Here is a 57,671-nt window from a genome sequence, read left to right on the forward strand (position 1 = left end):
CCACCTTATGGCGGGGGTGGGGAAAGAAAATAAGAACAAGGGGAAAATCCAAACGAAAAGAGTGGGCCCCACAGGAGGAACTTTTGGGGGCCGACCCCACTGCTGTCGTTGCGGAGGCCTGCCTCGGCCCCCCGACCGCCGGTTATCCGATATTCGCGGACAAATCCGGAATCATCCGATGTACTTCGGCTTCCCAGTACGTCCAGGCGTGGATACCCGCCTGCGGGAACGAGTACGTGACATTGTTCGCACCCAGCGACATCATCCGCAGCTGGAACGATCGGGTGTTGGCGAGCGCCAGCGCCTCCAGCGCCATTCCGTTCACGGTATTGCCGTTGAATCCGTCGGCCGGCGCGGGCAACCCGCTACCAGCGGATATCCATAGGCGGGTGTTGTGGTCGCGCAGTAGCGGCGCGAAAACGAACGGATCCATCCGCAGCCACTGCGGACCCCACGGTGGCGCCATTGAGTCGACGTTGTACCCACCGGCATCGATCATGGCCAGCCGGATGGCCTCACGCATACCCGGCGCGGAGATGTTCAGGTAGCCGGAGTAGGAGCCGGCGAAACTGAACTGGTCCGGGTGATAGGCGGCCAGAGTCAAGGCGCCGCTGCCGCCCATCGACAATCCGAATACGCCGTTGCGGTACGGGTTGAACCCGAGACGGTCGCGCAATGCCCAGCGCAAATGCTGGTTTATGAACGTTTCCCAGGCGTAGCGATAGCTTTTGCCCGGCCCTTCGGATGCCACGTTGAGTGCGCCGGATCCCGAGGACGAGCCGGTCGGCGGCGCCCCGAAGAACGAACTCGGCGCATTCCAGTCGGCGTAGAAGCTGGACATACCGCCGATCGGCATGACGACGTTGATATTCCAGTCGGTGAGCGCGTCGGCGACATTGGTATCGAACTCCCAGCCGCTGTGCGTCTCGGGGGCGCGCATACCGTCCAGGGCGTAGACGACGCGGTTGGTGTTGCCGTCCTTGGCCCGGAAGATCCGTGACCTGATCGGGCCCATCTCGGGGGAATCGACCACGAAATCGAATCCCCGGGGATTGGGTGCCGCCTCGACCCGGGCGCCCGAATCGGACAACGACACCGCGAGCGGGGCGAGCAGTGCCACGGTGATACCCAGCGCCCAACGACCGATCCACCGCCGGGATCGGACCGATCTGAGCCTTCGCGCACTTCGCATTCGACTAGACCTTTCGCCTGGACAGCCGGACAGCAAACCACGAGCTACGTTACCGGCCCCATATGGATACGTAGACCACGGCACCCGCTGGATACGGACGCCGTTACCTGGATACATGTCCCTGGTGTATCAATCGACCAGGTGCGTGTTCATGGTGCCAGATCCTGGCACAGGTCACGTGCATAAGTGTGGCGCGGCTGCGATTTCGTTGCCGCACAGCCCAGTGGGCGGGTGCGGCAACGCTTCCGCAAAACAGACCGTCCGGTCCGCCGAGATCAGCCGATATTCGCCGACAGGTCCGGGATCATCCGGTACACCTCGTCGGTCCAGTACCGCCAGTTGTGCACACCGACGGCCGGGAAGTCGTAGGTCACGTTCTGGGCCCCCAGCGACATCATGCGGGCCTGGAACGCCCTCGTGTTGACCAACGCCAGCGCCTCCAGGCCCATGGCGTTCACGGTGTGCATATCCAGCCCGTCCGCAGCCGCGGGCAGCCCGCTACCGGCCGAAATCCAGAGCCGGGTGTTGTTGGCGCGCAGCATCGGCGCGAAGACGAACGGGTCCATCCGCAGCCACTGCGGGCTCCACGGTGGCGCCATTGCGTCGATATTGAACCCGCCGGCGTCCAGCATGGCCACCCGCAGAGCCTCGCGCATACCGGGGGCGGAGACGTTCAGATAGCCCGAATAGGAGGCCGCGTACCGGAACTGGTCCGGATGGTATGCCGCGAGGGCGAGTGCCGCACTACCACCCATGGACAGCCCGAAGACGCCGTTTCCGTTCGGGTTGAAGCCGAGCCGGTCGCGCAGCGCCCAGCGCAGGTCGCGGGTCAGGAAGGTTTCCCATTTGTAGGTGTTCGACCGGCCCAGCCCGGCCGCCGAACCCGAGGCCAGCCCCGAACCCGAATCCGCCGCCGACCCGCTGGCGTCACCGGCGCTACCGGAACTGCCGAGGCCGAAGAAATTGCTCGGCGCGTTCCAATCCGCGTAGAAGCTGGAGCGGCCGCCGACCGGCATGACGACGTTGATATTCCATTTGGTGAGCTCACGGGCGACATCGGTATCGATTTCCCAGCCGCTGAGATCGTCGCGGGCGCGCATCCCGTCCAGCGCGTAGACCACCCGGCCGGTGTTCCCGTCCGCGGCGCGGAAGATACGCGATTTGATCGGCCCCATCTCCGGGGATTCGACCCAGAAATCGAACCCGAAAGCGGGATCGAAACGCGCCGACGCCGGAGCGTCCGGACCCGCGACCGACATCCCCACCGGCAGCAGTACCGCCAAAGAGAGCAGTGCCGCTCGTTTCAGCCGGTTGCCCAGCCGCCGCCCTGGGTGGCCGGTCCGTTGGCCGTGGCCGATAACGCCTCGCATTACTCCCACCCTCCGTCGTGCGACCCATCGATCGCGTGGTCCGACGCCGGTTCCCGGCTGCGTGCGTACCGGGAACGGACGCCAGCACAATAGCGTGACACGCCGACAGCCGCCCGCCGGGAACCCACGCCGATCCGGCGGTGCCGAAAAGCTATCGGCGAACGGGCAGCTCAGCGTACCGGCGGAACCGGATCGACCAGGCCACAGCGTTGAATCTCATACTCCGGGACGCGGTCGATGCGGTAGGACGCGAAATCGAAGGCGTGCAACAGATTGTGCTTGAAGCGTTCGAAGGTCAACGGGCCCTTGTAGGACAGCATCAATGCGTGGGTCTGCGGGCAGGACATGGCGACGTGGGCCTGTTCCACCCAGTCCTCGTCCATGTACCAGGGCAGCCACGGTTTGCGGTCCACCATGCCGGTTTCCACGATCACCCAGTCCGGGTAGAGGCTCTTGTCGTGACCGATACGGCCGTCCTCGAGTCGTTCGGTATGCGCGGCCAGCGGGAAGGCCAGACCCATCGGATCGATGACCCGCACGTCCAGCGGGACGTTCATGCTGGTCATACCGAGATTGAGGAAGTAGACCGTATGTCCCGCACCGCCCGGCGGAATCGGGACCGGCGGCGGCGCCACGTACCAGAACATGAACGACGGCGAATTCAGCAGCAGGCCACCGTCGGGCGTGTTCTCGATGGCCTCCACCATGGGCCGCATCCGCGCGTAGTCGAGGTAGTCCTCGGCGCGGATCGGGTGGTCGTGACCGGTATTGAGGACGTAGTAGATACGTTCGTCGACGATACCGGAGTCATCGATCTTGGTTCCGGTTTGGATCGCGGTGGTCCCCGAGGCCATCAGCGCCCAGACCACGGTCCCCGCCAGCGCGACCACCAGCAGGCCGAAGGCCGGGGCGTCCCGGCGCGTCAACGCCCGGACCCCGCCCTCGGGCAGCCGCAGCGGCAGCACCGCGACCGGTAGCAGGAACAGGAACAGCTGCGGCAGCAGCATCCGGCCGTGCATGAAATCGCCGCCGACCCGCAGCGCGTAGACGGTGAGGATCACCGCGGCGCCCAGCACCAGCGTGACCACCGCGGCCGGGGTCCGCAGCCGTTCGCGCAGCCGCCGGATCCGCCCGGGTTTCTCCGCCGCCGGATCTTGTTCTGCGGCGGGGTCCACCACGACCGGTTCGGCGCGATACGCCCGCGCCGCCACCAGGCCCGCGATCAGCAGAATCGCCAGCGGCACATAGAGGTAGTACGGGCCGGCGAGATCCCAGAGGTAGGTGAGACCCTGTCCCCATTTGGCTCCGCCCGCATCCTTGGCGACCGCGGTGTTCGGGTACGGCAGCCCGTAGTAACCCATCCGCCAGACCTGGTAGCACAGCGGTACCGCGCCGGCCACGGCGACGATCAGCCCGCGCAGCAGCCACGGCCGCAACCGGGAGGCCGGCATCGGGGCGAAGAAGATCAACAGCAGGGCCAGCCCGCCGACCACCGCCATCTCCGGGCGGATCAACGGGGCCAGGCCCGCGAGAAATGCCAGTCCCAGCAGCCCGGGAACGCCGGGGCGTTCCGCTTTGCTCCAGCGGATCAGCAGCAGCCAAAGCAGCGCGATCCAGCAGATGACCAGGCAGTTCTCCAGGCCGGAGGTCACATAGTCGCGGGCCGGGGGTACGGCGATATAGGCCAGCGCACCGGCCGGCAGCAGTAGCGTCGACGAGGCCGGACCCCACAGCTTGCCCGTGCCCAGCATCGCTAACGCCAGCGCCAGCAGCGAAAGCGTCAGCGCGACACCCAGGACGACGTATTCGAGCCGGGCCTGGGTCACCCAGCTGAAGAACCACACGATGTAGGTCCATGCCGTACTGGTATTGGTCTCCACCCGCTCGCCCGGGTTGAATACCGGGCCGTTACCGGCCAGCAGATTGCGCACCGTACGCAGGACGATGAGACCGTCGTCGGCGATCCAGCGCCGCTGCCAGCCGCCGAAAGCGAGCAGGGCGACGGTCGCCACGATCCCACCCGCGAACACCGCGCGCGGTATCCAGGTGGGACGCGCCGACGAGCGGGGCTGCTCGGTGGCAGCCCGCTCGCCGGTCTTTTCTTTTTCGGCTACCGCAATCTCGTCAGAAGAGATAGACAGCGACACCTACCGCTCCGATCCAGGCAATGGCGAGCAACTGCAGGACGCGGTCCCCGAAGGCGATCTCTTCCGGCTCCCCGGCTTCACCACCGTCGACATCCACGGCGTAACGCAGAATCGCGATGGTGAACGGGATCATCGAGAGAGCAAACCACTCCGTATCTTTGGCCGCACCCTGTTCGAAAGCCCACAGTCCGTAGAAGACCACGACCGCCGTGGCGGCCAGGCTCCAGGTGAATCGTAGGTAGGTCGGGGTGTAGTACTCCAGGGATTTGCGAATCTTGGCCCCGGTCGAAAGCGCCAGCTGCAGCTCGGCGTACCGCTTACCGGCCGCCATGAACAGCGACCCGAAGGCCATGATCAGCAGGAACCACTGCGACAGCGGGATTCCGGCGGCCACACCGCCGGCCACCGCGCGCAGCAGGAATCCCGAGGACACGATGCAGATATCCAGAACGGCCTGATGCTTGAGACCGAAGCAGTAGGCCAGCTGGACACCGACGTACACGCCGATGGCGACGGCGAGCTGCCAGTTCGCCACGAAGGAGAGCCCGATCGAACCGATCAGCAGCACCGCCGACAGCGCGAAGGCCAGGTTCACCGGAACCACACCGGCCGCGATCGGGCGGAACCGCTTGGTGGGATGCGCCCGATCGGCCTCGACGTCCATCGCGTCGTTGACCAGATAGATACCCGAGGCCGCCATACAGAAGACCACGAACGCGATCGCGACGCTGCCGAGCACATCCAGATCGGTGACCGACCCGGCGGCCATCGGTGCCGCCAGCACCAGGACGTTCTTCACCCACTGGCGCGGGCGTGCGGCCTTGATCAGGCCACCGACCAAGGTCTTGGGTGGTCCCTTGACCTCGGCCTCGGCCAGATCGACGCCGGTGGGCTCTTCACTCATATCAGGCAGTGCCTTTTCGTCTCGGGCCTTTTCGTCTTGTACGGTCACTGTCGAGTCTCTTTTCGGCGGCGAGCAGGACGGCGGCGGACGCGGCGCCGAGCGCGGAACCGGCGATCACATCGGAGGGGTAATGCACCCCGAGAACGACCCTGGACAGCAACATCGGCGGTACGAGCACCGCTGGCAAGGGTAGCCCGGTCAATTTTCCGAGCAGCACCGCCGCCGCCGTTGTCGAGGTCGCGTGCGAGGACGGGAAGCTCAGTTTGCTCGGCGTACCGACGTTGACCTGCACCGACGGCGCGTGCGGTCGCGGGCGGCGCACTATGCGCTTGATCACGATGGACGCCGCGTGTGCACCGACGGCGCCGACGGCCACCCCGGCCCACTGCCGCCGGCGGGGTTTGTCGGCGAGCGCACCGGCCGCGGCGATCGCGACCCAGCCGAGCGCATGCTCGCCGAAATGCGACATACCGCGCGCCGCCGAGATCACCGGCGGGGTCGCGATGGCGCCCTGCACCGCCTCGATGATCTTCACCTCGGGCGGGGCCTGGCCGGCGGCCGAATCCTGCAGGCTCGGGTTCATCGCATTCACCGCTGGGTCTCCGTACTACCGTCGATGCCGAAAACCTTCTCCCACGCGGCGGTACCGGTGAGTTCCGCATGCGCGGCACGATAGCGCTGCCGCATCTCCGGCATCCGGTCGGCGAGTTCCTTACGCAACCGCAGCGCTTCGCGCAGCAGCCCGTAGGCCTGCCGCGGATCTCGTTTCCGGTACACCACGCCGCGTCCGTCAGCAGTGGTGACGGTGACTCCGTCGACCTGGGAGAGCAGGAACCAGCGCGCGTCCAGGGTCGGCACATTGAGCTGCGGGCGCTCATGATGCTCCGGATGCGCCGGCCGCAGGTTGTTCAGCACGCCTTTGCCGAGCCGCACGATCTTGGCGATCGGGTTGGCCGGTTCGGCCACCGCGCCGACGCCGATACCGCTGGCCAGCGGCAGTTCGGTCGAGGACGGCAGGGTTACCGCGTCCGGATACTGTTTGCGCAGTTCGTGTACCGCGCCCAGCGCGCTGGGCAGCAGTTCGAAAAGACGCTGGGGGCCGGCCAGGAAATCGCGGATGGCCAGATTCTGCACCGCGACCGTCGAATATTCCAGGCACAGCAGGTGTTTGACGGTCGCCTTGACGGTGTGCGCGATCATCGCGCGCCCGCTACCCGGCTGGTACAGCGAGGCCACCACCAGGCGGTTGCGCAGATGGAAATACGCCTGCCAGTCGATGGCGTCGTCTTTATCGCTCCACGCCATATGCCAGACCGCGGCACCCGGCAGGGTGACCGTCGGATAACCGGCTTCACGGGCCCGCAATCCGTATTCGACGTCGTCCCATTTCAGGAACAACGGCAGCGGCTGCCCGAGTTGTTCGGCCACCTGCCGCGGAATGACGCAGGTCCACCAGCCGTTGAAATCGCCGTCGATACGCCGGTGCAGCAGTTTCGAATTGTCCCGGTCACGCAGCGGGTACTTCGCGAAATCGTGGTCGTATTCGACATTCGGCGCCGCCGACCACATGAAGATATTGCGGTCGACCACCTCGCCCATCACATGCAGGTGCGAACGTTCCTGCAGGTTGAGCATCTGACCGCCCACCAGCACCGGAGATTCGGCGAAACGGGCGAATGCCAGGGAGCGCAGTATCGAATCGGGTTCGATCTCGATATCGTCGTCCATGTAGACGATGTATTCGGCACTGGTCGATTTCAGCGCCTCGTACATCACCCGGCTGTATCCACCGGACCCGCCGAGATTCGGCTGATCGTGAATGGCGAGCCGGTCACCGAGTACGGCGGCGGCCTCGTCGAAACCGGGTTCGTCGACGACCTTGCGGGTGCCTTGATCGGGAATGATCACCGCGTCGATCTGCGCCAGCACCAGCGGGTCGGCACCGAGCGCGGCCAGCGTTTTCACCGCATCGGTGGGACGGTTGAAGGTCGGCATACCGACCGCGATCCGGCCCTCGCCGGGGGCTTCGATCGGCGCGTACCAGCCGCCGGATACCAGCGTCACCGCGGTATCGGTCGTGATATCGAACCAGAGCCAGCCGCCGTCCTCGAACGGCCCGAAATCGGTCTCCAGTTCGAGCGTGACGGTTTCGGCGCCGGGCGCCACCGCGAACTCCTGGCCCTGTACGTGGATACGCGAGCCGTCGGCCTTGGACCGGTACATATCGACCCGGCCGTGCCCGGCCAGCTCCAGCCGCAGCACCACCGAATCGAGGATGCTCCAGCGCCGCCAGTAACTGGCCGGCAGCGCGTTGAAATACGTGCAGAACGACACCTCGGACTCCGCGCCCACCGAGAGCGAGGTCCGGGTGCCGGCGTGTGCGCGCCGGGCGTTGGTCGCCGACTCTTCCAGGTAGAGGGTGCGCACATCCAGCGGCTCACCCGGGCGGGGCAGGATCACTCGCTGCAGGAGTGACTTCGCACGGGTGGTGGACGCGCTGTGCGTCAGTGATGCGGAGGTCATACGTCGTTGTTCTCCTCGGCCAGCGGTGCACCCGATTCCAGATGCGGCCGCAGCACATTGTCGAACATGTTCAGTGCGCTCGCGATGGCCATATGCATATCCAGGTACTGGTAGGTACCGAGGCGGCCGCCGAACAGAACCCGCGCCGAAGCGGTCTCCTGCTTGGCCAGCGCGCGATACGCGGTCAGTTTGGCTCGGTCTTCAGGGGTGTTGATCGGATAGTACGGTTCGTCGCCGGTCTTGGCGAAACGCGAGTACTCGCGCATGATGACCGTTTTGTCCGTGGGGTAGTCCCGCTCCGGATGGAAATGCCGGGGCTCGATGATGCGGGTGTAGGGCGGGTCGGCGTCGTTGTAGTTCATCACCGATGTGCCCTGGTAGTCACCGGTCGGCAGGACCTCGGTCTCGAAGTCGATCGTGCGCCAGCCCAGCTCGCCCTCGGCGTAGTCGAAGTAGCGGTCCAGCGGGCCGGTGTAGATGACCGGGGCGTCCGGGTTCTGCGCACGCAACTCGTCGCGCACGTCGAACCAATCGGTGTCCACCCGGACCTCGATCAGTTCACTGGCCGCCATGTTCTCCAGCCACTTCGTGTAGCCCTCCTTGGGCAGGCCCTCGTAGGTGTCGTTGAAGTAGCGGTTGTCGAATGTGTAGCGGACCGGCAGCCGGGTGATATTGCCGGCCGGCAGCTCCTTGGGGTCGGTCTGCCACTGTTTGGCGGTGTAATCGCGGACGAAAGCCTCGTAGAGCGGGCGGCCGATCAGCGAGATGGCCTTTTCCTCGAGGTTCTGCGCGTCGGCGGTCTCGATCTCGGCGGACTGCTCGGAGATCAGCGCACGGGCCTCCTCCGGAGTGAAATACCGGCCGAAGAACTGCGAGACCAGCCCCAGCCCCATCGGGAACTGATAGGCCTGGCCCTTGTGCAGGGCGAAAACACGATGCTGATAACCGGTGAACTCGGTGAACTGCGTGACATAGTCCCAGACCCGCTTGTTCGAGGTGTGGAACAGATGTGCACCATATTTGTGGATTTCGATCCCGGTTTCCGGTTCGGGCTCCGAATAGGCGTTACCGCCGATATGCGGACGGCGGTCCAGCACGAGGACTCTCTTGCCGAGTAAATTCGCGCTGCGCTCGGCGACGGTCAGCCCGAAGAAACCGGAGCCGACGACGATCAGGTCGAACTGTGCGTTGTTATCTGAGTTACCCGGAGACGATGCGGCGGTCACGGGAGCCCAGCGTATCGGAAGCATTTCCCGGCGCCAGTCGGGATCAGCGGGTGGATGGTAACGCCAGGTGAGACGGGTTCCGGACAGATAGAGCCTGAATCGTGACAATGCCTACCCCGCGGTCGTGGACGGCCGGATCAAGTGGATCGTGGACGCCTACCCGGGATCGGTACGGGACGTATCGGTGAGCTCGACCGGCCTGGCACCATGGTCGAGCAGCTCGATACCGATGCCCGCCGGGGTGACGAGCACCGGTATCGGGGTGATTCGTGGATCGTCAGTAACCGTACGGAGCGGGTCCGTAGCCGCCCGCCATGGCGGGCATGGCAGGCATCCGGGCGGCGTCGATCCACCGCTTGGTGGAGCCCACAGCGGCGAAGATCAGCGTGAGGATAGCGAAGATGGACCCGCCCAGAACGGTCGTTTGACTGTTGGGCATGCCGAACGTGAGGACAAGAGTCATCGCGATGCAACCCACGCAGCCGATGATGACCATAACCCGACCGGAGCTCTTGCGACGAAGCAAGAGAATGCCACCTATCAACAGCATGAGAGCCAGCAATACATAGACGACACCGAACACAAGGCTGACGCCTTCGAAGTCGATATCGATGTCCGTCCCACTGCTACTGCTACTGCTACTGCTACTGGAGCTGCTCCCGCGACGACGCGCGCCTGTCGCCAGCACCGCTCCGTTTGTCAGGGAGCTCTCAGAAGTGGCGGCGGACAGCACGAACATGCCAATACCCGTGAGTGTGCAGGAAATCGCACCCAGCAGCGCGAGGATACCGGCGGTGATACCGGTTCCCCCACCCGGCGGGGGCTGCGGGTGCCCGTACGGGTTGGGTGCGGCCGCGTAGACCGGTGCCGGGTAGGCCGGGGGCGGGTAACCGGGACCTGGCGCCGGGTAACCCGGTTGATGCGGCGGCTGACCATACGGATAACTCATGGGACCTCCCCCTGATAAAGGTTTTCGGGAACTCTACCGCGCCGCAATCGAGTTCGCCGACGTCTCGTCCCACTCATTGTGAAACGCGGGTGTCCGCACTTTTTTTCGTGTGCGGACACCCGCGCCGGCCCGTTTCCTATTCGAGATAGGTGTCCGCGTAGTACTTCATCGCGTCGCGAACCAGCTCTACCGTGCCCTTTCCGTGCCGGTCGTAGTGGACCCCGAAACGTTCGTCGGCGACATACATTTCACCGAGCCCGGCGAATTCCTTCGCGCTCGGCCGCCGGCCCTGCCAGCCCACCGACACCCATTCGTAGTGGCGCCGGGTAATCGCCTGGACCTCGGCACTGTCCGGCGCCAGCCCGGCCTGCCACGCCCGGCCGTATTCCGCGGCGATATCGAGCTGATCCTGCTGGAACTGCTGTTTCTGTGCCGCGGTGAGCGCATTCCACCACCGGTCGCCGCGCTCGTAGGTCTCGGCGCCCCAGCGCTCGGTGACCTCGTCCTTGTATTGCGTGTGGTCGAATTCTTCGAAAACTTCTGCCGCCACGAGTCGTTCACCTCTTTCCAATTTGCCCAACGTGGTGTGTACCGACTCGATCCGGCGGCGGATCCGGTCCTGTTCGCCCTGTAACAGGTCCAATTGCGCGCGCAGGGCGGTGGCGGCGTCCTTTTCCCCGGCCAGGATCTCCCCGATCACGGGCAGACCCACACCGAGTTCGCGCAGCAGCAGGATCCGCTGCAGCCGCACCAGGGAACGCTCGTCGTAATAGCGGTATCCGTTGGCGCCGATCCGGCTGGGCGGCAGCAGTCCTACCTGCCCGTAATGGCGCAGCGTGCGACTGGTGGTGCCGGCAGCCCTGGCCAGCTCCTGGATGGACCATTCGCCGGTGCCCGAACCCGCGCCCACGACCCTTCACCTCTTCCGTATCGCGTCGGTTCCTCCAGCGTGCAAGTTGACGCAGCGTAAAGGTCAAGCGGTCGCGGGGCGGCGTTCACGCGCCGTCGAACAGGTCTGTCGACTCCATGTCCGTGGGAATTTTCTGGGCACCCGGTACGGCGGCCGGGCGGTCGCCTTGCAGCGCGCCGGACGGGGTTTCCGGTGCCTCCACGGCGCCGGCGCGACCCGCCGGTACTCGCCCCGGAGCGGTACCGGGGTCGCTTCCGGCGTCTCCCGAACTTCCCGATTCGGTGGTCCCGGGGTCGGTCGTTCCGGGAGCGCTGGTGCCAGGTTCGGTTGCTTCCGAATCAGCGCTGCCCACCGCGGGCTCCTCCAGGTTCGGCACCATCTGCATCAGCGTGGTGAAGTCGACAACCTGCGCACCGAGGGTCGGTGTGTAGACGATGACGCCGTTCTCGAACAATCGGTAGCTACCGGCGTCGTCGGGAAGCTGCATTTCGGGGGTGACGGGCAGGCCGACCACACTGCGCACACCGCCCATTTCCGCGTAGGCGGTATCGATCGGCGAGGGCGTTTCGCCCGGTTTCACGCCGGGTAGTGCCGGATTCGTCCCGTCCGGTGACATCGGCAGGCTGCCCTCGGGAGTACGCGGCACCGGCGCGCCCGCGTTCGGGGCGGTCTTGTCGCCCTCCGGCGACACCGGCGGTACGGAGTCGCCGGGCATCCCGGGAGTGGATCCGTCGGGCCGCGCGGCCTGGATCTCCGGGTCGCCCGGCGCGGCCGGCATGGGACCGGCTACGGCGAGTTCCGCGGGTGTCGGGCCCACCTCGAAAGTCTGGATATCGGCGGGTTGCCCGCCGTCGGGGGCGGCGGAGTACTCCGACCGCAGAATCCGCCCGTCACGCAGCAGCACCCGGCCCGCGGTGGCTTCCACCGCGGCGGTGGTGCGCGGATCCTCCTGGGCCGTGCCGCTGTAGACCTGGCAGTCGGTGGTGTCGCAGGTCTGCGCGTACGGCCAGCGGGTCTCGGCGAGGGCGTAGGAGCGCGCCGCGATGGCCTGGGCTTCGAGCGCCACGGGGTCCCAGCCGGCAGGCATCTCCGCGGGGATCACGCCGCGTAAATAGTCCTGGACGTCCACCCGGTTGACGGTGCGGGGGTCGCCGTTTTCGGTGGCCACGCCCACGGAGCCACGGTAGGCGCCGCCCCCGCACAGGGTGAGGTGCTCGTTCGCCGGGCGGTTGGGGTTCGGGTCGACTGGATAGACCCAGGGGTCGCCGACGGAGGTCTCCCAGAGCACGCCGCCCTCGCATCCATCGGTGACGACGACATGCGCGCCGCCGTCCGGCAGGGGTATCAGGCGGGCGGCCTGGCCCGGCTCGAGCACCCGGCCCGCCACCCGGGCGCCCGCATCCGAGAAAACGACCGGTTCGGCGCCGTCGTAGCCCTGCAACCGGACCGATACCGAAGCCGGGCCGACAGTGCCGATCTCGGCCCCGGGGTAGTAGTGCCCGAGGATCTGCTCGACACTCTGGCCGCTGCGCGCGTTTTGCAGGGCGCCGTGCTGACTGAGCCCCCTGCCGTGCCCGGGACCGGCCTCGGCAATCATCCGGTATACCTCACCGGCGGAGGGCGCCAATAGCGAGCCGCCGATCAGCAGAGCCGTGGCGCCGCAGGCGAACATCGGCCCGGGCCTGATCCTTCGTCCCCGCATCGACCGGGGTAATCGGCGCACTACCAGCGGATTACCAAGGCGCAGCGGACCTTTCGAGCGAGTTATGCTGTTTCGGTATGGCATACGAGCACTCCCATCGATTCGCCCGGACGTTTGCCTCGACACGACGTCGGCATGTCGTTTCGACCGGCCACGCTCCGGGAGCTACATTCGAGCGACCAGGTAAGCCTCAACCTCAGGTTTAGATTTGTGACGAATGTGGCTAGTGTGGTCCGTGAGACTCGAGTACGCAAGCATGACTTGCTCACCGATCACCGGTTGCAACCCTGATTGGAGATGCTCGTGCCCTACCGCAAACCGAAGCGTTCCTACGTCCTGCCGGTTGTCGCGCTGATTGCGGTAGCGGGGCCGCTCCTGGTTCCCACGGTTATCAGCCCACACAAATCGGCCGACCAGGTGGAACTCACCGCCGTACCGCCCCTGCTCACCGAGCAGGCGTTGAGCAACGCCACCGATATCGTCCTGCCGCTGGCCGAACTGACCGGCCTCGAACTCCCCGACCTTCGATTATCCGATTTGCAGGCACTCGATCTGCCCGGACTCGCCCCGGCCGATTCCCCACCGCCTTCGACATCCGGCCGACAGGTCCCCGGATTCGTCACCGGAGCCCCCGGCGGCGGCACCCCCTCCGCCGACACGCCCGCACTCACCCCCGGCGTCATCCCCCCTGAATTCATGGACGCCGTCGGCGCCCAGGTCAAGGAACTGACCCGGGAAGAGCCGTTCAGCATGGTTGCGCTGACCGCGCCGGACCTGGCCAACACCACCGTCATGGTCCGCGCCAAACAGCCCGACGGCGCATGGGGCCAGTGGTACGAGGCCAGCCCGATCGACGGCGCCGACGGCGTGGCCGACGGCGCGCCCGCAGGCACCGACCCGATCTACGTCGGGAACACCACAGCGGTACAGGTTCTGGTCACCCGGACACCGGAGCAGGCCCCGGGCGGACCGCTGACCCCCACCCCGGCCGCGGCCGGCGAACAAGAGCCGCCCCCCGATCTCACCGCCGTCCTGATCGATCCCGGTCGCGGCGCCGTCGACGACAATCTGCAGGACATCGCCGCCGCCCTGCCCGGCGGCGGACCACGAGTGATCACCCGTAATCAATGGGGCGCAGACGAATCCATCCGCTGCCAGGAACCCACCTACGACGACGGCCTCGGCGGTATCACCGTGCACCACACCGCCGGTCGCAACGATTACAGCAAGGCCGAATCGGCCGGAATCGTGCGCGCCATCTACGCCTACCATTCGCAGACCCTCGGCTGGTGCGATATCGGCTACAACGCCCTGGTCGACAAGTACGGGCAGATCTTCGAAGGCACCTACGGCGGTCTGAACGAGCCGGTACAGGGCGCGCACGCGGGCGGTTTCAACGAGAACACCTCCGGAGTCGCGATCATGGGCGACTACCAGACCGAACAGCCCACCGACGCCTCGATCGAAGCCATCGGCAAATTCATCGGCTGGCGCGCGAAGATCGCCGGACTCGACCCGAAGGGTCAGACCACCATGTACTCGGAGGGCACCGAGTTCACCCCGTACGCCCGCGGTGAAGAGGTGAAACTGCCGGTTGTGTTCGCGCACCGCGACGTCGGCAACACCAGCTGCCCGGGCGATGCCGCATACGCGCAGATGGACCGCATCCGCACGATCGCCGCCGGTGAAGCCGGCGGAACACAATCACAGACGCAGACACCACGCAGCCAGGCCTCCCGCTCCGACCTGGCCGCCCTCGCCGACCTCACCGCGAAGCTGCTGACCATGGTCAACGACAACCTGATCGCCAAATACTGGGCCTCCAAGGGCGGCCCCGAGGGCCCGCTCGGCCAGGCGGCCTCCGAACCGCTGCCCGCCGCCCAGGGCCAGCAGTACGCGAAATTCGTGAACGGTTACGTCTACACCACCCCCGACGGGCAGGCCCACGAGGTGGTCGGCAAGATCCTCGACCGCTTCCTGGAACTCGGCGCCGACGCCGGCGCCCTCGGCCTGCCGTTGACCAGCCCGTACCCGGTACCCGAGGGTTTGCGCGCCGACTTCCAGAACGGTTCGCTGATCCTGAACCAGGCGACCGATGTGGTCAGCACGCTCTGGAAGACCTACAACGAACTCAACCAGCAGCAGGTCCAGGGTGCGCCGGGTCAACCACCGCACCCGCAGGCCGCTCCGCTCCCGGCGCCGGGTCTGCCGCAGGGAGTCACACCGACACCGGCACCCGCCCTCGCCGCCCCGCCGCCCGTACACGACCAGGTACCGGGCGCCCCCGCACCTGCCTTGGCCGCACCGGCGCCGCAACCGCAAGCGCCCGCCCAGGTTCCGCCCCAAGCGCAGGTTCCGGCCCGCACCCAAGTTCCGGCCCAGGCCCAAGTTCCGGCTCCGGCTCCGGCTCCGGCTCCGGCTCCGGCTCCGGGAGACAGTTCCACACCGAGCACTCCCATCGCGCCCCCGGCCGGTGCAGCGATCCACGAAACACCCCCGGCACAACCGGCACCCGCGGCATCGCCCGAACCTGCCTCCGGCACCCCGGAGCAGCAACCACAACCACCTACACCGCTACCGGCCCCGGCCGGGCAGGAGGGACCTCCGCCGGCCTCGGCAACCACCGGCGAACCGACGGCCCCGCCGGCCCCGGCCGCCTGAATCGAGTCCGGAAAACCGCGCCGACCGTGTACAACGGTCGGCGCGGTTCTGTGTCCGGCCGGTGCTCATCAACATCGGGGCCGGCGCTCCCCAGTTCCAGGCTGCCGGCGCTTCGCGGCACACGGATCGGATACCCCGTTGTGGCACCGCGCCCGGTCCGACGAGCTCCAGGACTCAGTGCCGCGAAAAACGTGCGCACCCGAAGCAGAGATGACAACGCCTCTATTCCCGTCGTATCCGCCCGGCGCCGGTCCGAGAACGCCCCGATCGCAGGCCGGAACCTGTGGCGGCGGACAAGGTTGCGACGCCCTAGCAGGTCGTCTGTGTATTCCGTCGGGCGGCGGGCAGGTGTTGCACAGCTTCGGCGGGGCGAACGGTCACGGACCGTCATGGTGGTGCGCCGCCGCGCAGATCCACCGACATCACCGGTAGGTAGCCGACTTCGCCCACGAACGCGCCGTGGGCCACGGTGTATGCCGCAACGCCCTCGGCGAAGTCGGCTGAGGCCGTTGCCCGCATCGGTGTCGCCGGATGGCATCGCCCCGGGACGTTTACCCACGGGCAGTACGGTGACACTCGCGTTCGGTGTCAGCCGCGCGAATCGTCCCCCGGCCACCAGCGTTCCAGCACCCGCGCGACCCCGTCTTCGGAGTTCGTCCCGGTCACCTCGTCCGCGGCCGCGATGGCCTCCGGGTGCGCATGCCCCATCGCCACCCCCAGCCCGGCCATCCGCAGCATCGGCACATCGTTGGGCATATCGCCGAACGCGACCATATCGGCCGGGTCGATGCCGAGCCGCTCGCCGATGATGCGCAACCCGTGCGCTTTGGTGACGCCGGGCGCGGAGATCTCGACCAGCCCGTGGTCGGTCGAATAGGTGATATCCGCCCGGTCACCGATATGCCCGGCCAGCGTCGCCGCCATATCGCCGCTACTGGTCCCCGGCAGCCGGATCAGCATTTTTATCGCCGGGGAGGCGATGACCTCATCGCGCGCCACGGCCGTATCGTCCGGGTTCAACCAGGCGTGCACATACTCCGGCGAGCTCACGAACTGCGGCGTCGCCGCGTCGTGTGCGCTGGCTCCCACCCGTTCGGCCGCCAGACCACATCCGGGCAGCACCTTCTCCGCGAGATCGGCGAGCCAGGCCAGCGTCGGCACATCGAGGACGGTGGTGCTCAGCACCCGGTCGGTTTCGGGGTCGTACAGCACCGCCCCGTTACCGCATACGCACAGCGGCGCGAACCCCAGCCCCGCGACCACCGGCGCAATCCACCGCGGCGGCCGCCCCGTCGCCAGCACGAACTGCACACCGTCGGCCACCAGCGCCCCCACGACATCCCGGGTCCGCGCGGTGACCCGCTCATACGGGTCGATCAGAGTGCCGTCCACGTCGGAGGCCACAAGCTTGGGTTTGGGCATTTGCGATGCGGTCACCCAGTCCATTCTGCTGTGTCCCCGGTACGTCGGGCCCCCGCGGGCACCGCAGTGTCCCGCGCAGACAACCCACGACCCGCCAGGCCCCTCCACGCAGGCCGTGGCGCTTCGCCCGTGCCAGGTGCCGTGGCACTCCGCGACCAGGCCGGGAAGCGGGGCGAACACGCAGCGAGCCATCCGGCGCGCAGGTCGCGGAAACGCTCCCTATGATCAGGGACCACACCTGATATCGAGGGGAATGATGGCCGGCTTTCTGTTGCGACGCGCACTCAACTACGTCGTGCTGTTGCTGCTGGCCTCCTTCTTGACTTTCACTGTCGCCTCGCTGACCTTCAATCCGCTGGAAAGCCTCGAACAACGGAATCCGCGGCCACCGCAATCGGTGATCGACGCCAAGGCCGAAGAGCTGCATCTGAACGATCCCGTCCCGCAGCGCTATCTGATCTGGGTCTCCGGTGCGGTCCGCGGTGATTTCGGGACCACACTCGCCGGCCAGCCGGTGAGCGAGGAATTGCCCCGGCGGGTAGCGGTGAGCCTGCGGCTGCTGATACTCGGTTCGGTGGTCGGCACGGTGCTGGGTGTGCTCATCGGCGCGGCCGGCGCAATCAGGCAGTACAAGTTCAGCGATTACTTCACCACTGTGGTCTCGTTGCTGATCCTGTCGACCCCGGTGTTCTTGCTCGCGACCCTGTTGAAATACGGAGCGCTGGAAATCAACTCGATGGCCGGTCAGCAGGTACTGCTCTATACCGGCGAAACCTCGGCCGGTCATATCGAAGGGTTCGGCGCTCAACTGGTCGACCGGCTGCAGCATCTCGTATTGCCGACCCTGGCGATCGCACTCGGTGGTATGGCCGGATACAGCCGCTACCAGCGCAATGCCATGCTCGATGTCCTACAGAGCGATTTCATCCGCACCGCCCGCGCCAAGGGACTGACCCGGACCCGCGCACTGTACAAACACGGTTTGCGCACGGCATTGATCCCTATGGCGACCCTGTTCGCCTACAGTCTGGGCGGATTGATCACCGGCGCAACCTTCACCGAGAAGATTTTCGGCTGGCACGGTGTCGGCGAATGGCTGGTCGATTCGATCAACGCGCAGGACGTGTACGTGGTCGTGACGGTAACCGCATTCGCCGGGCTGGTGGTGCTGGTATCGGGTCTGCTCTCCGACATCGTGTACGCGATCCTCGACCCCCGGGTGCGTGTGGCATGAGGGCGCCGGCCCCGCGGCACGGGCACACGATGAGCATCGAAGTAGGTGGCCCGCCGCGTACCGGGCGCTCGGATCCCGATACGGGGGCGCAATGACCGAAGCCGAGATCATCGTCCAGGGCGCACCGGAGGTCGCTGCCTCGGGCCGGCGCAAGCTGGTCTGGAAACGGTTCCTACGCAACCGGCCCGCAGTGACCGGAGCGGCAGTGTTGCTCCTACTGGTCCTGGCCGCTTTCGCACTGCCGCCGTTTCTGCCCTACGACTATCAGGATCTGGATTACACGGCTCTGCTGCAACCACCGAGCCCGCAACATCCGTTCGGCACTACCCAGATCGGTCAGGACGTCCTCGCGCAAACCCTGCGCGGCCTACAGAAATCCTTGATCATCGGCTTCTGTGTGGCGATCATCTCGACGACCATCGCCGCCCTGGTAGGTGCCTTCGCCGGACTGCTCGGCGGCTGGACCGACCGGTTCCTCATGTGGATCGTCGACCTGCTGCTGGTGGTCCCGAGTTTCATCATCATCGCGCTGTTCGCACCGCGTACCAAGGGCAGCGGCTCGATTCTGCTGCTGATCATCCTGCTCGCTGTGTTCGGCTGGATGATCAGCGCGCGGATCGTGCGGGGACTCACGCTCAGCTTGCGGGACCGCGAATTCGTGCGCGCGGCCCGGTATATGGGCGCACCGACCCGGACGGTGATTCTCACCCATATCGTCCCGAACATCGCCTCGATCCTGATCATCGATACCACGCTGACCGTCGGCGCCTCGATCATGGCCGAAACCGGACTGAGCTTCCTCGGATTCGGCGTGCAGCCGCCGGACGTCTCACTCGGGTCGCTGATCGCCGCAGGCACAGACACTGCACTTACATACCCGTGGCTGTTCATGTTCTCCGGTGGCCTGTTGATCGTTACCGTGCTGTGCGCGAACCTGGTCGGCGACGGACTACGTGATGCGTTCGATCCGGGAGCGAAACGCGCGCGTTCGCGTACCTCACGGAAAGCCCGCAAGGCCGAGCGTGCCGGGCAGGCAGGAACCACTCGGACCGCCGGATCGGCCGGGAGCGAGCGGCGATGAGCGGAGAGAAGACCATGGCGCAGTCGGCCGCGGATACCCCCGGAGCCGCCGCAACCGAGAACACTCCCCTTCTCGAGGTCGCGGACCTGCGAGTCTCTTTTCCGAGCGAAGAGGGCCGCATCGAGGCAGTCCGCGGGGTGGACTACACCGTCTCCGACGGCGAAGTATTGGCAATCGTCGGCGAATCCGGCTCCGGTAAATCGGTATCCTCGATGGCGGTCATGGGACTGCTGCCCGAGCAGGCGCGGGTCACCGGGTCGATCCGGTTACGTGGCCGCGAACTTCTCGGACTCGACGACCGGCAACTGTCCCGGTTGCGCGGCAGCTCCGTGAGCATGGTGTTCCAGGACCCGCTCTCGGCCCTGACTCCGGTGTATCGGGTCGGCGAGCAGATCGCCGAAGCCCTCCTCGCCCACGGCGATATGAGCAAAGCCGCCGCCGCGAAACGCGCGGTCGAACTGCTCGACCTGGTGGGCATCGCCGATCCCGAACTACGCGCCAAAGCATTTCCGCACGAATTCTCCGGCGGTATGCGACAACGGGTGGTGATCGCCATGGCGATCGCCAACGATCCGTCGCTGATCATCTGTGACGAGCCGACCACGGCACTGGATGTGACCGTACAGAAGCAGATCCTGAACCTACTGCGTAAGGCGCGCGATATCACCGGCGCGGGCGTCATCATGATCACCCACGACATGGGTATCGCCGCGACCCTCGCCGATCGGGTCGCGGTGATGTATGCGGGCCGAATCGTGGAAACCGCGACAACCGCGGAACTGTTCGCTGCCCCCCGAATGCCGTACACGGTCGGTCTGCTCGGATCCATACCCCGGATGGATGGGCCGGCTCGGACCCCGCTGATTCCGATCGTCGGCGCCCCGCCGGCCATGCACGATCTTCCGCCGGGATGCTCGTTCGCCCCGCGCTGCCCGGTCGCAGTCGCGCTGTGCCGCGACGGCGAACCTCCACTGGCCGAGACCACGAGCGGGCACCGCGCCGCCTGCTTCCGCACGGGCGAAGTGGGCAGCGCGGAATTGTTCGACGCCTATCGCCAGGAAATCGGCGAACCGGCGGCCGATTCCGCGTCCGAGCCCGAATCCGACGTGGTACTCCGGGTCTCGGACCTGGTGAAGACGTATCCGATCACTTCAGGTGTGGTGTTCCGGCGACGCAAAGGCGAGATGCGCGCGGTCGACGGCATCAGCTTCGAAGTCCGCGCCGGCCGGACGCTGGCCTTGGTGGGTGAGTCCGGTTCCGGTAAATCCACCACGCTAGAACAGATCCTGGATCTCGCCCGGCCGCAATCGGGCCGGATCGAAATCCTCGGGCACGAAACCGGTGAACTGAGCAAGACACAGAAACGCGAACTTCGCCGCCGGATGCAGATCGTCTTCCAGGATCCGACCGCCTCCCTGGACCCACGCCTGCCGGTATTCGACGCCATCGCCGAACCTCTGAAGATCGATCGGCGCCCGAAGGCCGAGATCGCGCGTCGAGTACCGGAATTGCTCGCACAGGTCGGTTTACGACCCGAACACTCCGACCGGTACCCGGGAGATTTCTCCGGCGGTCAGAAACAACGCATCAGCATCGCCCGCGCACTCGCCCTGGATCCGGAACTGCTGGTGCTGGACGAACCGGTTTCATCACTCGACGTATCCATCCAAGCCGGCGTCCTGAACCTACTGCGTGATCTGCAGATCCAGCGCGGCCTGTCCTACCTGTTCGTCTCGCACGACCTTTCGGTGGTTCGCAATCTCGCGCACTATATCGCCGTCATGTACCAGGGCAAGATCGTCGAATATGGCCCGGCCGAGCAGATCTTCGAGGAGCCTCGGCACACATATACGAGGTCGCTGATCGAGGCGATACCGGTACCGGTCGTCGACCGTGGCAGGGGCTCGGGTGCGAACCCCACCAGCAGGAAGGAAATCTCATGAAGATGCGATCCGTCGGTATCCGCCTGGCGGTGCCGATCACCGCGATCGGCTTACTGCTGAGCGGCTGCAGCGCGAACAGTACCGAGGGCGGTGATGTGACGATCACCGGCACCAATCAGATCAATCCGCACGACCCGAGCGAGCTACGCGACGGCGGGAACCTGCGGCTGACGATCTCGTCGCTTCCGCAAACCTTCAATCCGCTGCATGTCGACTCGGACCTGGATGCTTCCGATGTCGTCTCTTGGACGCTGCCGAGCCCGTTCCGGTCGGACGCCAAGGGCGAACTGTCGGTCGACACCGATTACTTCACCAGCGTCGAACTGACGAAGACCGACCCGCAGGTGGTCACCTACACGATCAATCCGAAGGCGGTCTGGTCCGACGGAACTCCTATCACCTGGGAAGATCTTGCCTCGCAAGCGCACGCGCAGAGCGGGAAGGACCCGAACTTTCTGGTCGCAGCCACCTCCGGCTTCGATCGAGTGGAAAAAGTGGAACGCGGTGTCGACGACCGGCAGGCCGTGGTCACCTTCGACAAGCACTACGCCGAATGGCAGGGCCTGTTCGGCCTACTGCTTCCGAAAGCCGTTACCGCGACCCCGCAGGCATTCGACGATTTCTACCGCAGCGGTATGCCGATCAGCGCGGGCCCGTTCATGATCACCAATATCGACCGCGCCCAGAACCGGATCACCCTCGGCCGTAATCCGAAGTGGTGGGGCGACACGCCCAAGCTCGACACCGTCACATTCAGTGCCCTGGACATCCCGGCGCGGATCGCCGCGATCCAGAACAACGAACTCGACTCCTCGGATATCTCCGGGATCGCCGAAGTGACCACCGCCAAGAACACGCCGGGCGTTCAAGTTCTGCGGACCCCTCTGCCGCGTTGGTCGCACTTCACGTTCAACGGTGCGCCCGGGTCCATTCTCGAGGACCCCGCGCTGCGGCGCGCGATCGCGAAGGGTATCGACCGCCAGGCCATCGCGTCCGCGACTCAACTCGGTGTCGTATCCGACCCGAAACCGCTGAACAACCACGTCTACATGCAGGGGCAGAAGGGCTACCAGGACAACGCCGGCGTCGTCGCGTACAACCCTGAGCAGGCCGCCCGTGAACTCGACGAACTCGGCTGGAAGCTCAACGGCGACGTCCGAATGAAGGACGGCCGCCCCCTGGTGATACGTGATGTCATGTACCAGCAGGATCTGTGGGTCCAGACCGCCAAGATCGCACAGCAGAATCTCGCCGCCATCGGGGTGAAGCTGGAAATCGAGACGTATCCCGGGCAAGGACTGTTCACCGACATCATCGACCCGGGCAACTTCGATATCGCCCAGTTCAGCTGGCAGGGTAGTGTGCTCCCGCTCAGTAGCCTGCCGCAGATCTACGCATACAACCCCGAAATGCCTCTCTCGAACAAGGGCAAGATCGGCTCACCGGAACTCAATGCGTTGATCGAAAGAACGATCTCCGAGCTGGATCCGAACAAGGCGATCGAACTCGCCAACGAGGCCGACCGGATGATCTTCGAGGAAGTCCATTCCCTGCCGATCACCCAGTCGCCCGGAACCGTCGCCCAGCGCAACGAGGTCGCCAACTGGGGTGCGTTCGGTCTCGCCTCCCCCGACTACACCACAGTCGGCTTCCTGAAGTGAATCGTGGATGGGGCCACCCACTGGCCTATCCGCTGTGCGTAACGATCGGCGCCCTCGCGGTACTCACCGCGTGGGCGCCGTTCGCCGATCCGGACCAGCTCAGCGCGTTGGCGGTGGTGGCGATCGGGATCGTGGGGTACAGCGGATACCGGATCGCCGTCGCGTCGGGAGTTTTCCGGCACGGCAGCAGCGGCAGCGGAACAGTCACCGTGCGGCGGGTCCGGCAGGAGCATCAGCTGCTCAGCCGGTCCTGGCTGGAACTGCGCGAGGGTGACCGCATCCGCTGGCTACCGGTGTATTTCGCCCCCGAACTGATCTCCTTCACCGGCGGCACGGCTTTGCTGGGCGAGCGCCGGATAGTGGTACTGCGGAAGACGAATACCGACCTGGATACCGGTTCCGCGAGTGTATTCCGCACTTTTCCGTCGGGGCGCGCACGTGACCACGAGCCCCCTGGCCGCCTCATCGACAATCCCACGCGGACCGACCCGGAGGCTTCCGACCGCGCGCGGACAGCCACGAAAGTCACCCGGCGTCTGTTGCTGGACGCCCAGTCCGCGGTGGCGGCGCCGTTCGCGGGGCTGCTCTGGGTCTACGTCGTGGGCGGCGGTATCCCCGCGTTCGCCGGCGCATGCTGCGTGACCGCGGCGGCCGCCATCTGGCTCGCCGCGATCCGCGGATCGGACCCGAGCTGATCTGAGGTCATCTCGGGACGCGGAGGGTCCGCCGAGCTATGCGTGTTCCTCGGCGGCGATCCGCTCTCGTCGACTCGAAGTCATTCTTCGCAGGTCTGCTCAGTGCGGGATGGAGTCGATGATCCCGCGCGCACCCTGCCGCAGCAGGTCCGATCCCACGAAGAAGCCCAACGCCTGCGGGTCCTCCGGGACACCCCAGTGCTGCGAGTCCAGCCACTGGGTTCCCTCGAGGTTGAACACCTTGCCGTGCAACGAGAGCCGGCCGGCGGGTTCGATCACGCAGACTCCGGCGATCGGCGAATTGCAGTGGCCCTGCAGGGCGTGCAGCATCGCGCGTTCGGCGTCGACGACGCGGCGGGTTTCGGCGTGGTCGAGCCGGCCCGCGAGTTCGCGGACTTCGTCGTCGTCGGCGCGGCAGGCCAGGGTGAGGACACCGGCGCCGATCGGGGGGCACATGATTTCCAGCGGCAGGATCTCGGTGATCCGATCCTCCTGGCCGATCCGGTACATCCCGGCGACCGCGGCGATCAGCACATCGCAGTACCCGTCCGCGAGCCGCATGAGCCGGGAGTTCATATTCCCGCGCAGCGGTTTCATCTCCAGATGCGGATAGTGCAACCGCAGTTGCGCGGCCCGGCGCACCGAACTGGTGCCGACGACGGTTCCCGGAGGTTGTTCCGACAGCGGCCGGCCGTCCTTGGTGATGATCGCGTCACGCACATCGTCGCGTTTCGGGAATCCGGCGAACGCGATACCTTCTGGAATCGGGATATCACCCGGAATATCCTTCAAGCAGTGCACGGCCAGATCGGCCTCGTCGTGCAGCAGGGCATCGTCGATTTCCTTGACGAAAGCCCCCTTGCCACCGAGTGCTGCCAGATCACCCATCCAGCGGTCACCGGCGGCGGTCACCTTCACCAGTTCGGTTTCCGCACCGAACTCGGATAAACCGGCCGCCACCTGCTCGGCTTGGGCAACTGCCATAGGACTGGCCCGGGTCGCGACCCGGATAATGCGCGAGGCCATGGCGTGACTCTACCGCCGCCCGAAACCGCGGCAACCGGCCGTCCCCGCGGGGACCGGGGACAGACCTATCCCGCTATCGCCCCGCTCGGTATCGAGGTCAGGACGCGGACGGATACCGACCGGTCGCGACATCCGAGGTGAATGCATCCCAGGTTTCGGGACCGAAGACCAGCGCCGGGCCCGTGGGATCCTTGGAATCACGGACTCCCACCGCGCCGCCGGCCAAGAATGCGGCCTCGACACATGCCTTGTCGGCACCGCTGTACGTGCTTTTGAACCACTTCACGCCGGCTAGATGATCGATCACGTCCCGTACTCCTTCGCAACCCGCCGCAACAGTGCCCGACTACGCTCGTCATCGAGCGTTTTCCGCCGAAGCCTCTGATACGCCCGAGCATAACGTTCCACCGTCGCGGGCTTTTCCAAATAGAGGTCCCCGGTGTAGCTCTCGACATAGACAACCGTCGGCTCCGGGGGCTGTCGCCGAGCGAGTCGGCGCGGTTCCAAAATCACGAACGGTCCCATCGCGACCCCGGTCGGACAACCGGCGGAGAAGGGAAGGACGCGGACCGTCACATTCGGTCGTGTCCCGAGATCCGCGAGATGGCGCAACTGACCTGCCATAACGCGGCAACCACCGACGAGGACCCGGAGCGCCGATTCCCGGACGATGATGTCGATCCGGACAGGCGCATGGTTTCGGGTTATCCGAGCCTGTCTGCCCATCCTCAGCTTGACCCGCCGCTCATGCTCCGTGACCGCTTCATCGGGGAAGGCGGCCCGGATCAGCGCATTCGCGTATGCGGGAGTCTGCACAATCCCCGGTACCAGCTCGGGCTCATACCAGGTCAGTGCCTGCGCTGAGGACTCCAGATCCACGAATACGTCGAAATGCTCGGGAATGAGGTCCCCGTACTCATGCCACCAACTTTTGCCCGCTGCTTGACGAGCGAGTCCTTTCAGCACCTCGGTGAACTCTTCGCTGAATTCGTAGATCCGGCACAACGCCTCCAGGTCCATCATCCGGATACGTTCGGTCGCACCGACCTCCAACCGCTGGACCGTACTGATACTCCACTGCATCAACGCACCGACCTCGGCCAGCGTCAGCCCTACCGCTTCCCGCCCGTTGCGCAGGTGTTTACCAAGCTGCCGCCGAGGAAGAGTCGATCGATCACACTCGGTCATACGGATAGCTCCGTTCCAAGGGGACCAGGTGTTCTCAGCACTGAGACGCTCCACCGTCCAGAATGAGAATCGCCCTGGCGATTCGGATGATTTGACGATCGAGCCTGGTCCAGCACCATTTCCAATGCTGTTCTAGGCGTGCGCCCGGCAGGGAGAAGCCGACCCGAAACCCCTATGCTTCCCCGCCCCGGCACCCCTTGCTCTCCGCCAGGACCGGGCGTATCGAACAATACTCCCAATCCGAGTGAAAAGTGTTGCGATACAGCATTTTACGTCTTAAGCACACGGGCAGCTGCGCGCCGCTCGGGTCCCGTCCGACAACTGGGACCGGTGTGTCGTCGAGACAGGCAGAGCGCGCGAGCACCGACCCCCTCAGCTCGAGCAACTGATATGAGATCGGCCCGGGTAGCGCCCCAGAGACATCCACCCACACGGTCGGCGAAGCGGGTACACTTGAATCAAATTCTCATTCTGATTCAAGGAGGTGGGAGCAATGCCCGACGCCGTCGGAGAGCGCATCCAGCGAGTGCTGAAGGCAGTCGATATGACTCAGCGCGCCTTGGCGACGAACACCGGGATCTCCCAGCCGACTCTTTCCCGGATAGTCAGCGGCGAGCGCAGGGCGAAGACCCCGGAGCTGGCCGCGATCGCCGCCGCGACCGGAGTGACGGTTGCCGAGCTCATCGGCAGCCCTCAGATCACCGACAAGGTGCAGTTCGCGGCCCGCGCCAGCAACGGGGCCGCGATGGATGCGATGTACCAGCAGTTGCTGCGTTTCATGATTCTCGACGAGTACCTCGCCGACCACGGCATCGACGTATGAGCACCCACGCCGACAGTCTCGGCCGGGAAAAGGCCAACGAATTCCGGAACGAACACGGTCTCGGGCGTCAGCCCCTCGGAGATCTGATCACGATGATCGAGCAGACCGTCGGCGCCGACGTTGCTGTCGTCGACGCTCCGGCAGATGAGCACGGAATGATAATGCGCCATCGCGAACGCGGCACGGTGTTCATTGCCGTTGCCCGCACCGAGCGCCCGATGCGGCAACGCAGCACCCTCGCCCATGAGCTCGGACACGTCCTGTTCGGCGACTGGGAGGTGGACCGCGGGGCACCCGCGAACTCGTGGATCGAAACGCGGGCCAACTCTTTCGCCCGCCACCTACTCCTCCCCTTGGACGGTGTACTCGAAACCGCGGAGACAGCTCATACTCGCGATCAAGAAGCCGTGCTGTCGCGCATCGTCCAACGCTTTCTGGTCTCCCCTGCGATCGCCGCGATTGCGCTCGAACAAGTCCGCTTCATATCGAACGACACCAAGACCGCGTTCATGAGCCTGGCGACGCCGAAGCTGGCCGCCCGGTATGGCTGGTCCGACCAATACCACCTCCTGCAGGAGGAATCGCGACGCTCGCGTGCACCGCAGCACCTGCTCGCCCGAGCCGTGACCGGATACATCGAGAACCTCGTGACTTCCCGACAACTCGCCGCACTCCGTGGGTCGCCGGCCGAGGAACTCGAACAGGAGTACCGGGAAGCCGGAATCGTTCCGAAGGAGATCAAACCCTCGTGGGGATCCCCCGCCGACCTGCCGCATGTCGAAATAGACCTCGCCGAGCTCGACGCCGAACTGCCGGCAGGTGAGGAGTGAACACCAGGCCGATTATCGATGCCGGCCCAGCACTCAATTTCATCGCAGCCCATCAGGAGAACATCCTGCTGAAAACGCTGGGGCCGCTAAGTACTCCCCAGACGGTGGCGGACGAAGTTCTCCGCCTGTCTCGCACCGATCCTCTGTTCCAAGGAGTTGAACTCCGCTGGAAGACGCTGACGCGGAAATATATCGAGGTTCTGGCCGACGAGGGCGACGAGCTCGACTCCCTCTGTGCGCGGATAACACGGCAACCGCTCAATCAGCGAAGACAAACGGGAAAAGACCTCGGAGAATTGATGGTCCTCCTGCACGCGGTCGCCGCGGCGGAACGCGGCGCCGACATCATCGTGCTCATCGACGATGGTCAGGGCGCACGGCTGGCCGAGATCGAGGTACAGCGGTTGAACCGCATGCGCCGAAACAATCCGAAGCTGGGCTCGGTCACGCTGATCAACACGGTGACCGTACTCGAGAGCAAAGCCGGTACCGACCTCATACCCACCAAAGCCGATATGCGCCAGGTATACGCGAAGATCAGCCGCTACGACGACGGACTTCCGAACGACATTTCACGCACAGGTCTTCTGCACCCGTCGATTTGGTGCTGACGAGCTGGCATCGATTCGAATACCACGAGCAGGCTCAAACGGCGGTCTCGCCGCGCTAGCCGGCCGGTTCGGTCAGTTTGCGGGAGCGGAGTTCGTGGCCCTTCGAGGTTTTGCAGCGGCCCGATTCCAAATCCCACTGCCAGCCGTGCAGGTTGCAGGTGAGGGTATTTCCGTCCACCACACCGAATTTCGACAGGTCCGCTTTGAGGTGGGGGCAGCGGCGCTGGATTTCCCAGCCGGCCACCTCGACCGAGGCGGAATCGTCGTGGGCTTCGGAGAACCAGCCGTCGGCGTAGGCGATGCGTTCGTCGGTGAGGCATTTGAAGAACGTGTACAGGTACTCGTTGTAGCCGCCGATACGCCAGGCCTGGAAGCGGGTGGACAGGAAAATCGTGTTCACCCAGTCCGGTTCCTGATCGCGCAGGACGGTACGGACGAGTTCGGGGGCGATCCGGAAGCCGTAGCGGTATTTGCCCTCTCCCTCGCGGGGGGCGCGGACCTGGCGGGCCGGGAAGTCGAGGACCACGGTTTCGTCGCCGAGCACCAGGCCGACCGGGTAGCCGATACCGTCGCAGATCAGATCGCTCTGCCGCATGATCGGCTCGAACAGGTCGCGCAGGGGTTCGAGGAGCGGTTCGCCTTCGGCTGCGGCCCAGGTCTTCTTCTCCGCCACCAGGACCGGTGCGAGCCGTTGCGCCATCTTCTCGATGTAGGCGGCTTTATCGTTCCAGATGGTGTCGGGATCGTAGGGGTGGTTCAGTTCGAGTTCGGCGCCGTGCACGTCGACGGTCGAACCGGGCACCATCAGCAGCCCACGGTCGTGGCCGTGTTCGCGCATCTGATCGAGGAAGACCATCTGGTCGGGGAAGATATTTCCCTCGTCGCCGCGATCGTCGTTGAGATAGCGCAGTTCGTCGTCCAGGAAAACCGGCGGCCCGGCCGACGGAACAACCCAGGTGGCGCCGACCTGCTCGATATAGCTGCGGGCCCGGTCCATTCCGCGCTGCCGCTTCTGCTTACCGAAATTCGATTTCGTGCGGGCCGGGATGTCGTACACCATCGGATACCAGATGGCACCGGAGTACTGCAGCAGGTGAATATCGATCGTGCCGAAGGCGTCGTGCAGCACGTCCATATCGACCGGCCGCGCGTCGTTCATATTGAAACAGGTGGTTTCCCGGTCGGAGACGATGAGCCCGGAATCACCGATCGGGCCGTCCGCGGGAGCGCGCAGCGCGACGATCATGATGTCGAGTTCGGCGGTGGGGTCGCCACCGCCGGCGCCCATGGCTCCGGTCACCGTGTGCTTGACCGAATCCTCGGTTTCGAAGAATTTGTGGAACCCGAGTTTCTCCAGCTCACGCCGCAGGTCCGGGACCGGGTAGTCGGGCAGCAGGACGGTGGCGTCCTTGTTGACGTACTCCAGCAGGTGCGCGGCGTCGAAATGGTCGCGGTGCAAATGGGAAACGTAGAGGAAATCGCAGTTCCCGAGTTCCTCCCAATCGAGCTGGGTGTTGTCCGGGAACGGGAACCAGGAACCGAAGTACGCGGGGTTCACCCAGGGATCGCATAGGATCGTCCCGGCCGCGGTCCGGATATGGAATCCCGCATGTCCGACGCTGGTGATCTGCACGTGCTCGCTCCTCTTGACCGATTGCAGGCTTCCAGGGTAGTGGCTCAGGACGAGATTTCCCCGATGCAGTAGCCGTTGTCACCATCGGCGAGGACAAATGTCCGATTCTGCGTGACTCCCGAGGCATTTGTCACCGGGGCTGTCACCGACATATATCCCGGGGTCAGCTGCTGGGAACTGATCTGCTGATCGGTGAAACCGGTGGTTCCGGTGAGCATGCCGGGGTTGTTCGCCAGCGGCGCGGGCACCGGCGCGCCGGTGGCCCGGGGATCCCAGGTGGCCGGATTCGCCGCGCAGACCAACGGATATTCGGCTTCCTGATCGTCGGGATGCAACGGCTGACCGACGAGCCGGGCCAGGTAGCGGCGCACGGTGTGGCGGGCGTCGGCGGCGTCGTGCGCCGGTTCCACGCCGGCGGGGAACACGCGGCCGCAGGCATATCCGGACGCCACCCGATCCCGCTCGGCCGTGACGCTCGTCACTCCGTCTGTCCAGGTGAGGGTTCCGTCGGTCGCCGTACCCGGCTGGGCCAGCGCACTGAGCACGGCGTCGGGGTCGGCGTACATGGTCTGCGTGGTGAGGGGCGGGATGGTCCAGCAGGTCTCTTGGAGGGTCGTGAGATCACCGGCACGCAGGTCGACGGCGAAACGTTGCAGTGCGGGAGCAGCCTCCGGAACCCCGGGCACCTCGCCGACCACCGGTGCGTCCGCGGGGACCGGCGGCAGTGTGGGCGAAGGCGCCACGGCGGTGGCGGTAGCCGTCGGCGCGGCGCTGGTGTCGGTATCGGCCGACTCGGTGGCCGGATCGTCGACCGGAATACCGGAGACCGAATCACATCCGGTGGCCAGCAGCAGACCGGCCGCGGCCAGCCCGATCACCGCCGACCGGCCCCGGCGGCGGCGCGGTGCGGCACCGGCGCCGAGATCGTCTGCACGGCGCGGTGCGGTTGCGCGGCCGGGTCGGCGCGACGGTACGGGGCGGACGCGTTCCACTTCGACGATCACCTTTCCTGCGGTACATACCGGTTCGAACAGGGCCCGCCGGGCGTGCTTTCGCGGGCCGGGCGGTGCCGGTCATCATGGCAGCGACTACGCTAGCGGACTTGTGGATCCCGTCTACCGGACTGTCATCGGGCTGGCCCGGACCGTCTTCTTCCTCGAGGGCCTGAAATTCACCGTCACCGGCGACGAGAACCTTCCCGCCACCGGCGGTGCGGTGCTCGCGGTCAATCACACCGGGTACATGGATTTCACCTACGCGGGCCTGCCGGTGCGTACCCCCAAGCGCTATATCCGGTTCATGGCCAAACACGAGGTCTTCGAGAACAAGATCTCCGGCCCGATCATGCGGGCCCTCAAACATATTCCGGTCGACCGTACGGCCGGCGCCGACTCGTACCAGGCCGCCGTGAACTATCTGCGCCGCGGTGAACTCGTCGGCGTGTACCCCGAGGCCACGATCAGCCGCAGCTTCGAGATCAAACAGCTGAAATCGGGTGCGGCCCGGATGGCCCTCGAAGCCGATGTGCCGATCATCCCGATCGTCATCTGGGGTGCGCAGCGCGTCTGGACCAAGGGGTATCCGAAACGGCTCGGCCGCACCAACACCCCGATCTCCATCGCCGTCGGGGAACCGATCCGGCCCTATGAGCCCGCGGCCGAACTCACTGCCGAACTGCGTTCCACGATGCAGCGACTGCTGCACGGGTTACAGGAGAACTACCACCACGAACCCGGCGCGTATTGGGTTCCCGCGCGACTCGGCGGCAGTGCCCCTACCCTGGAAGAAGCCGACGCGATGGACGCCGCCGAGGCCGCGCAGCGAGCCGCCCACAAACGCGGCGGCGACGGCGCGGCGGACGCGTAGCCACTGCGAGGCAATACCGGAAGCGGGTATATCCGCAGGTAGTGAGCAGGAGTCGCGATGGCGCGGGAGCCGGTTTTCGATATTCTCGCCGGGCTGGTGCATACGGTGTGCTTCGCCCAGGGCCTGCGGGTGGATATCCGCGGCCAGGAACATATCCCACGCGCCGGTGGTGCGGTACTCGCGGTGAACCACACTTCCTACCTGGATTTCATGCAGGTCGGGGTGGTGGGGCGCCGGTCGGGTCGCAATGTGCGGTACATGATGAAAGCCGAACTCGAGCACGGCATCGTCGGTTTCCTGATGAAGCACTGCAAGGCGATCGGTGTGGACCGCACGGCGGGCGCGGAATCGTTCGGGCGAGCGGTCGAGGCACTGCGTAACGGGGAATTGGTCGTCGTCTATCCAGAAGCGACGATCAGCCGCAGTTTCGAACTGAAGGAATTCAAATCGGGTGCGGCCCGGATGGCCCTGGAATCCGGTGCGCCGATCATTCCGCTGGTCATCTGGGGTGCGCAACGAATCTGGACCAAGGGATTTCCCCGCCGGCTCGGCCGTCACAATTTCCCGATCAATATCCGGATCGGCGAACCGCTGGAAGCCACGGGTTCGGCCGACGAGGTAATCACCGCGCTGCGCACCCGGATGAGCGATCTGCTGACCGCCGCGCAGGACGGCTACCCGATGCCCGCCGGTGAGCCCTGGGTACCGGCCCGATCGGGTGGGGGCGCCCCGACACTCGAACAGGCCGCGGTACTGGAGGCCGAGGAGTACGCCCGCCGGCATACCCCACGCCCCTAGCCCGCAGGCCGCGCGACGAGCTCGGAGAGGCCGCTCGGATGCCTTCCGGTGGCGCACGGAGGGCTCGGTCTCCTGCCGTGGTTCGCGCGCCCGTGCCGGCCCCAGCCGGGCGGGGCAGGCTCCGGCTTGTGGGCTCGGCGGGACCCACTACAGCAACCCCCGACCGAATGAACCTCGACTCGGCGTTCCGGCAGCTCGGCAACGGTCGGCGTTCGCTGCGATCCGGTGGATGAGCTGTCCACACTCGTCCACAGCGATCTCTGTGCCGGCGGGCGTCGGCGGGTCCGCCGCTTCCTGGCCTCCGCTGCGCTTATCGCCCTGACCGGGGCGGTCCGCCGGGTGGCTGGATGCGGTGGATACGGAACGCGCCTCGGCCGACTTCGCGTCCGGCCGGACCCGTGGTTCCGACGACCGGCCGCATCCTCAACCACCGGCGTTCGCGTCCCACCGCAGGTGTCCCCATTCGTCCACAACTGCCGATGCCGTTCACCTCACCTGTTGACAAAATACCCTAGGGGGGTACCGTAACGAGCAAAGGCGGCGCGGACCGCCTGGAAAACTGTTGGATGGAGCATCGGATGACTACGTCGACCAAGTTCGCCGGCTTCGCGCTCGGACTTGTCGCGCTGTTCGGAGTCGCCCTGGGGGCCGGAACCCTCGTGGGGTCACCCGACAGCGAGCCGGAGACCCACGACACCGCGGCACCGGACCCCGGCACACCCGCCGGCCCCGGTGGCCTGACCGACAATGCCGGCGGATACACGCTGGTGGCCTTGGACCCGATCACCGAATCCCGGCGCGACGCCACGCTGCGCTTCCGGATCGAGGACAGTACGGGCCGGCCGGTGCTGCGGTACACGACCGAGCACGAGAAAGACCTGCACCTGATCCTGGTACGCCGCGATATGACCGGGTATCAGCACCTGCACCCCACCCTCGGCGCGGACGGCACCTGGAGCGCACCGGTGAACCTCGGCCGCGCCGGCGACTACCGGGTCTTCGCGGATTTCGTCACCGCAGCAGGGCAGCCGTTCACGCTCGGGACCGACCTGCGGGTCGCGGGCCGGTACGCGCCCCAGGCATTGCCCGCCCCTGCCACCACCGCGACCACCGGCGACTACACGGTAGAGCTGAACGGAACCCTGGCGGCGGGACAGTCCACCGACCTCACCCTCACGGTCTCCCGTGACGGGCAACCGGTCACCGATCTGCAGCCCTACCTGGGGGCGTACGGTCATCTCGTGGCCCTGCGCGCCGCCGACCTCGGCTATCTCCACGTCCACCCGGCCGGTCATCCCGGCGACGGAACCACCCCGGCCGGTCCGGGCGTGCGTTTCGCGGTAACGGCGCCCGGCGCCGGGGACTACCGGCTGTTCTTCGAGTTCCGGCATGCGGGAACCGTGCACCGGGCCGAGCTGACCGTTCCGGTCGAACCCGGTACGAGCGCCCCGCAACCGGCACCCGAACCCACCGAACCCGGCCACGGCCACTGATCCGGCCACACGGAGCGAGCGAAATCATGACCACACAGACACCCCGTGAGACGTCCACCGCCCAACCCTCGACCGAACAGGTCGAACTGGTGATCGGCGGGATGACCTGCGCCTCCTGCGCCAACCGTATCGAGAAGAAACTCAACCGGCTCGACGGTGTGACCGCGACGGTCAACTACGCGACCGAGAAGGCCCGCGTCCACTTTCCGGAAAACCTCACCCCCGACGACCTGGTCGCCGTGGTCGAACAGACCGGATACACAGCCGCGCTTCCGCAGCCGCCCGCCGAGGAGGAGGCCACCACCGAACCGGCCGACCCCACCGATTCCCTGCGCACCAGGTTGCTGATCTCCCTGGTGCTCACGGTTCCGGTGATCGCCATGGCGATGATCCCGGCATTGCAGTTCACCAACTGGCAATGGCTGTCGCTCACGTTGGCGGCACCGGTCGTCGTCTGGGGCGCACTGCCGTTCCACCGGGCGGCGTTGACGAATCTGCGGCATGCCACCGCGACCATGGACACCCTGGTCTCGCTGGGCACCCTGGCCGCGTTCGGCTGGTCGCTGTACGCGCTGTTCTGGGGCACCGCCGGCACCCCCGGCATGACACACCCGTTCGAATTCACGATCGCGCGGATGGACGGTACCGGCAGCATCTACTTGGAGGCCGCCGCCGGTGTCACCACCTTCATCCTGGCCGGAAGGTACTTCGAGGCCAAGTCCAAGCGCCGCGCGGGAGCCGCGCTGCGGGCCCTGCTGGAGCTCGGCGCCAAAGAGGTATCGGTGCTGCGCCCCGCGGGAGCGGACGCGTGGACCGAAGAGCGGATACCGGTGGAACAGCTCGCCGCCGACGACCGTTTCGTGGTCCGGCCGGGTGAGAAGATCGCCACCGACGGCGTGATCGTGGACGGTTCGTCCGCGGTGGATGTTTCCATGCTGACCGGGGAATCCGTGCCGGTGGAAGTCGGTCCGCAGGATTCGGTCGCCGGTGCGACCGTGAACGTGGGCGGTCGCATCACCGTGCAGGCCACCCGCGTCGGATCCGATACCCAGCTCGCGCAGATGGCCCGGATGGTCGAAGACGCGCAATCCGGAAAGGCGCAGGCCCAGCGGCTGGCCGACCGGATCTCCGGGGTTTTCGTCCCGATCGTGATCGCGCTCGCCGTGGCCACCCTCGGCTTCTGGCTCGGCACCGGCGGTTCGGTCGCGGCGGCCTTCACAGCGGCGGTCGCGGTGCTGATCATCGCCTGCCCGTGCGCGCTGGGTCTGGCGACCCCGACCGCGCTCATGGTCGGCACCGGTCGCGGTGCGCAGCTGGGCATCCTGATCAAGGGCCCCGAGGTGCTGGAGAACACCCGCCGAGTGGATACCGTGGTCCTCGACAAGACCGGCACCGTAACCACCGGCAAGATGGCGCTGCTCGATGTGGTCGCCGCGGCCGGCGAGGACACCGACGAGGTGCTGCGGCTGGCGGGTTCACTGGAGGACTCGTCCGAACACCCCATCGCCAAGGCCATCGCGGACGGCGCCCGCCAGCGGGTCGGCGCACTGCTGCCGGTCGAAGGTTTCCACAACAACGCCGGGCTCGGCGTGGAAGGTGTGGTCGACGGCCACGCGGTGATCGTGGGCCGCATCGGGCTGCTCACCGATTACGCCCTCACGCTGGACGACGACCTGCGCGACGCCATGCGCTCGGCCGAAGCCGAGGGCCGGACGGCGGTGGCCATCGGCTGGGACGGTAAGGCCCGCGGCGTGCTCGTGGTCGCCGATACCGTGAAACCGACCTCCGCCGAGGCGGTTTCCCGGCTACGGGCGCTCGGCCTCACCCCGATCATGCTCACCGGCGACAACACCACCGCGGCCAAGGCCATCGCCCGGCAGGTCGGCATCGACGAGGTAATCGCCGAGGTGCTGCCGCAGGACAAGGTCGCGGTGATCGAACGGCTGCAGGGCGAAGGCCGCACCGTCGCTATGGTCGGCGACGGCGTGAACGACGCCGCCGCCCTGGCCCGCGCCGACCTCGGCCTGGCCATCGGCACCGGTACCGATATCGCCATCGAAGCCGCCGATCTCACCCTGGTCCGGGGCGACCTCACCGCCGCCCCCGACGCCATCCGGCTGGCCCGGCGCACCCTCGGCACCATCAAGGGCAACCTGTTCTGGGCCTTCGGCTACAACGTGGCAATGATCCCGCTGGCCATGGCGGGCCTGCTCAACCCGATGCTGGCGGGCGCCGCGATGGCGTTCTCCTCGGTGTTCGTGGTGAGCAACAGCCTGCGCCTGCGCAGGTTCCGGCCGACCCACTAACCGATATCAAGGGCCGGGGCACCTTTGCAGGCGCCCCGGCCCTTTTGGCTCGACATGGTCTACGCACCGAGAAGTGCGGGCACCGCCTCGATGCCGTCGGGCCGCCGAACGTCTGAGCGCCCTCAGCGCTTCGAAGAGCACGCCGAGACTATTCCCGGTTGCCGTTCCTGCTGCCGGACCGATCGCGAGTCTGTGCCGAATGCGCGGTCGCGGGAGGTTCGGAACGCCCCGTCTGCAAGGTCGCGACGACCACCGCGGCGAGGGTGAGTCCGCAGCCGGCCAACTTCGCCGGCGACAGCGGGGCGCCCGCGGGCAGGAGCCAGTCGAGCAGCACCGAGGTCGTGAGCTGGCCGGCCACGGTGCTGAGACCCATCAGCAGCACCCCGACCCAGCGCACGACCAGCACCCCGGCCGCAATGAACAGCACCCCGATCGCTCCGCCCAGGTACAGCCAGGGATCCCGGGGGAACTCGGCGGGAGGTCCGACCCGGGCCAGTACCAGCGATTCGATGACAAGAAGACCCAGCAGGCCGATACCGAAGTTGATCACGGTGGCGGCGAACGGGCTGCCGGACGTACCGACCCGCCCGTTCCACGCCTGCTGCCACGCCAGCCCGATCCCCGCCAGCACCGGGAGGACAAGCAGCACCGGCCCGGCAGTATCACCGAGCCACGATGCCGTCGTCGCCGCACCGGATTCCGACCCGCCGGACGCGGCCAGCAGCACCGCACCCACCGCCAGGACCGCCCCGCCGAGCCGAGCCGCGGTCACCGGGGTACGGCCCTGCGGCCCGATCCCCAGCCGGTCCACGACCAGACTGCTCACCAACTGCCCGGATACCGCGCCCACCGTGAACGCGGTGACACCGACGGCGGCCACGGCCAACGATTGACTCGCCACGAACAACGCCCCGCACAGCCCCCCGAGCAACTGCCAGTACCTCAACTCCCCCGCCGCCAGCGCCGCCCGCACCCCGCGCAGACCCGCCCGCAGTCGAGCACTCAGTGCCACGGCGATCAGCAGGAGCACGAACCCACTCCCGAAACTCACCACTGCCGCCGCGACACCGTCTTCCAGCCGCGCACCGAGTTCCCCGTTGATCCGCCCCTGCACAGCGACCCCGGCCCCGATCAGCAATCCCAGCCCGAGGCCCCACCGCCGCAACACCATGATCGGAACCCTACCGACGCAGCTCCTGCGCCTCGAACATCGACGGAGGACCGCATATGCTCGGCCGCGTGGGCGGAGTCCTTGCTCACCGTGAGTGAGTGCGGGATGTCCCCAGGCCCGGTCCCGCTGTCGACCATCCGCCCGGACGAGACGGTCCGCCCATGCCGCTCGGCGACCGATGCGGGGCACACGGCGAGTATCGGAGACGGCGCCGACCGACTGTGCAGATACGGACCGACTCCCGGCGATCCGCCGAACGCCGGTTCTCTCTCGGCACCCGATGTCGATCGAGCGCTGGTGAGCGCTGAGCGATGCGCAGGCCGCCCGCGCCGCCCGGCCACGGAGCAGACTCTCGTGGTGCGTGCCGCTGCGTTCCCGGACGCCGCCGGCCGAAACAGCGAGCGGTACAGGACGCCGGACCAAGTGTCATGTTCGCCCGGCCCCCGGAACCACCGGAGCGTCACGGTCGCTCGGTTCCCGTGGACCGATGGCCGGCTTCCGGCGCGGTTCCGTGCAGCAGGGCCCGCGCCGGTAACCATGCCGGCGCCAGGACAGCGATCGCGGCCACGGCAATACCCAGCAATGCGAGGGTCGAGGAGATCGGCAACCACATCGCCACCAGGCCGACGAAGCCGAATACCGCCAGAGAAACCAATTCCTCCGAAAGCCCCGCTACCGACATCACGGTGGCCCGTGCCGGTCCGGTGATGGTGTCCTGCAACCGTGCTTCGGCAACGATGCTCGCGTTGTAGATGGCGCCGTAGGAAACCGCCAACGCCACGAAACCCGAACCGGCGAGAACATACACAGCCCCCGGCCAACGGCCCGCCGCGCCGGCGAGCAACGCGCCCGCAGCGAAAAGAACAGCCGCCGCGCATAGCGCGCAGGCCATGGTGCGGGCCCGCATCGCTTCGGTCCGGCCTGCCAGCAGCGAACCGAGCAGCGAACCGACGACGGTCACGCCGACCAGGACCGGCACCACCGAGGTCGCGGCACCGGCCTCACCGGCGAGCAGGGCGAAGTATTCGTCGAAGGCAGTGATCCCGTACAGCAGCGCGAGAAGCCCGACACCGTGGCGCACCCGCCGGATCCGCACCGCTTCGGTGACACCGGTCCGCAGCATATGCAGGTACCGGCGGATCGAACCGTGGCCACTGGTGGCGGAGTCGGCGGTAGCCGGTCGCGGGCGCGGGGTGAGCACGGCGGGACCTGCCGTATCCGAGTCGGTTGCGTCGCGTTCGTCCTCTTCGAGTTCTGCGACGTCGGCTGCCGAAACCGACCGCGGCGCCGCCGGCAGGCTCCGGGCCAGGGCGGTGTGCACGACCGCGCAGCCGACACTGGCCCAGCCGACCAGCTCGTAACCGCCCCACAGATACAGCGGGGTCGCGGCGAGTATCGCGATAACCGCGCTGAATTCACTCGCCGACCGGGTGTAACCGATAACGCGGGCATAGGCGCGGGGCTCACCGCGGACAGTGAGTTCGTCGTACAACAGCGCTTCGAAGGTCCCCGACCGCAACGCGCCCGCCACACCCCACAGTACGAAACCGAGGGCGAACCCGAGGAAGGACGGCGCGACGGTCCACAGCAGGAATCCCGTGGCCATCAGGAAACCGTTGAGGATCAGCAGGCCACGCCGCGAGACGGTATCCGCCCATGCCCCGGACGGGATCTCACAGACGAAGGCCGTCACCGACCAGAGCGCGAGCAGCAGCGAAATCTGTCCCGGACCGAATCCGTGGTCGGCGAAGAGCAGCGCGTACAGCGCGTAGTACGGGATCAGATCTCCGGTCGCGGCGAACAGCGTCGCGCGCAGCGTCAGCGCGCGCAGTCCGGTATTCCGCCCGGAACTCACCCGTCGGTGTCAACAGTTGTAGATGACCGAACGCATACGGTCAGCTTTCCGGCAGCGGGCCCTCGGGTCAAGACCTTTACCGGGCCGGGGCGCACCCATCGCCCCACCGGCGACCGGTTCCGGTGAATCACCGGCCGTGGCCGGGGCAACTCAGAGCGGTATCCAGCCGTTCTGTGCTTCCGAGCCGATGCCGAGCGCTCGGGTATTCGCGGCGCCCAGCCCCCGGTTCATATCGCTGATCAGATCGGCCACCGGATGCGAATCGCTGTAGTGGTATCCCTGGGCCAATGCGAAACCCAGCTCGGTGAGCACGGCCGCCTGGTGTTCGGTTTCCACACCTTCGGCGATGACCTGCAGGTCCAGCGATTTGCTCAGCGCGGCGATCACCCCGAGCAGCGGCGGAGCCGGGGAATCGGAGCGAATGGCGGCCACGAACGACTGGTCGACCTTGATGATATCGCTGGGCAGGGTCGCCAACCGGCTGAGCGAGGAGTAGCCGGTACCGAAATCGTCGATGGCGATCCGCACGCCCCGGTCGCGCAGGGTGTGCAGATTCGCGATCGCGGTATCGGATTCGGCGGCCAGTTCGGTTTCGGTCACCTCGAGCACCAACTGATCGGCGGCCCAGCCGGTGCTGTCCAGGATTCCGGCGACCTTGTCCGCGTACCCGGTTTCGGCGAGTTCCAGCCCACTGACGTTCACGTTCAGGGTGAGGTCCAGTGCGGCGAACGTTTCCTGCAATTGGGCGGCGTCGGCGCAGGCCCGGCGCAACACCAGTTCGTCCAGGTCGGCGATGAGATCGTATTCCTCGGCCACCCGGATCAGGCCTTCGGTGGTGACATCCGGTTGCGCGCTCGACGACCAGCGCAACAGCGCCTCCACCCCGACCGCCTTCTCACCGCCGTCGCTGAGGCTGACGATCGGCTGGTAGTGCACGTCGAGGCTGCCGTTGTCGATGGCTTCACGCAGTTCCACCGCCAGGGGTGTGCGGTGCCCGGATTCCAGTACCGTCCGGTTGCGTCCCGACTGCTTGGCCCGGTAGAGGCCCACGTCGGCACGACTCACCAGCAGGGAGGCCGATTCCCCGGTCTGCCAGGAGGTGACACCTGCCGAGCATCCGGTGCTCACCGCGGCCCGCAACTGCTCGGTGAGCAGGATGGCGGCCTGTTCGGTAGTGCCGGGCAGCAGCGCCGCGAAGACATCGCCGCCGTAGCGGGCCAGCCGCTGGCCGGGTCCCAGCAGTCCGGCCCAGGTATCGGCGACCTTCTGCAGCACCGCGTCACCGGCGCGATGGCCGAGGTGATCGTTGACCTTCTGGAAGCGGTCCAGATCGACCAGCACCAGCGCCAGTGCCTGACCGGAGCGGTCGGCCTGTTCGATGGCGGTGTTCAGGGCCCGGTCGAACCCGCGCCGGTTCAGCAACCCGGTCAGCGTGTCGATATCGGCCTCCGACGCCATCCGGGTGAGGATGCCCACCACGACGCCGACGCCGAAGGTGATGCCCGCCGGAATCACGCCCGACCACCACGGCAGCCCCGTCCGCGTCGGCAGGACCCACAGGCACAGCGCCATACAGAGCGCGATATGGGCCGCGGCCTGCGTCCAGGCGAAGAACAGCGCGGCATCACAGGCGACGAAAACGTAGAACGAGGCCAGGGTGATCGCCGCGACGGTATTGGGGAACGAGTGCACGGCGATGGTCACCAGGACGGTCGCCAGCACGACGTAGCCGTGGTGCAGCCAATGCGGCATCCGCGGACCCCAGCCGAGCAGGCTGAGCCCCAGCAGAAGTGCGACGGCCGCGGCCGAGCCGACCAGCACGCGATTGCCCTCGTCGCCCGGATACAGCACCTGGGTGGGCGCGATGGCGGTCACCAGAAGACCCAGCGCGCCGCCCATGACGTAGAACGCCCCGGTGGTCCGGGACATGACCATGGCCGTCGCCACACCCGAGGCGGCCCGTACCCGCGTCCGGGTATCGCCGCGAGACCCGCTTCCTCGCACGATGAACAGCCTAAACAACGAGTTCACTGCGCGGCGACCCAACCGGGTATATCGAGTACCCCGAAACCGGTGAACCGAACCGTTCAGCCCGCCGGAGTCAGCACATCGGTACCCACGAACGGCACCAGGGCGGCGGGCACCCGGACCGAACCGTCGGCCTGCTGATGGTTCTCCAGCAGTGCGACCAGCCACCGGGTGGTGGCCAACGTTCCGTTCAGTGTTGCCGCGATCTGCGGTTTCCCGTTCTCGTCGCGATAACGGACCGAAAGCCTGCGCGCCTGGAAGGTGGTGCAGTTCGAGGTCGAGGTGAGTTCGCGGTAGGTGCCCTGACTGGGCACCCAGGCCTCACAGTCGAATTTCCGGGCGGCCGAACTGCCCAGATCGCCCGCGGCGACATCGATGATCCGGTACGGCACGTCGAGGGCGGCGAGCATATCGCGCTCCCAGGCCAGCAGCCGCTGGTGTTCGGCGTCGGCGTCCTCCGGCCGGCAGTAGACGAACATCTCGACCTTGTCGAACTGGTGTACCCGGATGATGCCCCGGGTGTCCTTGCCGTAGCTGCCGGCCTCCCGGCGGAAACACGACGACCAGCCCGCATAGCGTTTGGGCCCGGCACCGAGATCCAGGATTTCGCCGGAGTGGTAACCGGCCAGCGGCACCTCGGAGGTGCCGACCAGGTACAGATCGTCTTCTTCGAGGTGATACACCTCGGCCGAATGCTGACCGAGGAACCCGGTTCCCGCCATGATCTCCGGGCGGACCAGCACCGGCGGGATCATCATGGTGAAACCGTTGGCCACCGCGCGCTGCGCCGCCAACTGCAACAGCCCCAGCTGCAGCAACGCGCCGTAGCCGGTGAGGAAATAGAACCGCGAGCCGGATACCTTGGCCCCGCGTTCCATATCGAGCACGCCCAGTGATTCGCCGAGGTCCAGGTGGTCGCGCGGCGTGAAATCGAATTCGGGCACCTCGCCGACGGTCTCGAGCAGGACGAAATCGTCCTCACCACCGGCCGGTGCGCCGTCCTGGACGATATTCGAGATCGCCCGGTGCGCTTCCTGCAGTTCTGCCTCGGCGGTGTGCTGCGCGGTCTCGGCCTGCTTCACCTCGGCCGACATCTGCTGCGCCTGCGCCAGCAGCGCCGGGCGCTCTTCCTTACTCGCCTTACCGACCTGCTTGCCCATGGCCTTGTGCTCGGCCCGCAATTTATCGGCGGTGGCGATCGCGGACCGGCGCGCACTATCGGCCGTGAGCAGCGCATCGACGAGTGCCGGGTCCTCGCCCCGGGCTCGCTGCGAGGCGCGGACCAGCTCGGGATCATCGCGCAGGAGTCGGAGGTCGATCATGGCTGACCAGCGTAATGGGCCCGGTTTTCCGGCCTCAACCGAGTATCTCCCCCACCGGCCCCGCGGCCGTTTCGCCGCTTCTCGCACAAGTACGCCATACCGATCGGCCGGGTTCGTGGCACGTTCGGGTGTGGCGCTGCCATGATGGACCGCGATGTCCTCCGAAAATGAGCCTGCAAACCGGCCCGGCCTCCGTGGCGGGCAATCGTTGCGCTCGCGTACCGCCCGCCCGGGCCGCGGTCGCAAGACCGATACCGCGCGGCCCCGGTCCGGTGATCCGGCATCCCCGGAAATGCCGGACCACGATCCCGCGGGGGTCCGCTCCCCGCGCCGGGGGAAACGGCCGGGAACGGCGGGTTCACGTCCGGGCGGCAAGGGCAAGCCCAAACGGATCCCCGCGCCGCGGTTGCGCTGGAGTCTGCTCGCGGTGGCCGTCGGTGCCATCGTCGCGGCACTGGCCACACTGATGCTCAGCGGGTTCGACAACGATTCGAACCTGCAGGCACGCAGTCCGGGCGGGGCGGTCGCCAAGGCGGACAAGGTATTCGCATCGGTAGCTCCGGGCGATTGCCTCACCTGGACCAAACCGGACCATTCGGACCTGGTGGAACTCGATTGCGCCGAGGAGCATTTGTTCGAGGTCACCGATACCATCGATCTGAGCCGCTACCCCGGCTCGGAATTCGGGCCCGGCGCGGTCTGGCCGGATTCGCTGCGGCTCACCGAACTCCGCGAGGAACATTGCGTGCCCGCGGCCCAGCGCTACCTCAACGGCCGGTTCGACCCGCGCGGCAAGTACGCGGTGGGATTGATGTATCCGAGCAACGACGGCTGGAACAACTCCGGCGATCGCATCCTGCGCTGCGGTCTGCAGGTGCCCGGGCTGAGCGGCAACCCGCTGCCCAATACCGGCCGCGTGGCCGAGGGCGACCAGTCCAAGGTGTACGAGCCGGGGGTCTGCCTCGGGATCAGCCAGAATCTGCCGACCGATCCTGTCGACTGCACCCAGGAACACGCCGTCGAAATCGCGTCCACGGTCGATCTGTCCGCCCGGTTCCCCGGCGGGCCGCCGTCCAAAGAAGACCAGGACAAGTTCTTGGAAGAGGAATGCGGCCGGACCACCAACGACTATCTCGGCGGCCCGCACGTGCTGCGGGACAAGACGCTGACGGTGTTCTTCGATTTCATCGACGCGCGCAGCTGGCTGGCCGGTAGCCGGAAGTTGAACTGCATGGTCGGAAAGGGCGCGGATCAGGAAGGTTTCGCACCGATCGTGGGCCCGGCCCGCGGCCGCATCCTGATCGACGGTCAGGAACCGGTGCCGCCGCCGAACTCGGGCCGCTCCACCCCCACCCCGCTGCCGGGTGCGGCGCCGCTGCCCCCGCAGCCGGAACCGCGGCCCGCGCCGCGCTGAGACGGAGCGTCACTGTGCCGGTCACCATGTCGGAGACCCGTTTCGAAGAGCTGGTCGGGGATGCGCTGGACCTGATCCCGCCGGAGTTGTCCCGGGCCATCGACAATGTGGTCGTGCTGATCGAACCGCGTAATCCCGACGATCCGCACCTGCTGGGGCTCTACCACGGGATCGCGCTCACCGAGCGCGACAGTCATTACGGCGGTTCGCTTCCCGATACGATCACCATCTACCGGGAGGCCCTGCTGTCGATCTGCGCCGACGAGGACGAAGTGGTGGAGGAGGTGCGGATCACCGTGATCCACGAAATCGCACACTATTTCGGGATTGACGAAGACCGGCTCCATCAGTTGGGATGGGGTTAAGCTAAGCCTGGTCTACGCGACGCGCCGGCAGGGGATGCACGGGCGCGGTGCCGGACCGCACCGGAAGAAGTTCTGGATTCGATGGAACCGCTCGCGGGGGTATCGCGTCCAATGTACTCGTAGGGGGAATTCTCGTGGTTCCGCCCAAGAGCCGCCACAAGAAGGAGTCGAGGACATGATTGGCAATGTCGGCGTCACACCTGAGCTCATCCTTGCCGCAGCGGTCGAACTGGACCTGCTCGCCGACCGGCTGGCCGGGGTCGCCGCGGCCACCGTACCCGCCACCTATGTCGCGCCGTCCGGCGCCGACGAGGCGTCGATACACGGTGCGATGCATATGAACAAGGGGGCCGCCACCCACCAGACCTCGCTTGCGCAGGCAGTTCTCGAACTGCACCACACCGCCGCGATCCTGCGTACCCAGCTCGCCGGATACCTCGCCCAGGACGCGGCTTCGGCCGGCGTACTGGCGCTCACCGGCGCACCGTTCGGCGCGATCAGCGTCTAGGCCACCGATGATCGCAAACGCGCCGCACCGCGGCGCAGACCACGAGCGCGCGTGGCGCGACCGCCGAAGTATCAGCGATAGTTCACAAGGGGAGAAACAAGCATGACCGCAGGTATCACCGGGGTGTTCTGGCTGCCCAGACTCGCCGAGGGGAATTCGATCGCACTGAACGCGGGATCGCACGCCATCCCGATGTCCGCTGCCGCCACCTCATGGGGCGCGCTCACCGCGGCATGGGTGGATGCCAATGCCACGGTGGTCCGGGTGATGGCCGAACTCGGCGTCGGTATGCAGAGCGTCAACGGTATCGGCGCCCTGGCCCGCCTGGTCGGTTTCACCGGCTGGGCGCAACAGCAGGGTGTCATGTCCGCGGCCCTGGGCACCAAGGCCGCCTCGCAGGCCACCGCCTACACCGTGGCCTCGATCGCCATGCCGAGCCTGCCGGAGATCGCGGCGGTGAACGCGGCCCGCGCCGCGGCACACACCACCGGCGGTGTGCTCAACGGCAGCTCCGAGATCGCGGAGGCCGCCAAGGCCGCACTGGATCTGCGGGCCGCGCTCACCATGGAGACGTACGAGGCAGCCATTACCGCCCTGGTGCTGACGCCGGGTGAGTTCCTGAACCCGCCGCCGATCGCCAACGGCGCCGGCACGGCCGATCCGGGTCCCGCCGAGGACGCCATGAAGGAAGCCAACGGCGATCCGGTGAAGATGCTGGCCGCGGCGGGTAGTGCGCTGGCACAGAACCCCGGCGTCGCGAGCGCGGTCACCCAGGCGGCGAATGTCGCCGGTTCGGTGGCGAGTACCGGTGTCACCACGGTCGGCAATCTGGGCGCGAACGCGATCGCGGCGGCCACCACCACCTCGGCGCCGGCATCGGTGGCGCCGATGCCGGGCATGGTCACCGGCGCGGTAGCGGCATCCACCGCGGCCGCCACGACCCGGGCCGGTGGTGTGCCCGGTTCCAGCCTCGGCCTGAACAATGGTGGGCTCAAGGTGCCCGAGGGCTGGGGCGCACCGCCCGCCGGCGGCGCCGCACCCGCCACCGAATCCGTCGCCGTGACACGCGGTGAAGCCGCCCCCGTTCGACCCACCGGTACCGGTACCGGAAGCCCGCTGATGGGTAATGCCCGCCCCAACGGTGAGGACGAGCAGGACCACGACGCAGCCGATTACCTGCGCGGTGATCACTTCGCCGACGGCCGATACATCGCGGACGGCGTCATCGGCGCCGAACCCCAGCGGTCGGACAAGTGACGGTGCTGGGTGGGGGGCGCGGGGCGTCCATGCTCGCGGCGGTCCAGCTGTCGCTCGACGAAATGCAGTATCTCCTGGAGAAACTGGAGATCGACGAGGTCCCCGTCGTGCTCGACGCGCGGGGTCGCTACGACAACGAGATCGACCACGACAGAGCGATGAACGCGGCCGAGCAGTTGCTGATCGAACGGGACCTGCTCGACGGTGATCGTATCCATCCGGATCTCGCCGACCGGCTGCGCGGCCTGTACCGGCCGCACTGGGTGGTCGCGCTACGACTCTTCGTCGGCGGTCAGGCGAGCCGGATGTGCCTGGCGAAGGGCGATGATCTGCTGACCGTCGCCCTTCGCGGCCCGGAGTCGTACATGATCGACGAAGCTGGCGAGGATCTGCCCGGCCCGGTGATCGCGGCACTCGGCCACGCCGAACCGCTGGAGCTGACCGGGATGAACGCGCCCACCGAACACCTCGTGCCGATTTTCGACGACACCGGGGATCCGGCGGCCACCGCGGCCCGGCTGGCGAAGGTCGGCAATCCCGCACGGGACGCGCAGACCATCGCATCGGCCATGGCGCATTGCGAATCGCACGCCGAAATCGTCGGGGTCGTCTACGGGGACGCGAGTCGCGATGTCGCCGACAACCATATCGCCGTATTCAATACGCGGGCGGGCCGTTTCATCGCCACTGCCAGTGTTGCGGACGACGGAACGAAATGGACGTCGTTCAGCAGCGGCACGGATGCCCGGCTGCGAATCGCCCTGCAGGATCTGATCAATTCACTGCCCGAGCGTTCGGAATTTCCGAGTAACCCTGCGCTCGCCTGATCGGAGCGGCCGGTCGAAAGCCGGATCACCCCTGTGCGTTACGTACGCACAGGGGTCCCGGTGGATAACTGGGCCGGCGGGCCTGGGAATATCCGGGCACGTGCTGAAGGTGGGGCCTGTCGCCCATACCCGTAAGTGCCGGACCACCCACTGTCGAATGTGGGCTGGTGCGCCGCCTTCAGGGGTTCCGGTAGTAACCGCCGAAAAACCAACGGATATGGCGTAGCCGCAGCTGATTGCTGGTGAGGGCCCGGTTCGGCCTGCGGTGGAGGCGGACTACTGGTTGGCTTGGCTCCCAACGTGGTTGGTTGCTGGAGGTCGGTTTCGTGGCGTCGCGGGTGTTCGCGGATGAGGAGTTGGCGCGTCTGCGGGAGTTCCCGGAGATCGGTCGTGAGGAGCTGTTCCGGTTCTTCACGCTCTCGCCGGCGGATCTGGCGTTCGTCGATCCCGGCCGCGGTCGTGGGCCGGCTGATCGGCTGGGTATCGCGATCGCGTTGTGCACGTTGCCGTGGCTGGGATTCGTGCCCGATCGTGTGGTGACCGCCCCGCCGGTCGCGGTAGCGCGGTTGGCCGAGCAGCTGCGGCTCGACGGCACTGAGATCCGTTCCTACGGCCGCCGCGCCCAGACCCGCACCGACCATCTACGCCTGGTCGCTCAGTATCTGGGCTGGCGGGCGGCGGGTGCGCTCGAACTCAAGGAGCTCGACGAGTTCCTGCTCGCGCGGGCGATGGAGCATGATTCCCCGACTCTGCTGTTCCGGTTGGGGTGTGAGTATCTGATCTCGGCGCGGGTGATCCGGCCCGGTCCGGTGACCATGGTCGAACGCGTCGCCCACGCCCGCGAGCAGGCCCAGCGCGAGACCTACGACCGTCTGGCCCACGAGTTCACCCCGGCGCGCTGCGCCGAGTTGGACGCACTGCTGACCACCGATGCCTCGTTGGGGGTTTCGCGGTTGCGGTGGCTGTCGACCGGGCCGGTGGAGGCGTCCGCGGCTGCGGTGCGCGCCGAGGTCGACAAGCTGGCGTTCCTGCGCGGCCTGGGTGCCGACCGGCTCGATATGTCGGTGCTGCCCGCCGAGCGGCGACGGTTCCTGGCCACGATGGGGCGCCGGTTGACCCCGCAGGCGTTGGAACGCCGGGATCCGCGGCGGCGGTATCCGATCCTGCTCACGGTGCTGGCGCAGTCCGGCACCGACGTGCTCGACGAGGTCGTGGCCTTGTTCGATCAGGCGATCTCGGCGAAGTTCGGTGCCGCCGGACGTCGGATGCAGCAGGAATGGCCGAACGCGGCAAATCCGGAGAGGACCGCCAGGCCCTGCTGGACGACCTCCTGGCGATCGTGACCGATCCTGCGGTGGCCGATGAGGAGATCGGTGCGTTGATCCGCGGCGATGCGATCGGGTGGGAACGTCTGCGGGCGGCGGTCGCTCAGGCCAAACCCCGGTTGCCGCGTGATCACGGGCACCTGGCCGCGCTGGACTCCTCCTACAACTACCTGCGTCAGTTCACCCCCGCGGTGCTGTCGACGGTGGAGTTCGCGGGCGGGACCGCGGCGACGGAGTTGTTGATCGCGGTCGCGATGCTGCGTGAACTCAACGCGACCGCGCGGCGGAAGGTGTTCGACGAGGCCCCGACCGGGTTCGTGCCCGCGAAGTGGCGCGGCTACCTCGACGCGGCGCGCAAGTCCGGCAGCGCTACCGCCTACCGGCACTACTGGGAGCTGTGCGTGCTGCTCGGTGTGCGGGACGGGCTGCGCAGCGGGGACGTGTTCGTGCCCGGCTCACGCCGCTACGCCGACCCGGCCGCCTACCTGCTCACCCCCGAGCAGTGGACTCCGCAACGTAGCGAATTCTGCCGCCTGGTCGGCCGCCCGGGCGATCCCGGCGCCGCCCTGGCCGCCGTCGTCGACGAACTGCACACCGCGGTCGGTGAACTCGAAACGGCCCCTCGCCGAGGGCGAGGGGCCGGTGCGCCTGGATGGCGAGTCCGGGGAGCTGGTCATCTCGCCGTTGACCGCCGAGGACGTTCCAGCTGAGGCGATCGCGCTCAAGGCCGAGCTGACCGAGATGCTGCCGTTCGCGCCGATCGTGTCGTTGTTGATCGAGTTGGACAAGCGCACCGGCTACCTGGACTGTTTCACCCACGCCGGTGGCCAGGCAACCCGCACGCCGGAGTTGAAGCGCAACCTGATCGCGGTGCTGCTGGCGCACTCGACCAACCTTGGTTTGACCCGGATGTCTGAGGCCTGCGGTATCAGCTACGGTGATGCCCGCCCACTGGCGTCCGGTGTGCCGGCTGATCACCCGCCGTGCCCGGCCGGTCCAGACGTGCAGGGCGTATTTCGGGCTCGCTGTGGGTGACGCCGGGATTCCATGCCGGCTCCTGGGTCGAATGCGCGGGCGGGGCGTCTGGTCGGCCGGTGATCGCGGCGCCGAAGGGGCGGCGCGGCAGTGGGGGCGATGCGGTTCGGCGTCGCGTTGGTCGGTGACATGCGTACTCCAGGTCCACGCTTCCCGCCGGGCGGTGTACGTCGGGGACCTCGCGGTTCCGAATGGCGAGCCCGACATATGCAGAAGTTAGGACTTACTGCGTGCGAAGAGAATCGCTTGCTGAGCTTTCGCATCCGGGTCGAGCAGCATCTGGGCCTCGACCACGAATCCGGCATCGTGCAGCCAGGATGCCACCTGGTTCGGCTGACGGCGGTGGACATGGACCTTCATCGGGTGACCGCCGTAACCCTCTGTCTTCAACAGCGACTCGCCGCCGACGTGAAACAGGAGTTGCAACGGTCCGCCGGGACGCAATGCTTGGTGGAAACGCCCGAATACAGTCGGCACCTCGTCGTCTGGGATGTGGATCAAAGACTGCCAGGCGAGCAGGCCGGCCACCGAAGCGACGGGCAGGTTCAGTTCCGTCATCGAGCCCACCTCGAACCGCAGGCCGGGGTGGTCGCGCCGGGCCACGTCGATCATCGCCGGGGAGAGGTCGATACCGAAGGCGTCGACACCGAGCTCATGCAGGTGGGCGGTGACTTCACCGGGGCCGCAGCCGACGTCCGCGACCGGTCCGCCGCCAGCGGTCCGCACGCTGTCGGCGAACAATGCCAGAGCCGCGCGAAGGTACTGGTGTCCGGCGAGGGCGCCGCGCACTTGGTCGGCATAGCTGACCGCAACCGTGTCATAAGAGGTTCGGGTGTCGGCCAACCAATCATCCGTGGTCATGACCGGCACGATATTCCATAATCGCGGCGGACTCGGCGCTACCCGGGAACGGCGAAGGTGCCTCCACCCGGCCGGGTGGAGGCACCGGAACGGCGGTACGCGTCTGGCCGTGACCGCTCAACGATAGCAGTGATACCTGGGATAATGGGCTGTTATCCGGGGTAACTCGAGAGGCGACCTGCGGCGGACCCGCTCCGGCGTGCACACGAAGCGACCCCGTTATCCGGGGCTAGTACTGACGAGGGGAATCCGATGGCCGCGAGAGTGACCCGGCTGCGTGCCGCCCCGCCGGCGCGCACCCTGCGCACCGCCGCCGAGGCGTTCCTCGACACGATCGGCTCGGCGAACACCCGCCGCGCCTACGGCATCGCCGTCGTCAAGACCGTCGACCAGCTCGACGCCCGCCACGACGGACTCACCGCCGCCAGCCGCGCCCTGGACTCGGTCACCGACACCGAAGTCGGCGCCGCACTGGAAACCCTCTGGGGCACCGCCGCGGTGAACACCTGGAACGCGCGCCGCGCCGCAGTCGCCAGATGGCTGTCCTGGTGCGCCGAGCAGGGCTGGACCGCACCGAGCGTCCCGGCCTCGGCCGCGCGGTCCACACCGCCGGACTCCGACACCCCCGTCCGCTCGCGTACCGCGATCGACCGGCTCATCGCCCGCCGCGAGATCCACCTGCGGGAGAAGACGCTGTGGCGGATGCTGTACGAAACCTGTGCCCGTGCCGAGGAACTGCTCCAGCTCAACATCGAAGACCTCGACCTCGCAGGGCGGTGCGCGGCGGTGAAGTCCAAGGGCGCCAAACCCCGTACCCGCCGCCGCGGCGCCGCCCACCACGAACACGTCCTCGAGAACGTGTACTGGGACGCGGGCACCGCCCGCCTGCTGCCCCGGCTCATCCGCGACCGCACCCGCGGCCCTGTTTTCGTGACCCACCGCCGGCCGGGGCCCGGCAAGTACCTCGCCGACCGCGACGTCTGTCCCAACACCGGCCTGGCCCGGCTGTCCTACGACCAGGCCCGCGACCTGCTCGACGCCGCCACCGCCGTCGATGGACCCCGGACCGGCTGGGACCTGCACGAACTGCGCCACTCCGGCCTGACCCACCTCGGGGAATCCGGGGCCAGCCTGCTGGAACTGATGGCCAAGTCCCGCCACCGCAAAGCCGAGAACCTGCGCCGATACTTCAAACCGTCCCCACAGGCGATGCGCGAGCTGACCTCGATCTTGGGCCCGGGAGCCGAACGCCGACGCTGACCAGCAGCTACGTCATATCCGTTGATTTTTCGGCGGCTACTACCGGAACCCCCTTCAAGGCGGATCTGAACGTCGCGAAGAACATACTCGCCGCTGGACGGGTGGAGAGTCCGACCGCTTGCGGAGCGGCCGTGAGTGCAGCCGCTCAGTGGACGGCACGCCCCTATGAACACGGATCCGCCGGAGCGGTGCGTGAGCACCGTGGGTGGAATCCTCGCCCCGCACCGCGGGGAGACGTCAACCCATGGGATCGTCGGCGCCGAATTCGGCTTTACCGCCGAACGGCGGGGCGAACCGGCCCCAGCGGACACATTCCCAGCCACCCCCGAGCCGGGCGACCAATTCGATCGTCTCGGTGTTGTCCAGATGATTGTTGGTGGTGAAGGGCGGTGCCACTCCGGCCAGTTCACGGCCCAGCAACCGCATGGCCGCACCGTGGGTCACCACCAGAACATCGCCGCTGCCACCCGCTTCCAGCTGGAATTCCGTACGCAGATCGGTGATTGCGGGCAGGAATCGGTCGAGCACATCGCGACCCGATTCGCCGCCGGGTACACGCTCGGTCAACCTGCCCTCATGCCAGGACCGGTAGACCGCCTGGAACTGTTCGTGGGCTTCCGGACTGGCCGATCCGTCCAGGTCACCGAGCTGCACCTCATGGACGTCGTCGCGGGCTATCGCGCGTACTCCGGTGGCCGCCTCGATATAGCCGGCGGTCTGGCGGGCCCGCAGCGCATGCGAATGGAAGAGCGCGCGCGGCGGGGTCAGCAGTCCCTCGCCGAAGGCCTTGGCCTGGGCGGCACCGCGTTCGGTGAGCGGCAGGCCGGGCAGTTTGGTGTCCAGGATCTTGGCGACGTTACCTTCGGTTTCACCGTGCCGGACCAGGATGAGTTTGGCGGTCACAGGTCGGCCACCCCTTTGCGTAGCTGGGTCAACCAGAGCGCTGCGTCCTCGTCCGACGGTGGCGGTGTGCCGTTCGCCGAGGTGGCGGGCCAGGAGCCGAGGAAACGGATATGCGCCGTGCGGTGCAGCGCCTTCAATGCCTCGGCCACCGCGGCGTCTTCGATATGGCCGATGCAGTCGAGGTAGAAGCGGTAGGTGCCCATACCGGTCCGGGTGGGCCGGGATTCGATGCGGGTGAGATCGATTCCACGGGTGGAGAATTCGGCGAAGGCACGCATGAGGGAGCCGGGCAGGTTCGGCAGTTCCTCGATCACGATCGAGGTGCGGTCGCTGCCGGTGGGGGCCGGGGCCACGCGCGGCGCGGTGACCAGCACGAAGCGGGTGACGGCCTGGTCGTGGTCGGCGACCCCGGCGGCGAGCACCGCCAAGCCGAGCCGCTCTCCCGCCAGCGCGGTGGATACCGCGGCGTCCGCGAGTCCGTCCCGGACGTCTTCCGCGGCCGCGGCATTGGAGTTCGAGGGGTGGATCGAGATATCGGTCCAGGTATCGGCCACCCAGTTGCGGACCTGCGCCAGCGCGACCGGGTAGGCGGCCAGCGACCGGACAGCGGCGATATCGGTTCCGGGGCGGGCGAGGATGGTGAACGTCACTTCCAGTTCGGTTTCGGCGACGATCTGCAACCGCGGTCCGAGGGCCAGCGAATCCAGGGTCGCCGAGATGGAACCTTCCACCGAGCTCTCGATCGGCACCACCGCCGCGGCCGCGGACCCCGCACGCACCAGATCCAGGGCGGCTGCCTGACTGGGAGCGGCGATCCGCTCGACCGGCCCGTCGAAGGACCCCGAGCTCTCGAATTCGGCGAGGGCCATCTCGGTGAATGTTCCGGACGGACCGAAATAGGCGATACGCGGCACGTCTACGAGCCTACTTGTGCGGGCGGTGTGCTTGCCTCCGGTATCGGGCACCCGGATGCGCGGGCGCGGAACTCCGCGCGCCGGCCCGGGCAGGTCAGCCGCCGGCCTCCGCCGGGTGGAGTGCCGCACGAAGCGCGCGCTCGGTCTCCACCGGCGTAGCGCTCTCGATTCCGAGCAGTATTTCCCGGACTGCGTCGGCCGCTCCACTGGAAAGGCCGGTCAAGAATGCGATATCCGGGCTGTTCAGCGCCTTGCGGATATCTTCGCCGCAGAGCGCGGCGATCGTGCCGGCCAGGACCGCCAGGGCCTGCGTGGCGTTCTCGGCACGGGCCACGAAACCGTCCGGGCGGTGGGCCGCCTCCGCCAGGAAATCGGCGATGCGTTCGTCCGGTAGGGCCGGGTCCAGCCGGCGTTCGCCGGTGAATTGCCCCGGCGGTACGACCAGACCGTCCACCAGTCCGCGTTCGACCACGCGTTTGGGAACGCTCAGCTCCACCAGTACCGGTTCAGACTCGCCCGCGACCACTCTTCGATCGTAGGCAGGGCGGCGGCGTAGCCACCGGGCACCCGGCCCCTCCCACCGGCTGCGGAACTCGCCGGCGAGTCACGCGGCGATCCTCTTGCGCCGCACCCAAGTTTAACTTAGCTTAGGTTTACCTAATTATCGATCGTGAAGTCGGGTACGCCCGCACTGGAGGTACCGATGGCGCCGACCGCCCCCGCCCCGTCCACCGCCGAACGCGTCCGCAGCGCCTGCGCACACGCCGAACAGGCCGTTCTCGCGCTGCCCGGCACCGACCCGACCCCTGTCCCGGTGCACTATCTGCGCCAGTGCGGCGATGTGGTGGTCGCGGTACCGAACGACAGCGCCGCGGTCTACGCCGCTCAGGAACAGGTCGCGGGTGCACCCGCCGTGCTCGAACTCACCGATCACGCCCCGTTGCCGCTGCGCGAACCGGTCCGGGCGCTGGTCTGGTTGCGCGGCTGGATCCGCGCGGTGCCCGCGCGCGCCCAGCGCACCCTGGTCACCGCGGTCGCGGAGGAATACCCGCACCCCGGCCTGCTCGATATCGGCCACACCACCACTCTGCTCCGATTGGTGTTGAACTCGGCGGTCGTCGCCGATTCGGCCGGCGCGGAGTCGGTCTGCGTCGACGATCTGCGACTCGCCAACCCGGACCCGTTCTGCGGGATGGAATCGGCCTGGTTGCAGCATCTGGACGCCGATCACGGCGATGTGGTCGCACAATTGGCCCGGCATCTGCCGGCCCGGCTGCGCCACGGCCGGATCCACCCACTGGCCATCGATCGCTACGGTCTCACCCTGCGTATCGAAGGAATCGACGGCGACCACGATTTCCGCCTGCCCTTCGCCACCCCCGCCGAAGATGTCGAAGCGCTGAGCCGGGCGGTACGCACCCTCGCCGGCTGCCCATTCCTCAACGGTTTGCGTTCCATCTGAACCCCGGCAGCCCACACACCCGCCGGGCCGCACACCTCGGCCAGCGCACCTCGCGCCGTGCACCTCGCGCCGCGCCTGCGGACAGTGGGCCCATAAGTTCGGTACATGAGCGAAAGCGGTTGGACGGTCGGCGACCGGCTGCGGGAGCAGCGGGCGATCCGGCTCGAAATTCTCGTCGTCCTGGGTGTCACATTCGGCCTGAGCGGGATCAATGCCGCGCTGTCGCTCCTGGAGAGCGCGCTGGCACCGGGCGGTGTCGGCGAGCAGACCGTCGCGTTGAATTCGTCACGGACGAGTCAGTCGGTGCTGGACCTGCTCTTCCAGCTGCTCAGTGTGGCGCGTTTGGCCGGGTGGGCGGGGCTCGCCCTCTACCTGCTGTGGCGCAGCGGGCTGGGACCTCGGGCGATCGGGCTGGCCCGGATGCGTTTGCGTCCCGATGTACTGCACGGACTGGTGCTCGCCGCGGTGATCGGGCTTCCCGGTTTGGGGCTGTATCTCATCGCCCAGGGCCTGGGGATCAATGTGACCATCGTCCCGGACGCACTGGCCGACCAATGGTGGCGGCTGCCGGCACTGGTGCTTTCCGCCTGCGCCAATTCGGGCGCCGAGGAGATCGTGGTGGTCGCCTATCTGCTGACCAGGCTGCGCGCGCTGGGCTGGTCGGATAATTCGGCCCTGGCCGCTTCGGCGCTGCTGCGTGGCAGCTATCACCTCTATCAGGGGCTCGGCGGAGGAATCGGCAACGTGGTGATGGGCGTGATCTTCGGGCGGTATTGGCAGCGCACCGGCCGGCTGTGGCCGTTGATCATCGCGCATGCGGTGATCGATGTGGTGGCCTATATCGGTTACGGCGTGTTGCGCGGGCGGGTGTCGTGGCTGCCGTGAGGTCCGCCGCGTAACCCGGCTGGACACGATCGGCGCCCCGACCTGGGGCGTAGTCCGGCCGGTTACAGCGCTAACGAACACGGGCGAGAACGATAAGTACAGTCTGATGATGATGAACGGCGACGACCCACGGATGCGCCGGGTGCCGCCGCAGAATGGAGCACCCGGACGAGGCCCCGCGCGCCGGCCCGTACCACCCCCGCCGCACGGCGGGCGGCCACCGGTCGAACCGCCGCAGGTCATCCGACGCGGTCCGGCCCCGGACCGGGGCGGCCGACCGGCCGAACGCTATGAACCGCCCCGGGCGTACTCACAGGCCCCCGAGGGACGGCAGGCCGCCCCCGCGCGCCCCCCAGCGCCGGGACGTGGCGGCAAACCCGGTCCACGCACGCATGCACCCACGCAACGACCGGTGCCCTACCGCGAATCCGAGTACGCACCCACCCAGCGCCCGGCTCCGGACCGCGGAGGTCGCAGGCGGCCACCGCCACCGGGCCGGGATGCGCCCTACGGCGGTGCCGCCCCGCGGCCGCGCCGCCGCCGGAAACGCCATATCGGCCGATGGGTCCTGGTTTTCCTGCTGGTGCTGGTCACCGCGCTCGTGTACGCGGTCGTGAAACTCGACGGTTCACTCACCCGGATCGACGCGCTCGGCGACTATGAGGACCGAGTGGGTAACACGGCGGGTACCAACTGGCTGCTCGTCGGGTCGGACAGCAGGGCCGGTCTCTCCGACGAAGAGGCGCAAGGCCTGGCCACAGGCGGTGAGGTCGGCGACGCACGCACCGACACCATCATCCTGGTGCATATCCCACCCTCGGGCCGCACCACCTTGGTGAGCCTGCCGCGTGATTCCTATGTCGGTATCCCGGGCTACGGCCAGGACAAACTCAATGCCGCGTTCGCTTTCGGCGGGGCGCCACTGCTCACCCAAACCGTGGAAATCGCGACCGGTCTGCACATCGATCATTACGCCGAGATCGGTTTCGCCGGTTTCGCGGGCGTGGTGGACGGGCTGGGTGGTATCGATGTGTGCGTACCGCAGGCCATCAACGATCCGCTGGCCGGCATCGATATCCCCGCGGGCTGTCAGGAATTGAACGGTCCCCAGGCGCTGGGCTTCGTGCGCAGCCGCGCCACCGCACTCGCCGATATCGACCGGATGAACAATCAGCGACTGTTCCTCTCGGCATTGCTGGAGAAGGCGACCAGCCCGGCCACCCTGGCCAACCCGTTCGCGCTGTGGCCCATGGCCAGTAATACCGCGCGTTCATTGACCGTCGACTCCGACGACCATATCTGGGACCTCGCCCGGCTGGGCTGGTCGTTGCGGGGCGACACCCTGGCGACGAGCGTCCCGGTCGGTGGATTCACCGATACGGCCAGCGGCAACGTCCTGTTGTGGGCGAAGCCCGATGCCAGCCGTTTCTTCGAAGCGCTGGCCGACGGCGATCCGATCCCGGCGGAGCTCACCACCGAATGAGTCCGCCGGGCCCGGCGGCGACCACTCGTTGCGGCCCGGCCCCCGCGCCCGGCCGCGGACGCGCGATAATCGATATATGCACGACAGCGACCTGGCTCAGCCGTTCATCGCCCTGCTCCGGGCCCAGGTACAGCACGGGCTCACCGCTTCGCAGCAGTATCTGGCCGCGGCGGTGTATTTCGATATCCAGCGGTTGCCGCGGCTGGCCGCGCACTGCTACGGACGGTCGGAACAGCAGCGCGGGCATGCGCTGCGGATCGTCCAGTATCTGATCGACCGGGATCTCGAGATCACCATCGGCGGCCTCGGCGAAGTGCGTCAGACCTTCGAATCACCTCATGCGGCAGTGGCTTTCCTGCTCGCCCGCGAGCAGACCCTGACCGATCAGGTCACCGAACTCGCCAAGGTCGCCCGGGAATGGGCGGATTTCCTCGGTGAACAATTCATGAGCTGGCTGCTCGAATGCCAGCAGCAGGATGTGGCCGGTATGTCGACCCTGCTGGCTGTGATCGATCGCTCAGCCGGGAATTTGTTCGATGTCGAGGAGTTCGTGGCCCGCGAGCTGCCCGCGGTCGCACCACAAACGAACAGCTCGGTGCCGA

The 57,671-nt window shown here is 67.0% G+C and carries 48 protein-coding genes and 1 pseudogene (1 of these 49 cut by a window edge); 24 read left to right on the top strand and 25 right to left on the bottom strand.

What is annotated here, in order from left to right:
* Window positions 1–142: 142 nt before the first annotated feature.
* The 10 genes from ACFWPH_RS12960 to ACFWPH_RS13005 all read right to left on the bottom strand — a co-directional run bounded on the left by ACFWPH_RS12960 (window position 143) and on the right by ACFWPH_RS13005 (window position 12,893).
* Window positions 143–1,192: an alpha/beta hydrolase gene (locus tag ACFWPH_RS12960; RefSeq protein WP_378750429.1), complete on the bottom strand. Its 1,050-nt coding sequence runs from the start codon at window positions 1,190–1,192 to the stop codon at window positions 143–145.
* Between the two features lie 275 nt (window positions 1,193–1,467).
* Complete coding sequence (locus tag ACFWPH_RS12965) at window positions 1,468–2,562, bottom strand: alpha/beta hydrolase (RefSeq protein WP_378750431.1); 1,095 nt, start codon at window positions 2,560–2,562, stop codon at window positions 1,468–1,470.
* 170 nt (window positions 2,563–2,732) lie between these two features.
* Window positions 2,733–4,709: a flagellar motor control protein ZomB gene (gene zomB, locus ACFWPH_RS12970; RefSeq protein WP_378750433.1), complete on the bottom strand. Its 1,977-nt coding sequence runs from the start codon at window positions 4,707–4,709 to the stop codon at window positions 2,733–2,735.
* On the bottom strand, window positions 4,687–5,613 hold the full coding sequence (locus ACFWPH_RS12975) for a decaprenyl-phosphate phosphoribosyltransferase (protein ID WP_378750434.1): 927 nt from the start codon (window positions 5,611–5,613) through the stop codon (window positions 4,687–4,689). Before ACFWPH_RS12975 ends, zomB begins: the two co-directional genes overlap by 23 nt.
* Window position 5,614: 1 nt before the next feature.
* Entirely contained in the window at window positions 5,615–6,196 is a 582-nt protein-coding gene (locus ACFWPH_RS12980) for a phosphatase PAP2 family protein (protein ID WP_378750733.1), read from the bottom strand.
* 5 nt (window positions 6,197–6,201) lie between these two features.
* Complete coding sequence (locus ACFWPH_RS12985; RefSeq protein ID WP_378750435.1) at window positions 6,202–8,136, bottom strand: glycosyltransferase; 1,935 nt, start codon at window positions 8,134–8,136, stop codon at window positions 6,202–6,204.
* Window positions 8,133–9,362 (bottom strand): UDP-galactopyranose mutase, encoded by a 1,230-nt coding sequence (glf, locus tag ACFWPH_RS12990; RefSeq protein ID WP_378750436.1) that lies wholly within the window; start codon window positions 9,360–9,362, stop codon window positions 8,133–8,135. The genes ACFWPH_RS12985 and glf overlap by 4 nt, the downstream gene beginning before the upstream one ends.
* A 277-nt stretch (window positions 9,363–9,639) precedes the next feature.
* Complete coding sequence (locus ACFWPH_RS12995; protein ID WP_378750437.1) at window positions 9,640–10,311, bottom strand: hypothetical protein; 672 nt, start codon at window positions 10,309–10,311, stop codon at window positions 9,640–9,642.
* A 136-nt stretch (window positions 10,312–10,447) separates the two neighbouring features.
* A complete protein-coding gene (locus ACFWPH_RS13000) occupies window positions 10,448–11,221 on the bottom strand; it encodes a MerR family transcriptional regulator (protein ID WP_378750438.1) in 774 nt (257 codons plus the stop codon).
* An 85-nt stretch (window positions 11,222–11,306) separates the two neighbouring features.
* Window positions 11,307–12,893 carry a SpoIID/LytB domain-containing protein gene (locus tag ACFWPH_RS13005; RefSeq protein ID WP_378750439.1) on the bottom strand — a complete coding sequence of 529 codons (1,587 nt, stop codon included), beginning with the start codon at window positions 12,891–12,893 and terminating at the stop codon, window positions 11,307–11,309.
* A gap of 327 nt (window positions 12,894–13,220) precedes the next feature.
* Between ACFWPH_RS13005 and ACFWPH_RS13010 the strand changes: the two genes are divergently transcribed.
* Window positions 13,221–15,584 (top strand): N-acetylmuramoyl-L-alanine amidase, encoded by a 2,364-nt coding sequence (locus ACFWPH_RS13010; protein WP_378750441.1) that lies wholly within the window; start codon window positions 13,221–13,223, stop codon window positions 15,582–15,584.
* Window positions 15,585–15,971: 387 nt separating this feature from the next.
* Here ACFWPH_RS13010 and ACFWPH_RS13015 read toward each other — a convergent pair whose 3' ends face one another.
* Complete coding sequence (locus ACFWPH_RS13015; RefSeq protein ID WP_378750443.1) at window positions 15,972–16,103, bottom strand: hypothetical protein; 132 nt, start codon at window positions 16,101–16,103, stop codon at window positions 15,972–15,974.
* A 69-nt stretch (window positions 16,104–16,172) separates the two neighbouring features.
* On the bottom strand, window positions 16,173–17,030 hold the full coding sequence (locus ACFWPH_RS13020) for an HAD family hydrolase (protein ID WP_378750445.1): 858 nt from the start codon (window positions 17,028–17,030) through the stop codon (window positions 16,173–16,175).
* Window positions 17,031–17,262: 232 nt separating this feature from the next.
* Between ACFWPH_RS13020 and ACFWPH_RS13025 the strand changes: the two genes are divergently transcribed.
* The 5 genes from ACFWPH_RS13025 (at window position 17,263) to ACFWPH_RS13045 (ending at window position 23,620) form a co-directional block, all read left to right on the top strand.
* The gene (locus ACFWPH_RS13025) at window positions 17,263–18,240 is read left to right on the top strand and encodes an ABC transporter permease (protein ID WP_378750447.1); all 978 of its coding nucleotides are present in this window, start codon (window positions 17,263–17,265) and stop codon (window positions 18,238–18,240) included.
* Between the two features lie 91 nt (window positions 18,241–18,331).
* Window positions 18,332–19,321 (top strand): ABC transporter permease, encoded by a 990-nt coding sequence (locus ACFWPH_RS13030; RefSeq protein ID WP_378750449.1) that lies wholly within the window; start codon window positions 18,332–18,334, stop codon window positions 19,319–19,321.
* A 14-nt stretch (window positions 19,322–19,335) separates the two neighbouring features.
* Window positions 19,336–21,264: a dipeptide ABC transporter ATP-binding protein gene (locus ACFWPH_RS13035; RefSeq protein WP_378750735.1), complete on the top strand. Its 1,929-nt coding sequence runs from the start codon at window positions 19,336–19,338 to the stop codon at window positions 21,262–21,264.
* On the top strand, window positions 21,261–22,925 hold the full coding sequence (locus ACFWPH_RS13040; RefSeq protein WP_378750451.1) for an ABC transporter family substrate-binding protein: 1,665 nt from the start codon (window positions 21,261–21,263) through the stop codon (window positions 22,923–22,925). Before ACFWPH_RS13035 ends, ACFWPH_RS13040 begins: the two co-directional genes overlap by 4 nt.
* The gene (locus ACFWPH_RS13045) at window positions 22,922–23,620 is read left to right on the top strand and encodes a hypothetical protein (RefSeq protein ID WP_378750453.1); all 699 of its coding nucleotides are present in this window, start codon (window positions 22,922–22,924) and stop codon (window positions 23,618–23,620) included. Before ACFWPH_RS13040 ends, ACFWPH_RS13045 begins: the two co-directional genes overlap by 4 nt.
* A 99-nt stretch (window positions 23,621–23,719) precedes the next feature.
* Here ACFWPH_RS13045 and hemC read toward each other — a convergent pair whose 3' ends face one another.
* From hemC to ACFWPH_RS13060, 3 genes are all read right to left on the bottom strand, one after another.
* Window positions 23,720–24,646, bottom strand: coding sequence for a hydroxymethylbilane synthase (hemC, locus tag ACFWPH_RS13050; protein WP_378750455.1), 927 nt, complete (start codon window positions 24,644–24,646; stop codon window positions 23,720–23,722).
* Window positions 24,647–24,743: 97 nt separating this feature from the next.
* The gene (locus ACFWPH_RS13055) at window positions 24,744–24,953 is read right to left on the bottom strand and encodes a DUF397 domain-containing protein (RefSeq protein ID WP_378750457.1); all 210 of its coding nucleotides are present in this window, start codon (window positions 24,951–24,953) and stop codon (window positions 24,744–24,746) included.
* Window positions 24,950–25,888, bottom strand: a complete 939-nt coding sequence (locus tag ACFWPH_RS13060) for a helix-turn-helix domain-containing protein (protein ID WP_378750459.1) — start codon at window positions 25,886–25,888, stop codon at window positions 24,950–24,952. The genes ACFWPH_RS13055 and ACFWPH_RS13060 overlap by 4 nt, the downstream gene beginning before the upstream one ends.
* 439 nt (window positions 25,889–26,327) lie before the next feature.
* Here ACFWPH_RS13060 and ACFWPH_RS13065 point away from each other — a divergent pair, with 439 nt between their 5' ends.
* The 3 genes from ACFWPH_RS13065 to ACFWPH_RS13075 are packed head-to-tail and all read left to right on the top strand — an operon-like array spanning window position 26,328 to window position 28,098.
* On the top strand, window positions 26,328–26,657 hold the full coding sequence (locus ACFWPH_RS13065; protein WP_378750461.1) for a helix-turn-helix domain-containing protein: 330 nt from the start codon (window positions 26,328–26,330) through the stop codon (window positions 26,655–26,657).
* Entirely contained in the window at window positions 26,654–27,487 is an 834-nt protein-coding gene (locus ACFWPH_RS13070) for an ImmA/IrrE family metallo-endopeptidase (RefSeq protein ID WP_378750463.1), read from the top strand. Before ACFWPH_RS13065 ends, ACFWPH_RS13070 begins: the two co-directional genes overlap by 4 nt.
* Window positions 27,484–28,098 carry a hypothetical protein gene (locus tag ACFWPH_RS13075; RefSeq protein WP_378750465.1) on the top strand — a complete coding sequence of 205 codons (615 nt, stop codon included), beginning with the start codon at window positions 27,484–27,486 and terminating at the stop codon, window positions 28,096–28,098. The genes ACFWPH_RS13070 and ACFWPH_RS13075 overlap by 4 nt, the downstream gene beginning before the upstream one ends.
* Before the next feature lie 55 nt (window positions 28,099–28,153).
* On the opposite strand, the gene ACFWPH_RS13080 is transcribed toward ACFWPH_RS13075, so the two are convergent.
* Both ACFWPH_RS13080 and ACFWPH_RS13085 read right to left on the bottom strand, forming a co-directional pair.
* Entirely contained in the window at window positions 28,154–29,731 is a 1,578-nt protein-coding gene (locus ACFWPH_RS13080) for a Rieske 2Fe-2S domain-containing protein (RefSeq protein WP_378750467.1), read from the bottom strand.
* A 44-nt stretch (window positions 29,732–29,775) separates the two neighbouring features.
* Window positions 29,776–30,735, bottom strand: coding sequence for a hypothetical protein (locus ACFWPH_RS13085; RefSeq protein ID WP_378750469.1), 960 nt, complete (start codon window positions 30,733–30,735; stop codon window positions 29,776–29,778).
* A 100-nt stretch (window positions 30,736–30,835) separates the two neighbouring features.
* Between ACFWPH_RS13085 and ACFWPH_RS13090 the strand changes: the two genes are divergently transcribed.
* The 4 genes from ACFWPH_RS13090 to ACFWPH_RS13105 all read left to right on the top strand — a co-directional run bounded on the left by ACFWPH_RS13090 (window position 30,836) and on the right by ACFWPH_RS13105 (window position 36,194).
* Window positions 30,836–31,597, top strand: coding sequence for a lysophospholipid acyltransferase family protein (locus ACFWPH_RS13090; RefSeq protein ID WP_378750471.1), 762 nt, complete (start codon window positions 30,836–30,838; stop codon window positions 31,595–31,597).
* 57 nt (window positions 31,598–31,654) lie between these two features.
* Window positions 31,655–32,395, top strand: coding sequence for a lysophospholipid acyltransferase family protein (locus tag ACFWPH_RS13095; RefSeq protein ID WP_378750473.1), 741 nt, complete (start codon window positions 31,655–31,657; stop codon window positions 32,393–32,395).
* A gap of 578 nt (window positions 32,396–32,973) precedes the next feature.
* Complete coding sequence (locus ACFWPH_RS13100) at window positions 32,974–33,888, top strand: hypothetical protein (protein ID WP_378750475.1); 915 nt, start codon at window positions 32,974–32,976, stop codon at window positions 33,886–33,888.
* Window positions 33,889–33,914: 26 nt separating this feature from the next.
* Entirely contained in the window at window positions 33,915–36,194 is a 2,280-nt protein-coding gene (locus ACFWPH_RS13105; RefSeq protein ID WP_378750477.1) for a heavy metal translocating P-type ATPase, read from the top strand.
* A 148-nt stretch (window positions 36,195–36,342) separates the two neighbouring features.
* Here the strand turns inward: ACFWPH_RS13105 and ACFWPH_RS13110 are convergent, their stop codons facing one another.
* From ACFWPH_RS13110 to serS, 4 genes are all read right to left on the bottom strand, one after another.
* The gene (locus ACFWPH_RS13110; RefSeq protein ID WP_378750479.1) at window positions 36,343–37,365 is read right to left on the bottom strand and encodes a DMT family transporter; all 1,023 of its coding nucleotides are present in this window, start codon (window positions 37,363–37,365) and stop codon (window positions 36,343–36,345) included.
* 460 nt (window positions 37,366–37,825) lie between these two features.
* On the bottom strand, window positions 37,826–39,220 hold the full coding sequence (locus ACFWPH_RS13115; RefSeq protein ID WP_378750481.1) for an MFS transporter: 1,395 nt from the start codon (window positions 39,218–39,220) through the stop codon (window positions 37,826–37,828).
* Between the two features lie 150 nt (window positions 39,221–39,370).
* On the bottom strand, window positions 39,371–41,224 hold the full coding sequence (locus ACFWPH_RS13120) for a putative bifunctional diguanylate cyclase/phosphodiesterase (RefSeq protein WP_378750483.1): 1,854 nt from the start codon (window positions 41,222–41,224) through the stop codon (window positions 39,371–39,373).
* Between the two features lie 83 nt (window positions 41,225–41,307).
* Complete coding sequence (serS, locus tag ACFWPH_RS13125) at window positions 41,308–42,570, bottom strand: serine--tRNA ligase (protein WP_378750485.1); 1,263 nt, start codon at window positions 42,568–42,570, stop codon at window positions 41,308–41,310.
* Window positions 42,571–42,862: 292 nt separating this feature from the next.
* On the opposite strand from serS, the gene ACFWPH_RS13130 reads away from it, so the two are divergent.
* From ACFWPH_RS13130 to ACFWPH_RS13155, 6 genes and pseudogenes are all read left to right on the top strand, one after another.
* Window positions 42,863–43,984, top strand: a complete 1,122-nt coding sequence (locus ACFWPH_RS13130; protein WP_378750737.1) for a septum formation family protein — start codon at window positions 42,863–42,865, stop codon at window positions 43,982–43,984.
* A 14-nt stretch (window positions 43,985–43,998) separates the two neighbouring features.
* Window positions 43,999–44,349 (top strand): metallopeptidase family protein, encoded by a 351-nt coding sequence (locus ACFWPH_RS13135; RefSeq protein WP_084492396.1) that lies wholly within the window; start codon window positions 43,999–44,001, stop codon window positions 44,347–44,349.
* A 175-nt stretch (window positions 44,350–44,524) separates the two neighbouring features.
* Complete coding sequence (locus ACFWPH_RS13140) at window positions 44,525–44,857, top strand: PE family protein (protein WP_033243822.1); 333 nt, start codon at window positions 44,525–44,527, stop codon at window positions 44,855–44,857.
* 102 nt (window positions 44,858–44,959) lie between these two features.
* Window positions 44,960–46,114 (top strand): PPE domain-containing protein, encoded by a 1,155-nt coding sequence (locus tag ACFWPH_RS13145; RefSeq protein WP_378750488.1) that lies wholly within the window; start codon window positions 44,960–44,962, stop codon window positions 46,112–46,114.
* Complete coding sequence (locus ACFWPH_RS13150; RefSeq protein WP_378750490.1) at window positions 46,111–46,941, top strand: ESX secretion-associated protein EspG; 831 nt, start codon at window positions 46,111–46,113, stop codon at window positions 46,939–46,941. Before ACFWPH_RS13145 ends, ACFWPH_RS13150 begins: the two co-directional genes overlap by 4 nt.
* Window positions 46,942–47,267: 326 nt before the next feature.
* Window positions 47,268–49,202 (top strand): annotated as a pseudogene (locus ACFWPH_RS13155) (DUF4158 domain-containing protein); the annotation flags it as partial.
* 315 nt (window positions 49,203–49,517) lie between these two features.
* On the opposite strand, the gene ACFWPH_RS13160 reads toward ACFWPH_RS13155, so the two are convergent.
* On the bottom strand, window positions 49,518–50,162 hold the full coding sequence (locus tag ACFWPH_RS13160; RefSeq protein WP_378750739.1) for a class I SAM-dependent methyltransferase: 645 nt from the start codon (window positions 50,160–50,162) through the stop codon (window positions 49,518–49,520).
* A gap of 252 nt (window positions 50,163–50,414) precedes the next feature.
* Between ACFWPH_RS13160 and ACFWPH_RS13165 the strand changes: the two genes are divergently transcribed.
* Window positions 50,415–51,422: a tyrosine-type recombinase/integrase gene (locus ACFWPH_RS13165; protein ID WP_378750492.1), complete on the top strand. Its 1,008-nt coding sequence runs from the start codon at window positions 50,415–50,417 to the stop codon at window positions 51,420–51,422.
* A gap of 237 nt (window positions 51,423–51,659) precedes the next feature.
* Here ACFWPH_RS13165 and ACFWPH_RS13170 read toward each other — a convergent pair whose 3' ends face one another.
* From ACFWPH_RS13170 to ACFWPH_RS13180, 3 genes are all read right to left on the bottom strand, one after another.
* Entirely contained in the window at window positions 51,660–52,325 is a 666-nt protein-coding gene (locus ACFWPH_RS13170; protein WP_378750494.1) for a histidine phosphatase family protein, read from the bottom strand.
* Window positions 52,322–53,239 carry a prephenate dehydratase gene (gene pheA, locus ACFWPH_RS13175; protein WP_378750496.1) on the bottom strand — a complete coding sequence of 306 codons (918 nt, stop codon included), beginning with the start codon at window positions 53,237–53,239 and terminating at the stop codon, window positions 52,322–52,324. The genes ACFWPH_RS13170 and pheA overlap by 4 nt, the downstream gene beginning before the upstream one ends.
* Window positions 53,240–53,333: 94 nt before the next feature.
* Window positions 53,334–53,765 carry a hypothetical protein gene (locus ACFWPH_RS13180; protein ID WP_378750498.1) on the bottom strand — a complete coding sequence of 144 codons (432 nt, stop codon included), beginning with the start codon at window positions 53,763–53,765 and terminating at the stop codon, window positions 53,334–53,336.
* 177 nt (window positions 53,766–53,942) lie between these two features.
* Here ACFWPH_RS13180 and ACFWPH_RS13185 point away from each other — a divergent pair, with 177 nt between their 5' ends.
* From ACFWPH_RS13185 to ACFWPH_RS13200, 4 genes are all read left to right on the top strand, one after another.
* Window positions 53,943–54,701, top strand: a complete 759-nt coding sequence (locus tag ACFWPH_RS13185; protein ID WP_378750741.1) for a DUF2470 domain-containing protein — start codon at window positions 53,943–53,945, stop codon at window positions 54,699–54,701.
* Window positions 54,702–54,806: 105 nt separating this feature from the next.
* Window positions 54,807–55,586: a CPBP family intramembrane glutamic endopeptidase gene (locus ACFWPH_RS13190; protein WP_378750500.1), complete on the top strand. Its 780-nt coding sequence runs from the start codon at window positions 54,807–54,809 to the stop codon at window positions 55,584–55,586.
* Between the two features lie 133 nt (window positions 55,587–55,719).
* The gene (locus ACFWPH_RS13195) at window positions 55,720–57,069 is read left to right on the top strand and encodes an LCP family protein (protein WP_378750743.1); all 1,350 of its coding nucleotides are present in this window, start codon (window positions 55,720–55,722) and stop codon (window positions 57,067–57,069) included.
* 76 nt (window positions 57,070–57,145) lie between these two features.
* Window positions 57,146–57,671, top strand: partial view of a ferritin gene (locus ACFWPH_RS13200; RefSeq protein ID WP_378750502.1) — the 5' portion only. 29 nt of this gene lie beyond the right edge of the window; only the first 526 of its 555 coding nucleotides appear in the window; the start codon lies at window positions 57,146–57,148; the stop codon falls past the right edge of the window.

It is taken from the genome of Nocardia sp. NPDC058499, from assembly GCF_042719915.1.
GTDB lineage: Bacteria > Actinomycetota > Actinomycetes > Mycobacteriales > Mycobacteriaceae > Nocardia.

Bases quoted from the DNA above. Each gene is read 5' to 3' on its own strand.
- ACFWPH_RS12960 (WP_378750429.1), bottom strand. From the start codon at position 1,192: ATGCGAAGTGCGCGAAGGCTCAGATCGGTCCGATCCCGGCGGTGGATC.
- ACFWPH_RS12965 (WP_378750431.1), bottom strand. From the start codon at position 2,562: ATGCGAGGCGTTATCGGCCACGGCCAACGGACCGGCCACCCAGGGCGG.
- ACFWPH_RS12975 (WP_378750434.1), bottom strand. From the start codon at position 5,613: ATGAGTGAAGAGCCCACCGGCGTCGATCTGGCCGAGGCCGAGGTCAAG.
- ACFWPH_RS12980 (WP_378750733.1), bottom strand. From the start codon at position 6,196: ATGAACCCGAGCCTGCAGGATTCGGCCGCCGGCCAGGCCCCGCCCGAG.
- ACFWPH_RS12985 (WP_378750435.1), bottom strand. From the start codon at position 8,136: ATGACCTCCGCATCACTGACGCACAGCGCGTCCACCACCCGTGCGAAG.
- ACFWPH_RS12995 (WP_378750437.1), bottom strand. From the start codon at position 10,311: ATGAGTTATCCGTATGGTCAGCCGCCGCATCAACCGGGTTACCCGGCG.
- ACFWPH_RS13005 (WP_378750439.1), bottom strand. From the start codon at position 12,893: ATGTTCGCCTGCGGCGCCACGGCTCTGCTGATCGGCGGCTCGCTATTG.
- ACFWPH_RS13010 (WP_378750441.1), top strand. From the start codon at position 13,221: ATGCTCGTGCCCTACCGCAAACCGAAGCGTTCCTACGTCCTGCCGGTT.
- ACFWPH_RS13015 (WP_378750443.1), bottom strand. From the start codon at position 16,103: ATGCGGGCAACGGCCTCAGCCGACTTCGCCGAGGGCGTTGCGGCATAC.
- ACFWPH_RS13020 (WP_378750445.1), bottom strand. From the start codon at position 17,030: ATGGACTGGGTGACCGCATCGCAAATGCCCAAACCCAAGCTTGTGGCC.
- ACFWPH_RS13025 (WP_378750447.1), top strand. From the start codon at position 17,263: ATGGCCGGCTTTCTGTTGCGACGCGCACTCAACTACGTCGTGCTGTTG.
- ACFWPH_RS13030 (WP_378750449.1), top strand. From the start codon at position 18,332: ATGACCGAAGCCGAGATCATCGTCCAGGGCGCACCGGAGGTCGCTGCC.
- ACFWPH_RS13035 (WP_378750735.1), top strand. From the start codon at position 19,336: ATGGCGCAGTCGGCCGCGGATACCCCCGGAGCCGCCGCAACCGAGAAC.
- ACFWPH_RS13040 (WP_378750451.1), top strand. From the start codon at position 21,261: ATGAAGATGCGATCCGTCGGTATCCGCCTGGCGGTGCCGATCACCGCG.
- hemC (WP_378750455.1), bottom strand. From the start codon at position 24,646: ATGGCCTCGCGCATTATCCGGGTCGCGACCCGGGCCAGTCCTATGGCA.
- ACFWPH_RS13065 (WP_378750461.1), top strand. From the start codon at position 26,328: ATGCCCGACGCCGTCGGAGAGCGCATCCAGCGAGTGCTGAAGGCAGTC.
- ACFWPH_RS13070 (WP_378750463.1), top strand. From the start codon at position 26,654: ATGAGCACCCACGCCGACAGTCTCGGCCGGGAAAAGGCCAACGAATTC.
- ACFWPH_RS13095 (WP_378750473.1), top strand. From the start codon at position 31,655: ATGGCGCGGGAGCCGGTTTTCGATATTCTCGCCGGGCTGGTGCATACG.
- ACFWPH_RS13100 (WP_378750475.1), top strand. From the start codon at position 32,974: ATGACTACGTCGACCAAGTTCGCCGGCTTCGCGCTCGGACTTGTCGCG.
- ACFWPH_RS13105 (WP_378750477.1), top strand. From the start codon at position 33,915: ATGACCACACAGACACCCCGTGAGACGTCCACCGCCCAACCCTCGACC.
- ACFWPH_RS13110 (WP_378750479.1), bottom strand. From the start codon at position 37,365: ATGGTGTTGCGGCGGTGGGGCCTCGGGCTGGGATTGCTGATCGGGGCC.
- serS (WP_378750485.1), bottom strand. From the start codon at position 42,570: ATGATCGACCTCCGACTCCTGCGCGATGATCCCGAGCTGGTCCGCGCC.
- ACFWPH_RS13130 (WP_378750737.1), top strand. From the start codon at position 42,863: ATGCCGGACCACGATCCCGCGGGGGTCCGCTCCCCGCGCCGGGGGAAA.
- ACFWPH_RS13140 (WP_033243822.1), top strand. From the start codon at position 44,525: ATGATTGGCAATGTCGGCGTCACACCTGAGCTCATCCTTGCCGCAGCG.
- ACFWPH_RS13145 (WP_378750488.1), top strand. From the start codon at position 44,960: ATGACCGCAGGTATCACCGGGGTGTTCTGGCTGCCCAGACTCGCCGAG.
- ACFWPH_RS13160 (WP_378750739.1), bottom strand. From the start codon at position 50,162: ATGACCACGGATGATTGGTTGGCCGACACCCGAACCTCTTATGACACG.
- ACFWPH_RS13165 (WP_378750492.1), top strand. From the start codon at position 50,415: ATGGCCGCGAGAGTGACCCGGCTGCGTGCCGCCCCGCCGGCGCGCACC.
- ACFWPH_RS13185 (WP_378750741.1), top strand. From the start codon at position 53,943: ATGGCGCCGACCGCCCCCGCCCCGTCCACCGCCGAACGCGTCCGCAGC.
- ACFWPH_RS13190 (WP_378750500.1), top strand. From the start codon at position 54,807: ATGAGCGAAAGCGGTTGGACGGTCGGCGACCGGCTGCGGGAGCAGCGG.
- ACFWPH_RS13195 (WP_378750743.1), top strand. From the start codon at position 55,720: ATGCGCCGGGTGCCGCCGCAGAATGGAGCACCCGGACGAGGCCCCGCG.